Source organism: Bradyrhizobium sp. 191, from assembly GCF_023100985.1.
In the GTDB taxonomy this organism is placed as follows: domain Bacteria; phylum Pseudomonadota; class Alphaproteobacteria; order Rhizobiales; family Xanthobacteraceae; genus Bradyrhizobium; species Bradyrhizobium diversitatis.
This window is the reverse complement of record NZ_CP064692.1, coordinates 169,556-226,197: the sequence shown is the minus strand read 5'-3', so window position 1 is coordinate 226,197 and position 56,642 is coordinate 169,556. Positions and strand designations below refer to the sequence as shown.

Genomic DNA, 56,642 nt, shown 5'->3' with positions numbered 1-56,642 from the left:
CAGGGCCGTCTGCCCCCAACGCACCATCTGAGCATAGAGCCAGGCGGCCTGGACCGGGTCCGGGCGCCCTGCTCCCTCGCGCCCAACGAGGAGATAGCGGCCACTTTCGCGGAAGGTGCCGTCGGGCGAGATCTTCAGACGTCCGTCGAGCGTGCGCTGGATGACCTCCGCATCGACGCCGATCCGCTCCGGCTGGGCCAGGATCTGCGCCACGTCCGTGCGGTTCTCTGGATGCTCGATGAACTCGGCGGCTTTCACGGCCGCGCGCACCAGCGCCACGACCACGTCCGGATTCTTGTCGGCCCAGGCCTGGCGGACGGCCAGCACCTTCTCGGCCGCACGGATCAGGATGTCGGAGACGAAATGCAGGATGTGGCCGATGCCGAGATCGACCGCGACCGAATTCCAGGGCGCGCCGACACAGAACGCATCGACATGGCCGTTCCTGAGGCTGTCGACCATGTAGGGCGGCGGCAGCACCACGAGGCGCACGTCCTCGTCGGGATCGACGCCCGCCGCGGCCATCCAGAACCGCAATTGATAATTGTGGGTGGAGAACGGGAAGGTCATGCCGAAGGTCAGCGGCTCGGCCCCTGCCTTGCGCCTGATGGCAACGACCTTCGCCAGTGCTTTCGCAGTCGCCATCGGGTCAAACCGATCGCCGTCGATCACCTCCATCAGCGCGGCATGGAGCGCCGGCGACACCGTGATGGCATTGCCGTTGATGCCGAGATTGAAGGGCGCAGCGATCGGCACCTTGACGTGACCGAGCCCGAGCGAGGACGCGATCGCCACCGGCGCCAGCAGATGTGCGGCGTCGAACAAGCCGATATTGAGCTTGTCGCGGACGTTGGACCAGGAGACCTCGCGCACCAGCTCGACGTCGAGCCCCTCGGCTGCGGCAAATCCCTTGTCGACGGCGACGATCAGGGCGGCGGCATCGACCAGCGGAATGAACCCGATGCGGAGGGGAACGGTCATTTCAGCATCTCCGACGCGGTGATGATCGACTGCGCGATCTCGCCGATCTTCTTCTTCTCGCGCATCGCGGTGGAGCGCAGCAGCACATAGGCCTCGTCCTCGGTCAGGCCCTTCACCTTCATCAGAATGCCCTTGGCGCGCTCGATGACCTTGCGGTCCTCGAGCTGCGACTTGGTCCGCTCCAGCTCTTCCTGGAGCTTGGCGAAGGCGTTGAAGCGCGACACGCAGAGGTCGAGGATCGGCTTGATGCGCTCCTTCTTCAGCCCGTCGACGATGTAGGCGGACACCCCCGCCTCGACCGAGGCCTGGATCGAGGCTGAATCGCTCTGGTCCACGAACATGGCGATCGGCCGCTTCACCGCGCGGCTGACCTGGAACATCGCCTCCAGCACGTCGCGGCTGGGGTTCTCCAGGTCGATCAGGATGATGTCGGGGTCCACCGCATAAATACGGGCGAGCAGGCTCTGCATCTCGCTGATATGGACGACCTGGGTGAACCCGGCGTCCCGCAACCCTTCCTCGAGGATCGCGGCCCTGACAGGGCTCTCGTCGACGATCACGATTTTGGGCGACTGTTCGGCGCTCATGGCTCACTCGCGGCGGGTGATTCATCCATAGCACGCCGGTACGCCCTGCAAAGGGTTGTAATTATGGGCAATTGGGACTAGCTCAGGCCGGTCAATCAGGCAGTTCAGATATGGATCAGACGGCTGCGCCCAAGGTCAGCTTCGTGTCACTCGGGTGTCCCAAGGCATTGGTGGATTCCGAGCGCATCATCACGCGCCTGCGCGCGGAGGGCTATGAGCTCGCCCGCAAGCATGACGGGGCCGACATCGTCATCGTCAACACCTGCGGCTTCCTCGACAGCGCCAAGCAGGAATCGCTTTCGGCGATCGGCGAGGCCATGGCCGAGAACGGCAAGGTGATCGTGACCGGCTGCATGGGCGCGGAACCGGAAGCGATCGAGCAGGCCTATCCGGGCGTGCTCTCGATCACCGGCCCGCAGCAATACGAGAGCGTGCTCGATGCCGTGCATCGCGCGCTGCCGCCCGCGCACAATCCGCATCTCGACCTGGTGCCGCCGCAGGGCATCAAGCTGACGCCGCGCCACTACGCCTATTTGAAGATTTCCGAGGGCTGCAACAACCGCTGCACCTTCTGCATCATCCCGAAGCTGCGCGGCGACTTGGTCTCGCGCCCGGCCAATGACGTGCTGCGCGAGGCCGAGCGCCTGGTCGGCGCCGGCGTCAAGGAGCTTCTGGTGATCTCGCAGGACACCTCCGCCTACGGCGTCGATCTCAAATATGCAGAGAGCCCGTGGAAGGACCGCCAGGTCCGCGCCAGATTCCTCGACCTCGCGCGCGAGCTCGGCGAGTTGGGCGCCTGGGTCCGGCTGCAATATGTCTACCCCTACCCGCATGTCGACGAGGTCATCGCGCTGATGAACGAGGGCAAGGTGCTGCCCTATCTCGACATCCCGTTCCAGCATGCGAGCCCCGAGGTCTTGAAGGCGATGAAGCGTCCGGCGGCGCAGGACAAGACGCTGGCGCGGATCAAGCGCTGGCGCGAGGAATGTCCCGAACTCGCTTTGCGTTCGACCTTCATCGTCGGCTTTCCCGGCGAGACCGATGCTGACTTTGCCTATCTGCTCGACTGGCTCGATGAGGCCGAGATCGATCGTCTCGGCTGCTTCAAGTACGAGCCGGTCGCCGGCGCAACGTCGAACGCGATCGAGAACCCGGTGCCGGAAGAGGTCAAGCAGGAGCGCTACAACGCGCTGATGGCCCGCCAGCAGAAGATCTCGGCGCGCAGGCTGAAGCGCAAGCTCGGGACGCGCCAGCAGGTCATCATCGACGAGGTCGGCCCGACCGTCGCCAAAGGTCGCTCCAAGGCCGACGCGCCGGAGATCGACGGCGCGGTCTATCTAACCAGCCGCCGCCCCTTGCGCGTCGGCGAGATCGTCACCGCCAAGATCGAGCGCGCGGACCAATACGATCTGCACGGCAGCGTCGCGGGGTTCTGAGGGCGTTCCGTCATTGCGAGCGCGGCGAAGCAATCAGTATCTTTTCGCGGAGGTTGCTTCGCTCGCGGCAATCAGCCACGCGAGATTACCCCTCCATCACCGTCATCCTAAGGCGTTCGCTCTGCGGCGCAACTACGCCGTAGGGCGAGCCTCGAGGATAACGGCCCGGCTGCATCCCGGCCGCTCATCCTTCGAGGCTCTGCTTGCGATGGGTCCGCATCGCAAGCAGAGCACCTCAGGATGACGGAGTCACATTCGGGTTCGCTGCACTCGAAACGGCGATGTGGATGTAGTCACGCCAGCCATTTCGGCACCCAGCGCTCCGGCCTTGGAGCGCGGGCGAGATCAGCCTTCGCTTCGGATAGCAGCGCAGGCTCGCCGTCGATGGTCGGGCGCACATCGTATTCGAAGCTCGGCATGACGCGGCCGTCGGCATAGAGGCCGAACTTCATCGCATACCATAGCCCGAGCTCGGGCTGCGCGCGGCGCATCTCCTCGCGCAGATCGCGCAGCAGGGATTCGATCGAGGCGGCTTGCTCGAACGGCTGCGGCCCGCGCGACAGGACGCGCGCCTCGTACTGCTTGCCGACGATCGCGACCTCGAAATGCGTCTTGTCCCAGGCGTTCTTGCCCTTGGGCAGATGCGCGGCAAGCCGCCAGCCGAGCTCGGCCATCAAGCGGTGATTGGCCCAATAGTCCTCGCGATCCCTGCTCCATTTTTCGACGAAGCCGCGGAAGTCGGGCAGGTCCGGCGCACCTTCTTCAGCTGTCGACTTGTCGCCAACCGGCTGCCCGGCGAGCCATTGCGCGAGCTCGACCGTCTGACACGCGACATCCTCATGCGGCCGCAGATCGCTCCAGGCGCGGTCGAAGGCCTGCGATGTGAGCTTGCCGAGCAAAGCATCGAGGCTCGGCGCGAGCAGTTCGTAGTGGCCCTCCGATCCCAGCCCCACGATCGGCGGATCGTCGCGGTCGAGACCGGCACCATACCAGCCACCCACGGCCGAGCCGTTCGCCAATCGCATGAACAGCGAGAACCTGTCGCGCAGGGGACTGCCGTCGACGATCGGCGCATGATCTGCGAACTGGCCTTGCAGCGCGAAGCAGCCGACGCTGCCCCAGGGACGTCCCTCGAGCCAGCCGGCAAAGTCGACCAGCAGCCGCGGCGTCTCGATCCCCGGCGGAAATGCGCCGCGAATGCTGTCGAGGTCGATCGGATAAGGCGTGTCGGACAAGGCTGAAAACTGTTTCGTTGGTCCCGCCCTCTTGGTCCGAGCCGCCGTGCGTCCGGTTCGAACCAATTCGCGTACCTCGATCACAAACGCGCCAGCGACGCGATGGTTTCTGCGCGGCGACAATGAAATGGCGGGAAACCAGCGGTATCCGGCGCGGACTATGCGCGCGCCGGTAACCGCGTCGGCCTCATTCGCACGCTTCGTCGTCTCGGCTGCCGCAGCGCTCCGCGCGAGACAGCCAGCGGAGCGTATTGTGACACTATAGTGCATTCACGCAGAGGTCACGGACTCGGCCTAACTCTGCCCGCGCTTTTCAACGCGAGCGAGGAACGAGGATGAGCCTCTCGGGTATGCTGCGCACACAGCGCTTCGACGATTACCGCTTCTACCACCAGAGCACCGTCAACCAGACACTGCATCTCTTCAGCGCCGTGATCTTCCTGTTCTGCTACGCGCTGCTGTTCGTAGACCCCGCGCTCGCCGGCATCGTCGGCTGGCTTGCGATGCTGACGCGGCAGACCGGGCATTTCTTCTTCGAGCCGAACGGCTATGATGCCGTCAACGACGTCAGCAACGAGTACAAGGAAGCGATCAAGGTCGGCTACAACCAGACCCGCAAGATCATCTTGCTCTTCGTCTGGGGCAGCGCGCCGATCGCGCTGTATTTCCATCCGACGCTGTTCGGACTTTTCGATGCGCCGGCCGGGCGTCTCGACTTCATCCGGCATGTCGGCACGCTCTGGCTCGCGATCGGTATCGGCGGCGGACTGGCGCGCATGCTCCAGCTCTTCGTCACGCGCGACCTCACGACCGGCCTGGTATGGGCGTTCAAGGTGCTGACCGACCCGTTCCATAACATCGCGCTGTACTGGAATTCGCCGCTCAAGCTGATGCGCGGCGAACTGATCGACACCGCGATAGCGGAGGCGGATTGGGGCGACGAAGACGCCGAGGAAGCCGCCCACCTGACCTGACCGATGCACGCGAGGCGCGGTGTTCGGCAAAACGCCCGCTTGACAAGCTCCCACAATCACATGTATTGCCGCGCCCCATGATCAACCGGACCAACCAGCGCACCGCCATGCTCCGTCGTCGCTCCCGCGACGATGAGAGGGTGCGCCATGTCCGACGACGCCGCTGAACCACTAGAATTCAGCTCAAGTCTTCGAGAAGGCCGCACCCGCAAGGTGCGGCCTTTCTGCTTTTTGCGCCCGTTTTCCACCCGCCTCCAGAGGAGATCGACATGACCACGCATCCGTATGACGCGCTGATGGACATCACCGCACGGCCCAAGACCGTGTTCGTCCGCGGCGCCGGCTCCTACCTCTGGGACGACAGCCGCAAGCGCTATCTTGATTTCGTGCAGGGCTGGGCCGTGAACTGCCTCGGCCACTCCCCGCCCGCGGTCGCTGACGCGCTTGGCGCGCAAGCCAAGCGGCTGCTGACGCCGAGCCCGGCTTTCTACAACGAGCCGAGCCTCAAGCTCGCGCAGGCACTCGTCGAGAACAGTGCTTTCGACCAGGTGTTCTTCGCCAACTCCGGCGCGGAGGCCAATGAAGGCGCGATCAAGCTGGCGCGCAAATTTGGCACCGTGCACAAGGGCGGTGCGTTCGAGATCATCAGCTTCGAAGGCGGCTTCCACGGCCGGACGCTGGCGACGATGTCGGCCTCGGGCAAGAAGGCGTTCGAGCCGCTGTTCGAGCCGAAGGTCGCAGGCTTCAAGAAGGCAAGGCTCAACGACATCGCCTCGGTCGAAGCGCTGATCAACGACAACACCGTGGCTGTGATGCTCGAGCCGATCCAGGGTGAATCCGGCGTGTGGCCCGCGACCGATCAGTTCCTGCAGCAGCTGCGCGCGCTGACCGCCGCGCACGGCCTGCTGCTCATCTTCGACGAGATCCAGACCGGCATGGGCCGGACCGGAAAACTCTTCCACTATGAGCACACCGGGATTGCGCCCGACATCATGACGCTCGGCAAGGGCATCGGCGGCGGCGTGCCCCTCGCCGCGCTGCTGGCGACCGAGCGCGCCTCCTGCTTCGAGCATGGCGACCAGGGCGGCACGTTCAACGGCAACCCTATCATGTGCGCCGCGGGCCTCGCGGTGCTCGAGGAGGTCGGCAAGCCGGACTTCCTGAAAGCGGTCACCGAGACAGGCCTCCTGCTCGAAAGCGAGTTGCAGAAAGTCTCGGCCCGGCATGGGCTCGGCGGCGTCCGCGGACGCGGGCTCCTGCTCGCGCTCGATCTCAAGCTGCCGATCGCGCCCGGTATCGTCGCGCAGGCGTTCGAGGCCGGCGTGCTCCTGAACGCGCCGCAACTCGACACGCTGCGCTTCATGCCGGCACTCAACGTCGCGAAGGCAGAGATCGCCGAGATGATCGATTGCCTCGACGGCATCCTGACCAAGGCCGGCGCGGCACGGCGGGTGGCCTAGATCGAGGGTGCAAGGTTCCGTAACTCAGGGGATAGAGCACCGCGTTGCGGGCGCGGAGGTCCGAGGTTCGAGTCCTCGCGGGACCACGATCATGACTGAGTCCAGCCGGCGTGCCGTCGCACGTGGCGCGCAACGGCTCGAACACGACTTCCCGTCACATGACGCGACGATGATGGGGCATGTCGCGGAAGAGGCGAAACCTGTCCTTCAGGATCCGCTCGCATTCGCAGGCCTCCCCGCGCAGTGCATCGATATCCCGGATGCGAATGGCCCCGCGCCTCCCCTCGATGATGCCTTTCGCCTCGAAATCGGAAAGGGCCTTCGACACGCTCGGCCGCCTCACGCCGAGCGCGGCCGCCATGACTCCGTGTGTCACGGGAATACGGTCGCCCCCGATGCGATCCTGGGCGAGCAACATCCAACGCGCAACGCGCTCGGGGATGTCGTGCCTTGCATTGCACAAGGCGATCTGCGCGTTCAGCGCAATCAACAGCTGGACATATCCCAGCATGTGTTCGCGAATCTCGGGGCTTTGATGCAGGATCTCGCGAAACGCGCCGGCTTCGATTCGTAGCGCACTGCCGGGAACGCGGACAATGCTCCTCTGGACCGTCTGCGCCGCACCAAGCACCAGCGATACGCCGACAAAGCCAAACTTCCCGACGACCGCCACTTCGACCAGACCGTCCTTCACCGTTCGCACCATACGCGAGACCACGCCGGACTCGATGAAGTATGCAGCGTCCGGATGGCGCAAAGCATCCTGGAGAATCTCGTTCCGCTTCAGCGGGACGGTCCTGAGATGCGGTCGAAGCAATTCGAATTGCGGCTCGGGCAAGGTCGCGAGGATCGCATTCTGCACCATGCAAGGCGTCGTATGCGCCCCGCCGACAAGTTTCGATGAAACGGGATCGAACATGTCCTACACCGGCCCCGGTATCGCAATCGGCAGATGGTCGTCTGCGAGACGGAGCGACCATCGACTTCGCCGCAAACTAGCCTTCGATCGCCGGGCTGCATTGTGACATAGTAGCGCAGGCGCGACACACGAAACTCCAGCGTGACCGAGAGCCGGCATCAACCGCTCACCCGCTTCATTCTCGGGACTGCGACCAGTGTGCCAGCGCACGCGTCGCGCCGGCATGCGCGCTCTCGCCGGATGACGTCAAAGCAAGAATTCGCTCTCGCGTGCGACTTCGCGCGGAATCGACCAGCATGGTGCCGGCCCAACGATAGACGTTGTTCTCCTTGACCTGCTGCCGCATCAGCTTCATCCGTTCGGCTTGCTCGTCCAGCGGCATGCTCATCGCACGCTTGATGGCGGCCGCGAGTTCCTCCGTGTCATAGGGGTTCACGATCAGGGCTTCCGACATCTCCCGCGAGGCCCCCGTAAAGCTGGAGAGAACGAGGACGCCGGCGTTGTCGTCGCGGGAGCTGACGAATTCCTTGGCGACGAGATTCATGCCGTCGTGCAGGCTGCTGACGACACAGACATCAGCGGCGCGAAACAGCTTGAGCACGTCGGACGCTTCATAGTGCCGCGCGACCAGTCGAATGGGAGTCTGCCGGCCCGGATGGCGAGCATTGATCGCATCGGCAAGGCTCTCAGCCTCGGCCTGTAGCCTGGAATACGTGTCGAGCTTACTCCGCGTCGGAGCTGCAACCTGAACGAAAGCGAGCCGCCCTTCCCAGGAAGGATCACGCGTCAAAAGCGCGTCGATCGCCCTCATGCGATCGGGAATTCCCTTGGTGTAGTCGAAGCGCTCGACGCCGACGATCAGCTTTGTTCCCTCGGCCAGATCGAACTCTCTGAAGACTTCCGCCCGACACCTCTCCCGTGCCGGCACGCTCGCGAGCGCGCTGGGAGGCCACTCGATCGAGATCGGATAGGCGCGAATCCTGGTTTCGTGCCCGCCAAGGCTGACTGCCTGCACCTCGCGGTCGATCCGGCTCTCCACGAAGCGATCGACGCACTCGATGAAATTGTTGCAGTGGAACTGGGTGTGAAATCCGAGAATCGTGCTCCCCAACATTCCCTCGATGATCTCCCGCCGCCACGGGCAGATGCTGAACGTCTCGGCGTTGGGCCAGGGGATGTGCCAGAACGAGATGATCGTCGCTTTCGGCAGACGCTGACGGATCATCTTGGGGACCAGGGCGAAATGATAGTCCTGGACGAGGACGACGGGATCTTCGGTTCGCGCCTCGGCGACGACGGCATCGGCGAAGCGTTGGTTTATCTCCCGATACATATGCCAGTCGCCACTTCGAAAGGCCGGTCGCACGAACACGATGTGACAGAGCGGCCACAACCCTTCATTGGCGAAGCCATAGTAATAGCCGTCCTGCTCTGCTTCGGATATCCACACACGTCGCAGAGTGTAGCTGGGTGCCCCCTCCGGAACCCTGATCCTGTCGTTCGCGTCGACGGTTTCCCGGTCCGCGCTGCCACTGCCGTGCGCGACCCATGTGCCGCCGCAGGCGCGCATGATGGGCTCCAGCGCGGAGACCAGCCCACTTGCCGGACGCTGGACGACAATTCCGTGATCCGTCCGGTTATGAATGTAGGGCTCGCGGTTCGAGAGGACCAGAACCTCGGCGCCCGGCAACACGCCATGGAGCAGGTCCTGCACTGCTTTCGGAGTCCAGTCGATCTGATGCGCCACGCTGAAATCTTCGGTCCGCCGCAGCAGCTTGTGAATCTCGCGATCAAGCGCCGACCCGGTTGCCGGAGGATGCTTCCGCGCCGTCCCCAGACGAACCTCGTCGACCGCGCGCCTGAGTGAACTCATCCAGCTTCTGAGCATGAACACGGCAAAGATGATCGAGCCGACGGTCAAAACCAGCACGACACCGGCCAGGGAGGCCAGCAAATAGGCCACGACCTGGCTCGAGCGCGCGCTGGCAAAGCTCAAGTCGGTCAGGATCACGAGATAGGATCGGCCCTTGGAACCGTTGACGGGAAATGCCGCGACGAGAATTCGTCGGCCGCCGACAGCGATGTCCGCAAAGCTCTCGTTTTCCGATCTCGCGATCTTGTCGCAGCCGAAATTCGGCGGCATTTCCGGCGTCGGCGCGACCAGCGCGCCCGCGTAGCTGCAAAAGCCGACCGCGAGAATCTTCTTGTCCTGCGCAACGCGCCCAAACAGATCGCTCAGGCGGTCCCAGGACTGATCCTCGACGTCTCGATCGAGGAAGGGCTGGATCGCATTGAAGACAAGCCGCGAACGCGCCTCCACATCGCTGCGCGACCATTGCTGAACGACTCCACCCGTGAACGGAGAGATGCCGAACGCAACGATCAGGGCGACGGCAACGCCGAACACGCCGAAGCGGAGGAAATCCCTGAGCCGGATCGGCATGACTTCAATGCGACCGGTTCTTGACCGTGACTGCGGCATTGATCAGCGATGTCGGCGCACACAGTCCATAGATGACGGAGGACAAGGTCACGACCCCTTCCGGAATTTGAACGCGTCGGCGAATGAGCCGATCCTGCGAGGTTTCGAGTGAACGAGGTTCGTGACTGCAATAAGATGGTGCGAGTACACCTCCACCAGTTGCTCGATCAACATCCGGTTCTGATCGGGCACGCCTTCAAGGCGGTAGATTTCGTCGGTGCAGGACAACAGCTCGGAGGCGCAAAGGCGACTCAAGGCCTCTGCTGCGTCCGACTTGCTGATGTACAGCCGCTCCGCGAGCCGTGTGGCGCTCCACTGCGATCGAGGATCGGATCGAATGAGAAGAAGCGCCTCGATCTGTGCCACGGAATCGATCCGCTCCAAGATGAAGTCGCGCAACTCCTCGGAAACGTACTGATCTGCCATTGCGAGCGTGCGAGCATTGCGTTTCATGACCAAGGGCGTACGGCCCACGCCTATCGACGGGCGTAGGCCTAGTTCTTGACCGAGTCCGAGGGCCTTTCGGAGTTGCACGCAAGACAAACGGATCGCACGACGATGCGCCCCGCGACCGCCCGCCGTTCGTGCAAATGCGGCGTCCGCGCTGAGCAGACCACGCATTGCGCCTCAGGATGTTTGAATTCGGATTTTGCAGTGTTTGACATATTGCCCCCGCAACAGATCGTCGGCATTCCACCCGCCACAATCAGGATCGAATCGTGGCCGCCCCGAGAACTTGATGCGCCGCAAAAGCGGATACAATCGGGCACAGGATGCGAACGGTCCGATACCGTACCGACAAATCGCCGTATTGCGGGTGCGCGCGCCGGCGCCTCAGGGCTTCAGGATCGAAGCCCCCGTGGTCTTGCGGCTTTCGAGATCGATATGCGCCTTGGCGGCGTCCTTGAGCGCGTAGGCGTGGTTGATCGGAACGTGCAGCTTGCCGTTGATGACGGCGGCGAACAGCGTGTCGGCGCCCTCCAGCAGCTCCTTGCGCGTGCCGACATAGTCGTTGAGCTTGGGCCGCGTCGCGAACAGCGAGCCGTGATTGTTCAGCTCGGCGATCGAGAATGGCGGCACCGGACCTGAGGCATTGCCGAAGGAGACGAACATGCCGCGCGGTTTCAGGCAGGACAGCGACCCCGGAAAGGTGGCCTTGCCGACGCCGTCATAGACGACGTCGCAGCCCTCGTTGCGGCTGATCTGCTTCACGCGGGCGACGAAATCCTCCTCGTTGTAGAGGATGACGTGATCGCAGCCATTGGCCTCCGCAAGCTCGGCCTTCTCGCGCGAGCCGACCGTGCCGATGACATGCGCGCCGAGCGCCCTCGCCCATTGGCAGGCAAGCAAGCCGATGCCGCCGGCGGCTGCATGAATCAGCACACGGTGATGCGGCTCGACCTTGAAGGTCTTGTGCAGGAGATACCAGACCGTCAGCCCCTTCAGCATCAGCACGGCGCCTTGCTCGTAGGTGATGTGGTCGGGCAGCTTGACAAGCTTCTCCCAGGGGATGTTGCGCTCGCCGGTATAGGCGCCGAGATTGTGATAATAGGCGACGCGGTCGCCGGGATGAAAATTCGTGACGCCCGCCCCGACCGCGACGACCTCGCCCGAGGCCTCGTTGCCCGCGATGAAGGGCAGCCCCGGCGCCTTGTAGAGGCCGGTGCGGTAATAGACGTCGATGAAGTTGAGGCCGACCGCATGCTGGCGGATGCGCACCTCGCCCGGCCCGGGCGCCGGCACGTCGACGCTCTCATAGACCAGGGCCTCGGGGCCTCCGACCTTGTGCACGCGGATGGCTTTGGTCATCATTTGACCTCCTCTTCTCGCGGCTGAGCGAAAGCCATCGCGCCAGCCTTGTCAACTCGGGGCCGGCCGCAACGATCAAGCAGACGACTTGCCGGCCTTCCTGCGGTTGCGCTTGGCCAGCACGTTGAAGAATTCCACCGCCGCCGAAAATACAATCGCGAAATAGATGTAGCCGCGTGGAATGTGAAACGCCAATCCGTCCGCGACCAGCGCGACGCCGATCAGCACCAGGAACGCCAGCGCCAGCATCTTCGTCGTCGGATGCTCCGCGACGAATCGCGACACCGGGCCCGACGAAATGTACATGATCAGGCATGCGATCACGACGGCAGCGACCATGATCTCGATGTCCTGCGCCATGCCGATCGCGGTGATGATCGAGTCCAGCGAGAACACGATGTCGATGACGACGATCTGGACGATCACCCAGAAGAAGGCGCTCCCGCCGGACTTGTGGTCGCCCTCGCCGTCATCGGCCTCGACCTCGGCGTGAATCTCGTGCGTCGCCTTGGCGATCAGGAACAGGCCGCCGCCGATCAGGATGAGGTCGCGCCAGGAGAAGTCGTAACTTGCAAACGAGAACACCGGCGCAGTCAGGCCGATCAGCCAGACCAGCACGCTGAGCAGGAGGATGCGGAACACCAGCGCCAGCGCGAGCCCGATCTGGCGGGCGCGGTACGCCTGCTGCTCCGGGATGCGCGAGACGATCACCGAGATGAAGATGACGTTGTCGATGCCGAGCACGATCTCGAGCGCCGTCAAGGTGAGCAGCGCGGCCCAGGCTTCCGGGCTGGTCAACAGATGCATCACGCCAAGGATCTCGCCAAGGATCTCATCAGGCGGATCAAGGCGTCGCTGAAGCTGATCCAGAGCGCGATGGCGCAGAGCACGACGGTCACGCCGGTGCCGACGCGGAAATCCATCGCCAGCGTGTAGAGACCGAGCACCGCCCAGATCGCGATCAGCGACATCGTCAGCCAGCGCAGCCGCACGACGCGGACCGGATGCAGCACGTGGAACGGCACGAAGGTCAGCACGACGAGTGCGGCCACCAGCAGCGTCGACCAGAGCGGCGGCCAGTGCAGCAGGAACAGATAGAACGCCGCCGCGTTCCACAGCGCCGGAAAACCGCGGAAATGATTGTCGTCGGCCTTCATGCGCAGATCAGCGAAATATAATGCGCTGGTGACGATGATGGCGACGCCGAGCAAGGGAGCTGCGACCGGCAGCAACAGCCCGCTCGCCACGATCGCGTAGGCCGGCACGAAGACATAGGTGACGAAGTCGACCACGAGATCGAGCACGTCACCCGACCAGTTCGGCTGCACGTTCTTGACGTCGAGCCGGCGCGCGATCGGCCCGTCGATCGCATCGATGATGAGGGCGACGCCCAGCCACTGAAACATCGCGGACCAGTGCTCGCGCACGGCCTCCAGCATCGCCAGGAGCGCGATCGCCGCGCCGAACGCGGTGAAGATGTGCACCGAGAAGGCTGCGGCGCGGATCGCCGGTCTCGGCTTCAGGGAATCCTGCTGCGTATCCATGGCTTCTGCTATCAGAATGCGACCGGTTTGCACATCCGCCATTGCGGCGCACGATCGCACAATTCGCCATAAAATCAGGGAAATATAGGTGGGCTTGAATTTGCCGCCCGGCGTGTCAAATGTCGTTCCATGACAGACGCATCGACATTCCATGACGCGGCCGTGATCGGCGGCGGACCTGCCGGCCTTGCCGCGGCAATCGCCCTGGCGCAGGCGGGTGCCCGGACTGCACTGGTGGCGCGCCGCGTTCCCTATGCCGACAATCGCACCACCGCATTGCTCGGCGCCTCCATCGATCTATTGGAAAGCCTCGACGTCTGGTCGCGCTGCAGGGACAAGGCGGCTGCGCTGGAAGTCATGCGCCTGGTCGACGACACCGGCCGGTTGTTCCGCGCGCCGGAGGTGCGCTTCTCCTGTCACGAAATCGGCCTCGACGCGTTCGGCTACAACATCGACAACCGCTCGCTGATGCTGGCGCTGGAAGAGCGCGCGGGCGAGCTGCCCAACCTCGTCCGCTTCGACGACGAGGCCGAGAGCGTCGTCATCGAAGCCGACGACGTCGCGGTGCGCACGGCCTCCGGACAATTTCTCTCGGCCCGCCTGGTGGTCGGCGCCGACGGCCGGCACTCGCTGTGCCGCGAGGCCGCCGGCATCGAGGTGACGCGGCGCGAGCTGAACCAGACCGCGCTGACCTTCAACGTCGGCCACGCACGGCCGCATCGCAATGTCTCGACCGAGTTCCACACGCCGCACGGGCCTTGCGTGTTCGTGCCCCTGCCCGGCGACCGCTCCAGCATCGTCTGGGTCTCGGCGCCCGCGGACGCCGAGCGGCTTCGCGGCTTGAGCGACGAGCAGCTGTCCGGCGCGATCGAGAAGCAGTCGCATTCGATCCTCGGTCGCATGACAGTCGAGCCCGGCCGCAACCTGTTCCCGCTCGCGATCGAACGTCCAAAATCCTTCGGCTGCGACCGCATCGCGCTGGTCGGCGAAGCCGCCCATGTGGTTCCGCCGATCGGTGCCCAGGGCCTCAATCTCGGCCTGCGCGACGCCGCCGACATTGCCCGGCTCGCGAACGATGCCATCGCCTCTGGGCAGGATCCCGGCGCGGACGAAATCCTCAGGCGTTACGACCGTGCGCGGCGGCCGGACATTTTGAGCCGCACCTTTGCGATCGACATCGCCAACCGCTCCTTGCTCAACGATTTCCTGCCGCTCCAGCCGGTCCGCGCCGTCGGCATGCACCTGCTCGGCGCCATCGGCCCGCTCCGGCGTTTTGCGATGCGCGAAGGCTTGACGCCGACCTGGCGGCGATAAGCCTCCTCACGGAAATGCCAGCCGTCCGGTCTGGAGCAGCCACATCACGCTGGTCAGCGTGACCACCGAGGCGAAGGTGCCGAGCAGCACCGCGACGGAGGCGGACTCGATCCAGGCATCGTTCTGCCGGGCGATCACGAACACGTTCAGCGCCGGCGGCAGCGAGGCCATCAGCACGGCGGTGGCCGCCCAGGGCTGTGCGAACGGACCGAACGCCAGCATCAGGCCGAACGCTGCGAGCGGATGAATCAGGAGCTTGACCGCGATCACAGCAGGCACTTCCCACGGCACCCGATCGAACGGACGCAGCGCCACGGTCACACCGAGCACGAACAGCGCGGTCGGAGCGGCTGCGTTCTGGAGGAAGGTAATGGTGCGGTCGAGCGCGACCGGCAGCTCGATATGCAGTGCAGCCACAGCCGCGCCGAAGCAGGCGGACATGATCAGCGGGTTGAGCACGATCTGCTTCAGCACGACGCCGAAAGCGTGCACGAGCGAAGGATGGTCGCGGTCGGAGAGCTCGATCAAGAGCGGCACGATCGTGAACAGGAAGATGCTGTCGCAGCAGAAGATCAGCGCCGTCGGCGCCGACGCCTTCGGCCCCAGCACCGCGAGCGCCAGACCCGGCCCCATGTAGCCGATATTGCCGTAGCCGCCAGACAGACCCGCGAGCGTCGCCTCGCGCAGCGTCAGCCGGCCCAAGACCTTGCCGACGACCAGCGCCAGCGTGAACGCGGCAACCGTCGACAGCGTGGTCGCGATCAGGAATGGCGGGTTATTCAATTCCGAAAACGGTGTCTTCGACATGATCGCGAACAGCAGCGCCGGCAGCGACACGTAGAGTAGGAAGAAGTTCATCCAGGCGAGGCCCGATTCCGGGAGGGATTTGACCTTGCCGCAGGCGAAACCGACGAAGATCAAGCCAAAATAAGGCAACGCCAGATTGAGGATATCGACCATTGATGAAGTGTTTTCTGAAGGCTTGGGGGCTATCCGCCCCGGAATCGAAGGTTAATTCCAGACGAGGGCACTAGCATCGGCCACAATCCTGGTCTATCGACGGGGAATGATTAAAGCGCGGACCGCGAAATTCCAGATCGGACAGGTCGTTCGCCACCGGATCTTCTCGTTCCGGGGGGTGATCTTCGACATCGATCCGGAATTCAACAACACCGAGGAGTGGTGGCTGTCGATCCCCGAGGAGGTGCGGCCCAACAAGGACCAGCCGTTCTATCACCTGCTCGCGGAGAACGCGGAATCGGAATACGTCGCCTATGTCTCGGAGCAGAACCTGTTGCCGGACGATTCCGGCGAGCCGGTCCGGCATTCCCAGGTCGCCGAGATCTTCATCAAGGACAAGGCCGGCGGCTATCGCCCCCGCAACTCATCACTGAACTGATCGTCGCCGGTGGGCGGCTAGCAAAAAAGGCGCTCGAAACGAGCGCCTTTTTCATATTGGAATCTGGCCTGATTACTTCTGTGCAGTCGGAGGTGCCCCGGGCGCGCCACCCTGCTGCTCGAGCTTCTTGCGCTGCTCGTCGGCCTTCTTCTGAAGTTCTTCCTGAAGCTTCTTCTGGTTTTCCTCGAACACCTTTGGGTCGGTCGGCGGACCGTCATAGGCCTTCTGGAATTCGCCGGCGAGCGGCAGCGGCAGGGTCAGCGGCGCGCCGTTGGCGTTGATCGCCTGGACAACGAGATTCTGGCCCTTCTTCATGTTGTTGATGAGCTCGGGCGAGGCCTCGTAGTCGGACATGCAGCCGTTCTGGAAGCAGATCACATACGGGCTCTGCAGCGGCGGATTATTGTCGACGATGATGCGGGTGCCGTGCACGAGTTGCATGCCGAGCGGCAGCGTCACGCGCAGGATCTTCTTGGGCTCGCCTTCCGGCTCGATGATGACGGCGGCAATGACCGGCTGGCCCGACTCGATGCGGCCGTCCTTGCCGGTGAAGCAGACCTGCTTGGCGTTGGCGTCCTGGCCCTTGAGGCAGAACTTGGTCCAGGGCGCGTAGATCAGCTGGATCTGCTGGTCAGCGGGCTGGGCCGCGCCCTGCTGCCCGGGAGCGCCCTGGGCGGGAGCCTGCTGGGCCTGCGGAGACGCTGCCGGTGCCGGAGCCTTGGGGGCAGCCTTGGGAGCCGCTTTCGGGGCCGGAGCCGCCTTGGGTGCGCCCGGGGCTGGCGCAGGGGTCTGGGCCTCGGCGGCAAACGGAATGGCCAACGCCGTCGCCGTCAACAGGGCGAGAAGTCGCCCGCGCGGCCGGACGGACGCGGCCAAGTAACGGAAATTCATTGCGGAAAACCCTTTCTGAACGGGAAGTGCCCGAACCGCTCCGAAGCGCCGAACCTGGCCGCCTTGGGCGCGGCTCTCTCCCCGTCAATTGAGGCGGATAGGTGACGGGCTCGACGCTCTTGCGCGATTGCCCGCCTTTTAACGTGGCCGACGAAAAGATCAATGCCGACAACCGCCTTTGGCCGGCTTGGCGCCAACGCCCCACCAAATTCCCTGTGATAGGATTCAGTCCCGCCGGTCGTCGAATCACCGTGTGCCGATGTTCATGTTCCAGCGCCTCCTCGAAGGCTTCGGCGTCCGCCTCTGCGTCCTCGCCCTCGCCCTCGCCCTTGCTGTGGTCACCGGACTTTCGGCAGGCGCCGCCCGGGCTGAGGAGGTTCATGCCATCGCCATGCACGGCAAGCCGGCGATGCCGGCCGACTTCACCCACATGCCCTACGCCAACCCCGACGCCCCCAAGGGGGGCCGCTTGACCTGGGGGATTCTCGGAACCTTCGACAGCCTCAATCCCTTCATCGTGAGAGGATTGGCCGTGCAGCAGATGCGAAGCTACGTGGTCGAGAGCCTGCTCGCACGCGGCAATGACGAGCCGTTCACGCTCTATGGCCTGCTCGCCAGGACGGTCGAAACCGACGACGAGCGGAGCTTCGTCACCTTCCGCCTCGATCCGCGCGCCCGCTTCTCCGACGGCAAGCAGGTAACGGCCGAGGACGTGCTGTTCTCCTGGCAGCTGCTGCGCGACCACGGCCGCCCCAACCACCGGCAGTACTACGCCAAAGTTGCCAAGGCCTGGGCGACCGATCCCCTCACCGTCCGCTTCGATCTCACAGGCGCCAACGACCGCGAACTGCCGTTGATTCTCGGCCTGATGCCGGTCCTGCCGAAGCACGCAGTCGACGTCGCGGCCTTCGAGGAGACGACGCTGACGGCGCCGGTCGGCTCGGGCCCTTATCGGGTGACAGCCGTGAAGCCCGGAGCCAGCGTGACGCTGACCCGCAATCCCGACTATTGGGGCCGCGACCTCGCCATCAATCGCGGGCTCTACAATTTCGATGAGATCCGGCTCGACTATTTTCGCGAGGCCAACGGCCAGTTCGAAGCCTTCAAGCGCGGCCTCTACGATTTTCGCATCGAGCACGAGCCGCTGCGCTGGCACGACGGCTACGATTTTCCGGCCGCACGGAGCGGCGAAGTGATCCGCGACACCGCCAAGCCCGGCGTGCCGCAACCTTCCGAATTCCTGGTGTTCAACACCCGCCGTCCGATCTTCGCCGACATCCGGGTGCGCCAGGCCCTGACGCTGCTGTTCGATTTCGAGCTGGTCAACCGCAATTACTTCTTCGGGCTCTATTCGCGCGCTGCCGGCTATTTCGCCGGCTCGGACCTGTCGGCCTATGGCCGCCCGGCGGATGCACGCGAACGCGAGCTGCTCAAGCCATTCGCCGCACGGATTCCGCCCGATATCATGGATGGCAGCTATCGCCTGCCGGTCACCGACGGTTCGGGCCGCGACCGCACGACGCTGCGCGCCGCGCTGAAGCTGTTGTCGGAGGCCGGCTACGATCTCGACGGCACCGTGCTGCGCAATCGCGCGACCAAGGCGCCCTTCACCTTCGAGATCATGGTGTCGACCCGCGACCAGGAGCGCATCGCGCTCGCCTTCCAGCGCGACCTCAAGCGCGCCGGCATCGAGCCGACCGTTCGCTCGGTCGATCCCGTGCAGTTCGACCAGCGCCGGCTCGCTTACGAGTTCGACATGATCCAGAACCGCTGGGACCAGTCGCTCTCGCCCGGCAACGAGCAATATTTCTATTGGGGCAGTGCCGCCGCGGACAATCCCGGCACGCGCAATTACATGGGCGCCAGGGATCCCGCGGTGGATGCCATGATCGCCGCCCTGCTGGAGGCCCGTGAACATACGGATTTCGTCCCGGCGGTGCGGTCGCTCGACCGCGCTCTGATCGCGGGCTTCTACACAATCCCGCTGTTTAACGTATCGGAGCAATGGATCGCGCGCTGGAATCGGATAGAACGGCCCAAGGCCACCTCGCTCTCGGGCTATTTGCCGGAGACCTGGTGGGCGAAGGGGCAGCCGCAAGCTCATCAGGCAAAGTGACGCCGTGAACCAGCCAGCAATATCGCCGACGCTCGACACGCTGTTTCAGCGCACGCTGATGCGGCAGCCGCACGCGCTCGCTCTGCTCGATCCCCTCAACAAGGCGCGCGTGACCGGGCACCAGCCGCGGCGGATGACCTATGCCGAGGCCGACACGGCCATCGAGGCGCTGTCGGCACATTTCGTCGAATCGGGCCTGCCGGCCAACTCCGTCATCGCGATCCAGCTGCCGAATACCGTCGAGTTCGTGCTCACCGTGCTCGCCGCCCATCGCGCCGGCCTCGTCGTCGCGGTGCTGCCGCTGCTCTGGCGGCATGCGGAACTGACCGCCGCGCTCAACCGCACCGCTGCGCGCGCCATCGTCACCATGAGCACGGTCGACGGCGTCAGCTATGCCGACCTGGCGATGCATGCGGCCGCCGAAGCCTTCTCCATCCGTCACGTCTGCGGCTTCGGAGGCGATCTGCCGGAAGGCATGGCGTCGCTCGACGACGTCCTCGCGCGCCCGCCCGGCCTGACGCGCGCCGTGATCCAGGACGGCCGCAAGGCGGCGATGATCTCCTTCGACGTCACCGCCGAGGGCTTCCGTCCGGTGCCGCGGCCGCATTTCAGCCTGATCGCCGGGGGGCTCGCCATGTCGCTGGAGGCCGACATCCGGCAGGGAGCCACCGTGATGGCGGCGTTCGCCCCGATGTCGTTCGCGGGCCTCGCCTCCTCGCTCGCTGTATGGCTGCTCTCGGGCGGCACGCTGGCGCTGCATCACCCTTTCGAGAACGAGGTGCTGGAGCAGCAGATCAACGCGCACGAATGCGAGGTGCTGATTGCGCCGGCGCAGCTCGCGTTGCGGCTCGGTGACGCCGACCTCGCGGCACGGATGCCCTCGTTGCGCAACGTCATCGGCCTGTGGCGCGCGCCCGAGCAGGTCGCGGCGAGCGATGCCTGGATCGCGCCGCATGCGCCGCTGACCGACGTCTATCTGTTCGGCGAGGCCGGACTGTTCGGCACCCGCCGCGGCGAGGACGGCATGCCGGTGCCGGTCATGCCAGGGCCGCACGGCGCCCCGCGCGAGCAGTCGGGCTCCTCCATTGCCGGGGAAATCCTGCTGACGCCGAAGGGCACGCTCGGCCTGCGCGGCGCGATGGTGCCGATCGCGGCCTACGCCCCGCCGCAGCCGGTCGGCGAGACGCTGACCGCGCAGCCGCCGCGCGACTATGTCGACACCGGTTACGCCGCGCGGCTCGACCGACCGAGCGGCGCGATCTGCATCACTGCGCCGCCCTCCGGCATCATGGCCGTCGGCGGCTACCGCTTCCTCTCCAACGATCTCCAGGAATGGGCGCGCCGGCTCGGCCAGGGCGCCCTGCTCACGGCGCTGCCCGACCGCCTCTCGGGTCACCGGCTGGCGGGACGCGCCCAGGACAATGCCCGCGCCCGCGAAGCGCTCAGCGAGCTCGGACTTAACCCCCTGATGGTCGAGGCCTTTCGCGACCGCTCCGGCTCGGTCTAGGCATAGTTTTGCCCGTTCCGTTGACGCTGCATTAAGGCGGCCGAACTAGGCTGCGCGGCATCTGTCGCGTGATCAGAGTTTGTCGATGTCCCAGGCGGGCCCGATCCTGTTTGTGTCCGATGCCCAGCGCCCCGCCTTCGTGGCCGCGCTGGACGAGGCCCGGCTCTTTCCCGTCGTCGACACCGATTGGGCCAGCGCGGCGCGCGCGGTCGACGAGGTGCAGCCGGCCGCGGTTCTCGCTGCGATGCATGCCGAACACGAGCCGCCTGTGACGGCGCTCGCAAAGAAGATCGCCGACCAATCGCCTTACGTTCCCTTTGTGACCCTGGATGCGGCGGGCATGCTGCCGCACAACGCGCTGCCCTTCTCCTCGCACGGCGGCAATCCCGAGCGCCTGATCGCGCGGCTCCGCGCCGCGTTACGCGTGCGCACACTGCATGCAACGGTTCTGCGCCGGCTGCCGGAAGCGAAGCTCGCGCTGCCGGAGGGCGATCCCGCACGCGATGCCACCGTGCTCCTGATCGGTCGCGGCGCAGCCTATCCCGCGCTCTCCGTCGCGCTGGGCGAGCGCTTCGGCGTGGTCGGCGCGCTCTCGATCGAGGCCGCCGCAAAGCATCTCAATACCCGCGACCTCGACGGCGTCGTGCTCGCCGAAGGTTTTACCGCCCGCGTGACGGATGCATTCCTCACAGTGCTGGCCGAGGACGCCCGCTTCCGCAGCCTGCCCGTGGTTGTCACCGCCCACCAGCTGACGCAGGCCTACGACCTTCCCAATCTCGAGCTGATCCCCGGCGAGCCTGCGAAGGTCGCCGCCAATGCGTTGCCCTTGATTCGTCAGCATGCGATGGAAGCGCAGCTGAGCCGCACGCTGCGCTCGATCGATGCGGGCGGCTGGCTCGATCCGCGCAGCGGCCTGCTCACGGTCGAGGCCTTTGCCCGCGATTTTGCCAAGGCGGTCGAGCAGGCGCTTGCCCGCGGCGGCGGCCTCTCGGTCGCGCGCTTCGCTTTCGATCCCGGCAATTCCCGTGCCCAGCTCGATGCCGCACGGATTCTCAGCCGCCTGATGCGGCAGATGGATTTCGGTACGGCGCAGAAGGACGGTTCAGTGATCGTCGTGTTCGCGGAGACCGACTTCCGCACGGCGCACATGATCGCCCGCCGTCTGTCGGCGGTGATGCGGCACACGTCCAATGGCAAGCACGAGATGCGCAGCGATCCCGTGGTCAGTGTGGATTCGCTGTCCCCGTCGGATACGGCGCGGTCGCTGCTGGCGCGACTATCGGCGGATGCGTCGCGGGCGGCATCCTGAAGCGCGATGCGATTACATCGGCGGCATCACGAGCCTGATCTCGCCGTTCTCGACCTTCCCCAGCGCGAGAGCGTCGCGGGCCATCTTCTCGACGATCGGCCAGTTCGCGAGAAGATATCGCTGCGCCTGCATCTTGGTCGGCAAGTTCGTCTGCAGGATGCAGTTCTGCCGCCTATTCCCATTCGCGATCTGGAAGGCCACGGCTTGCGGGCCCTCGCTCAGCTCTTGTTCGGTAGGATCGGGAAACTTGCGCATGCAGCACCTGCTCCCGGTCAGCGAACCGCCGGAAGGATCTTGAACGCCTGACTGGAAACAGATGGGCCTTCGGCGATCGTCGGCGCATTCGCCCGGTTTCGGTCAAGGACGGGGCGCGTGTTGCGGACCGCTTCGGTCAGCATCTCCCGGAGTTCGGCCTTGGATCTGGGTGCTTGTCGCGGACTGGACTTCTGCCAATGTGTCATACCCCTATATGGGTATCGCCCGCGCTAAACGCCACCATTCGCCGTCGATTTCGCGTGGACCGGTTGGGCGGGAGTGACCAGGAGAAAGCTGACGGAGTCGCTCAGGAGTTCGTGGGCCCGGTCGACAATGTCCTCCAGAGAGATCGTCTTCGCGAACATGCGCTGCGCTTCGGCCAGCAGTTGGTCGCGAGTCGGCACGCTGGGCAGACGCAAGTCGGCACGCTGCTGCAACAGAAGGAGCGCGTCCCGCAGCGACAATTCGGTTTCATGAATCGATGTCTTGATCGCCGACGCGATGTGTTCGGGATTGAAGCGGCCGGCAAGCTGCTCGGCCGCTTGCCTTATTGCGCGCGATCCCAGCCGATGCTCGTTGCGCAGAACCTGCATGGGTGGCGTCTTCAGATCCCAGACAATTCCGAGCCAGGACATCGCCACCAGAACATAATAGGTCAGATCGATTTCGTACCAGTAGAAGCCCTGCCGGGCGCTGGCCTGGTAGGCGTGGTGGTTGTTGTGCCACCCCTCGCCCATCGTCAGGAATGCGAGCAGCCAGTTGTTTCGGGAGTCATCGCCCGTCACATACCGTTTGCGTCCATGAACATGCGCGAGCGAGTTGATGCAGAACGTGGCGTGATACAGAACCACGGTGCTCCAGAGGAATCCGACCACGAGTCCGGACCAGCCGCCGATGAGGAAGCAGAGCCCCGCGAGCACGACCGCCGGCAAAAGCTCCAGTCGGTGCAGCCACATCAACTCGGGATACGACGCCAGATCCGACACTTTCACCAGGTCGGTCCCGTCGTGCTGCCGATAGAAGATCCAGCCGACATGGCTGTAGAGGAAGCCCTTGTGCCGGGGCGAATGCACATCCTGCGCAGTGTCCGAGTGAAGGTGATGATGGCGGTGCTTGGCGGCCCACCACAGCACGCTCTTCTGGGCGCTGCTCTGGGCAAGGAAGGCAAGGACGAATTGGAACACCCGGCTCGTCGCGTAGGCTCGGTGCGAGAAGTACCGGTGATATCCGGCCGTGATCGCAAACATGCGCAGCCAATACAGCGCGACGCAAAGCCCGGCCGCCTGCCACGAAACACCCGACCAGATCGCCGCAACACATCCGACGTGGATCAACAAGAACGGCAGAACCTGCGGATACATGACGTCGTCATGTTCCTCATCTGACTCGATATTCGCAGACACGCTCGAACCTCAGCTGTTGCGGTGGGCGGACCACCGCGCATGCAGTGTAAAAAACCCGCGGCCGGTAAACCAGTCGCGGGTCGCAAAAACCTGAAGCTCTGCCAATACATCCATGGTCAAAGCGACAGGCGCCGGCTGCGGCAGCTTATGCCGCGCGCAGATTGTCCGCAGCAGACTTGCCGGTCCGGCGGTCTGCAACGACGTCGAAGGAAACCTTCTGACCCTCGTTGAGGGAACTCATGCCGGCACGTTCAACCGCGCTGATATGAACGAAAACATCCTGGCCTCCCTCGTCCGGCTGAATGAAGCCGAAACCCTTTTGGCCGTTGAACCACTTCACAGTTCCCGTCGTCATGGGGAGCGTCCTTTGAGATAGATAAGTCTTTAGAGCCGCACAGAAGTGCGGTCAGCGAATTCGAGATCTGGAGGGAGGGTCATCAGTCAGGCGCGCAAATAGCGGCGAGGCCAAGTCGTTCGGCCGAAACTCGAAGATTTGAACATGGCTATTTATTGGTCATTCCGCAAGTGACGATATGTCGCCCCCTTCGGGCCCAAGTGCGGTGCGCTGCGCCGCACTTGGCTGAACGTAACCGCTTACGCCGCCTTCTTGCTCTCGGCGAGCTGCGCCAGTTGCCGCATGATCTCCGTCGTGCCGGCGAGGCGCTCTTCCGGGGTTTCCCAGTCCTGCAGGAACACAACCTTCATGTCGGGCCGCACCTTGGCGGCCTGGCCGTGGCTGCGGATGAAGGTGACGAGGCGGTCGGGATAGGCGAAGGAATTGTCGCGGAAGGCAATGACGGCCCCCTTCGGACCGGTATCGATCTTCTCGACATTGGCCCTGCGGCAGAACGCCTTGATCGCGGCGACCTTGAAGAGATAACGCACCTCGTCCGGCAGCACGCCGAAGCGGTCGCGCATCTCGGCGCCAAAGTTCTCGATCTCGTCCTCGGTGTCGAGATCGGCGAGGCGCCGGTACAGCGACAGCCGCACCGAGAGGTCGCTGACATAGTCGTCCGGAATCAGCACGGGCATGCCGATGGTGATCTGCGGCGACCAGCGGTCGGCGGCGGGCTCGGAGACGCCGGCCTTGAGGTTGACGATCGCCTCCTCCAGCATCGATTGATAGAGCTCGAAGCCGACCTCCTTGATGTGGCCGGACTGCTCCTCGCCGAGCAGATTGCCGGCGCCGCGGATGTCGAGATCGTGGGATGCGAGCTGGAAGCCTGCGCCCAGCGTCTCCAGCGATTGCAGCACGGTGAGCCGGCGCTCGGCCTGCGCCGTGATCTTCTGCTGCGCCGGCAGCGTGAACAGCGCATAGGCCCGCAGCTTGGAGCGGCCGACGCGGCCGCGGAGCTGGTAGAGCTGGGCCAGGCCGAACATGTCGGCGCGATGCACGATCAGCGTGTTGGCGTTGGGAATGTCGAGGCCGGACTCGACGATCGTGGTCGACAACAGAATGTCGAACTTGCCGTCGTAGAACGCGGTCATGATGTCCTCGATCACGGCGGGCGGCATCTGGCCGTGCGCGACCGCGACCTTCATCTCCGGCACGTTCTTGTCGAGGAAGTCCTTGACCTCGGCGAGGTCGTCGATGCGCGGCACGACGTAGAACGCCTGGCCGCCGCGATAGCGCTCGCGCAAGAGCGCCTCGCGAATCATCAAGGGATCGTGCGGAGCGACGAAGGTGCGCACCGCGAGGCGATCCACCGGGGGCGAGGCAATGATCGAGAGTTCGCGGACGCCGGTGAGCGCCAGCTGCAGCGTACGCGGGATCGGCGTCGCCGACAGCGTCAGCACGTGCACCTCGGCGCGCAGCGCCTTCAGCCGCTCCTTGTGGCTGACGCCGAAATGCTGCTCCTCGTCGACGATGAGCAGGCCAAGGTCGCGGAATTTGATCGCCTTGCCGAGCAGCGCATGAGTGCCGACGACGATGTCGACGGAGCCGTCGGTGAGCCCCTTCTTGACCTGGTTGAGCTGTTTCGTGGGGATCAGGCGCGAGGCCTGGGCCACATTGACCGGGAATCCTTTGAACCGCTCGCTGAAGGTCCGGTGGTGCTGGCGCGCGAGCAGCGTGGTCGGCACCACGACCGCAACCTGCTTGCCGTCGAGCGCGACCGCGAAGGCGGCGCGCAGCGCGACTTCCGTCTTGCCGAAACCGACGTCGCCGCAGATCAGCCGGTCCATGGGCCGGCCCTTTTCGAGATCCTTCAGCGTGGATTCGATGGCGCCGAGCTGGTCCTCGGTCTCGTCATAGGGGAATCGCGCGCAGAATTCGTCGTAGAGGCCTTGCTGCACCGGCAGCTTCGGCGCCTCGTGCAGCATGCGTTCGGCGGCGATCTTGATCAGCTCGCCCGCGATCTCGCGGATGCGGTTCTTCAGCTTCGCTTTGCGGGTCTGCCAGCCCGAGCCGCCCAGTCGATCCAGCTCGACGTCGGTCTGGTCGGAGCCGTAGCGCGACAGCAGCTCGATGTTCTCGACGGGGAGAAACAGCTTGGTCTCGGCGGCGTAATGCAGCTCGAGGCAGTCATGCGGCGCGCCGGCGACGTCGAGCGTCTGCAGGCCGATGAAGCGGCCGATGCCGTGATCGACATGCACGACGATGTCGCCGGCATTGAGGCTCGTCACCTCCGAGATGAAATTGTCGAGCTTGCGGCTGGCCTTGCGCGGCCGCACCAGGCGGTCGCCGAGGATATCCTGCTCGCTGATGAGCGCGATCTCGTCGGTCTCGAAGCCGCTTTCGAGGCCGAGCACGGCGAGCATGGTCTCGTTGCGCGGCGTCGCCTGTACGGTGCGCCAGCTGTTGACGCTGGTGGTGTGGGTCAGCTTGTGATCGCGCAGCATCGACGTCATGCGGTCGCGCGAGCCCTCCGTCCAAAGCGCGATCACGACCTTCTTGCGCTGGGCCTGCAAGGCCATCACATGCGCGACGACGGATTCGAACACGTTGACCTTGGTGTCGTTGCGCTCCGGGGCGAAGTCGCGGCCCTTGCGCGCGCCGGCGTCGACGACTCCAGTGCCGTCGGTCGGCACGGAGAACGGCGTCAGCCGTGCCAGCGGGATATCGCCGAGGCGCTTGCTCCATTCCTCGTCGGTCAGATAGAGCCGATCGGGCGGCAGCGGCTTGTAGATGGCGCCGCCGCCGGGATGCTCCATCGCCTCGCGCCTAGCTTCGTAATAATCGAGGATCTGCTTGAAGCGCTCGCGCACGGCGTCCTCGGCCTGCGGCTCGATCGCGACCACAGCGCCTTGCAGATAGTCGAACAGCGTGTCCATGCGGTCCTGGAACAGCGGCAGCCAGTGCTCCATGCCGGGATGGCGGCGGCCTTCGCTGACCGCCTCGTACAGCGCATCGTCGCGCTCGGGCGCGCCGAACTCGGCGACATAGCCCATGCGGAAACGGCGGATGGTGTCGGTGACAAGCTGGAACTCGGACACCGGCACGAGGTCGAGCGAACGCATGTCGAGCAGCGTGCGCTGGGTCTCGGCATCGAAGGACCGGATCGATTCCAGGCTGTCGCCGAAGAAGTCGAACCGCACGGGCTGTTCGAGGCCGGCCGGAAACAGATCGAGGATGCCGCCGCGCACGGCGTATTCGCCGGGCTCGCGCACGGTCGAGGAGCGGTTGTAGCCGTTGTGCTCGAGCCAGGCGACGATAGTGTCCATCGGCACGACATTGCCGGGTGCGACCGACAGCGCCTGCGCCGCAACGAGCTCGCGCGCGGGCACACGCTGCACGACGGCGTTCACGGTGGTCAGCACGATCAGCGGCTTGTCGCTGCCAGTCAGCGAAGCCAGCCGCGCCAGCGTGGTCAGGCGCTGCGCGAGAATGCCGCCATGCGGCGAGACGCGGTCATAGGGCTGGCAGTCCCAGGCCGGAAAGGTCAGCACCGGCAGATCCGGAGCGAAGAATCTCAGCGCGCGTTCGAGCTGCTGCATGCGCCCGCCGTCGCGGCAGACCACGGCAAGACTGACGGCCGGCTTCTTCGGCCGCGCCGCGATGGCGCGGGCGAGATCGGAGACGACGAGGCCTTCCGCGCCCTCCGCGACATTGGCAAGCGTCAGCGCGCGGCCGGGCGTGAGCAGCTCGGCCGGCGACTTCATCCCCTGCTTCATAGATTGCCGTCCGTGATCGGAAACGCCTTGATGCGGGCGAACAGCGCGCCGGTGACATCGGCGGGCAGCACCTTGTCGCCGGTGATGGCGGCATAGAGATCGGGATCGTTGACCTCGAGCAGGCGCTCGAGCTCGCCGAGCTCGACCTCGGACAGATTGCCGATCTCGGCATCCGCGAAACGGCCGAGGATCAGGTCCATCTCGCGCGTACCGCGGTGCCAGCAGCGGAACAGAAGCCGCTTGCGGCGGTCGTCCAGCCCGCTGCTCGATCGTGTCGTTCCCGTCATGTCTCAAATCCAGTCAAACGCAGAAAGCCCGGACGTGCCGGGCCGGGGTGATATAGCCACTCGGGGTGCTCGTGTCAGCCCTTTGTTGTGACAAGTCGCTCATCCCGTCCGTCATGGCCGGGCTCGTCCCGTCTGCGCGGCCGAAGCCACTTCGACGAGGCGAAGGCCCGGCCATCCACGTGGGGCTGCAAAAAAGACGTGGATGCCCGGCATAAAGCCGGGCATGACGGCCAGGAACAATCTTAGATTCCACCAATGCGCCCCAGCCTGCTCAATCCGCTGTTTGCTCCCGTGACCAGCCTGCCCGGGGTCGGTCCGAAGCAGGACAAGCTGCTGCAGTACCTGCTCAGCCGCAGCGAGACGCCACGGCTGGTCGACCTGCTGCTGCATCTGCCGAGCCAGGTCATCGATCGCCGCGCCCGGCCGAAGATCCGCGACGCGGCCCAGGGAACCATGGTGACGCTGGAGGTGACCGTCGATCGCCATCGGCCGCCGCCGCCGCGCAACGCGCGCGCGCCGTATCTGGTCTATGCCAGCGACGACACCGGCGACGTCGTGCTCACCTTCTTCCGCGCCAAGCCGGGCTATGTCGAAAAACTGCTGCCGGTCGGCGAGAAGCGCTACGTCTCCGGCACGCTCCAGATGTACGACGGCATCCCGCAGATCGTGCATCCGGACCGCGTGCTCGACGAGGAGGCGATCTCGAAACTGTCGGGCATCGATCCGGTCTATCCTCTGACCGAGGGTCTCGCGCTCGGCTCGCTCCGCCGCGCGATCGCGCAGGCGCTGCTGAAGCTTCCTGCCTTGCCGGAGTGGATCAGCCCCGAGGTGCTGCGCCGCTGCCACTTCCCGCCGATCGCGGAAGCGCTCAATCGCGTGCACCAGCCGGTCGAGCTGACCGACATATTGCCGGACCAGCCGTTCTGGTCGCGCCTCGCTTTCGACGAGCTGCTGGCCGGCCAGCTCGCGCTCGCGCTGATCCGTGCGCAACTGCGCCGCCCCGCCGGCGTGCGCAACGCCGGCGACGGACACTTGCGCAACAAGATCATCGATGCCCTTCCTTACGCGCTCACGCCATCCCAGCGCAACGCTGCCGCGGCAATCGCCGACGATCTGAAGCAGCCGGTGCGCATGCTGCGGCTGCTTCAGGGCGACGTTGGCTCGGGCAAAACAGTCGTGGCGCTGCTCGCGGCTGCCGCCGTCGCCGAGGTCGGCAAGCAGGCCGCGCTGATGGCGCCGACGGAAATTCTGGCGCGCCAGCACATCAAGACCATTGCCCCGCTCGCCGAGCGCGCCGGCATGCGCGTTGCCATCCTCACCGGCCGGGAAAAGGGCAAGGAACGGCGCGAGATCATCGCCCGGCTCGCCGCAGGCGAGATCGATCTGCTCGTCGGTACCCATGCGCTGATCCAGGACGACGTGATCTTCCATGATCTCGCGCTCGCCGTCGTCGACGAGCAGCACCGCTTCGGCGTGCGCGAACGGCTTGCGCTGACGTCCAAGGGCGAAGCCGTCGACGTGCTGGTGCTGAGCGCGACGCCGATCCCGCGCACGCTGGTGCTGACCTATTTCGGCGACATGGACATCAGCGAGCTGCGCGAGAAGCCCGCCGGCCGCCAGCCGATCGATACCCGCGCCGTCGCCATGAACCGGCTGGGTGAGGTGATGGACGGTGTCGGCCGCGCGCTCGAAACCGGCAAGCTGGTCTACTGGATCTGTCCGCTGGTGGATGAATCCGAGGCCGAAGGGACCGAGCATCTCACCAACGCAACCAAGCGTTTCGAGAGCCTGCAAAAACGTTTCGGCGAGCGTGTCGGCCTCGTTCACGGCCAGATGAAGGGCACCGAGAAGGATCGCGTCATGGGTCAGTTCGCCGCTCACGAGATCGGGCTCCTTGTCGCCACCACAGTGGTCGAGGTCGGCGTCGACGTGCCCGCCGCAACCATCATGGTGATCGAGAACGCCGAGCGTTTTGGCCTCGCCCAGCTGCACCAGCTGCGCGGTCGCATCGGCCGCGGCTCGGAAGCCTCGACCTGCATTCTGCTCTATGGTGAGCCGCTCGGCGAGATGTCGAAGGCGCGGCTGAAAGTGATCCGCGAGACCACCGACGGTTTCCGCATCGCCGAGGAAGATTTGAAGCTGCGCGGCGAAGGCGACGTGCTGGGCGTGCGCCAGAGCGGCCTGCCCGGCTACCGCATCGCGCGCCCGGAGGTGCACGGCCAGCTGATCGCCCAGGCCCGTGACGAGGCGCTGCGGATCCTGAAGGACGATCCGAAGCTGAAGGGCGAGCGCGGCGAGGCGCTACGGTGCCTGTTGTACTTATATGAACGAGACGAAGCGATCCCGCTGATCGGGGCGGGCTAGCCGGCCGCCCGTCGCCGCCCCACCTCGTAAGCCGCCACATGCGCCCGCGCCAGATCCAGCAGCGGCGTGTCGATGCCGAGTGCACGGGCGCGATTGGCCATATCGCCCAGGATATGCTCCGCCTCGGTGATCGAGCCGCGCTCGATGTCGCGCAGCATCGAGGCCTTGAGCGGCGAGTCCAGGGTCGTAAACAGTTTTCGGTCGAACTCGATGAACGGCGCGCGCGGCTCAAAACCGGAGGCCGTCGCAACGGCGCAGCATTCGGCGAACAGGCGGAAAATGGATTGCTCCCCGTTGGGCACGGCCAGAATGTCTCCGATACTCGCGCGCATCAGGCAGGTGATGCCGGCGAGCGTCGAGAGCTGCACGAACTTCTCCCACATGTCCTGCATGATCGCTTCGCTGGCGCGCACGTCGATGCCGGGGACCTGAAGCAGTGTCTCCAGCGCGAGCGCACGTTTGCTCAGTGCCCCCTCGATCTCGCCGAAGACGATGGTCTGATTGGCCATGAACTGAACGACACGGCCGTCTGCATCGAGCCCGGCACTGACATTCGCGAGTCCGCCGAGGACGCGAGCAGCGCCGAACCTGGCGGTGAGAGCGTCGATATGCTTCAACCCGTTCAGGATCGGCAAAATCATCGTGTCGGGGCCGACGGCGGGCGCAAACTGGCTCATCGCGTCGTCGAGCGAGTAGGCCTTCACGCCGACGAGCACGATGTCGAATGGCTCCTCGAGTTCGCCGGCCATGATAAGCTTCGGCTGCACCGCGAAGTCGCCGTGCGGGCTCACGACACTTAGTCCGTCTCGGCGCAATCGCTCCGCCCGCGTCCCGCGCACCAGGAAGGTCACGTCGCGGCCTGCTCGAACCAGGCAAGCTCCATAATAGCCGCCGAGCGCGCCAGCGCCGATCACCAGCACTCTCATTCGGACTCCCGTCTCAGAAGAACCGCAAATACAATAGCAGATGTGCTCCGCACCGTCTCCTCCCCGTCATTGCGAGCGCAGCGAAGCAATCCAGAGCCTCTCCGCGGAAAGATTCTGGATTGCTTCGCTGCGCTCGCAATGACGGGTGGATAGAGACCCGCACACCGCAACCGCAAACCTTGCGGGAGCGTACGTGGGCACGTCAGGTCTTCTTCCGCGCGTTCCCCGCGGCAAACGCCTTCATTAGCTCCGCATCCGCCGCCTCGCCCTTCGCATCCTCCGCGAGATGCTCGAACCAGCGCGCAAAGCCCTCATAGATCTGGCTCGCCGGATGATCGGGCCCGAGGAAGCCGGAAATCTCCCGCATCTCCGCGACCCAGCGATAGGCTTTCGGAATCATGTCGGGCAGCGCCACTTCGAGCCGCGCCAGGATCGCCGGCTGGCTGAGCGCAAGCTCGTCGCGCAGCGCATCGGCCGCACCCGCTTTCGTGGCCGCAATCACCATGGCCGAGCCGATGCCGGCGAGGCCCTTGACGATGCCGGCATAGGACATCTTCAGCGCCGACGCCGCGCCGACCGGGCCTTCGACGATCCGCACGTCGAGGCCGAAATCCTTCAGCACGGCGACGTCCTTGGCGTGCTCGCCGGACATGTAGAAGGCCGGGCTCTTGCCGCCGGGCTGCGGAGGGAAGCCGATGATGCCGGCGTCGACGAACGGCGCCTGGGCTGAGCCGATGATCTCCTCGATCCTTTGCACCGTGTCGACATTGACGGCGTTGCAGTCGACGACAACAGGCTTCTTTGCGCGCCGGACGATCAGCGCGGCCAGCCGCTCAGCCAGCGCGACGGCTTCGCCCGGCGGCACGATCGAGAGGATGATGTCGGCCTCGGCGATCGCCTCGTCCTCGGCGCCGACCATGCCGGCATCTGCCGCGCGTTTCAGCGTCGCCTCGCTCCGTCCCTTCAGCGACGTCAGCACGCGCGCTCCGTTCTCGCTGAGACGGCGGGCCACGGCGCTGCCCATGGCACCGGGGGCGAGGATCGCAATGGTCTTCGTCGTTTTGGACATCATGCACTCCAGATCGAATTCCGGGCGGCAGGCTCGGGTTCAACCGGAGAATAGCAGAGGACGAAAACGCCTGCGTGAACGCGGCCATCCCGCGGGGGAATGGCCCTACTCCGCCTTCGCAGGTTCGGGCTGGAGCTTGGAGGCATTGGCGATACGCGCGGCATTCGCCACGCCAGCAAGCGCCGCCGCCTTCTTCGGATCGGGCGCCGAGCCCGGCTGCACCACGCCGGCCGACATGATCAGCGTCGCGGCATCCTCGGCGGTGAGATCGACCTCGATGATCTTGCTCTTCGGGACATAGAAGAAGAATCCGGTGGTCGGGTTCGGCGAGCACGGCAGGAACACCGAGACGTGCTCCTCCTGCCCCGGCAGGCTGCGCGCGATGTCCTCGTTCGGCGATTGCGAGATCAGCACGATCGACCACATGCCCGGCGAGGGAAACTCGACGAGGCCGACTTTGCGGAAGCTCGAGCCCTTACCCGAGAACAGCGTCTCGAACACCTGCTTCAGGCCGCGATAGATGGCGCGCACGGCCGGGATCCGGCCGAGCAAGGTTTCACCGACATCGACCAGCGTCCGGCCGATCAGATTGGCCGCCAGGAAGCCGACCAGCGTCAGCGTGAAGAATGCGACGACCAGTCCCCAGCCGGGAATGACGTAAGGCAGATAGGTTTCGGGCCGGTAGGCCAGCGGCACGAAGGGCCGCACCACGCCGTCGACCCAGGTGACGAACCACCAGACCAGATACAGCGTGATCGCGATCGGCCCGGTCACGACGAGCCCGGTCAGGAAATAATTGCGGAAGCGGCCCATCAGGCCGGTATGCGGTTCCGGGACGGGATCAAGAGGCGCGGGCGCGTCGTCGCGGGGGGTCATTCGGGTTCCAGGTCGGTCGCTAGCAACAAGCTAGGGTCTTCTAGCAGGTTTTGGAAGACCACGAAGCGACCGACCGATGTCCGTTTTGCCTATTCCACGGTCACCGATTTGGCGAGGTTGCGCGGCTGGTCGACATCGGTGCCCATCACGACGGCCGTGTGATAGGCGAGCAGCTGCACAGGGACGGCATAGACCATTGGTGTGAAGGCCGCCGCCATGTCGGGCATGACGATGGTGACGAGGGACTCGACCGTCGCCTCCGCGGCGCCCTTGGCGTCCGTCATCAGGATGATATTGCCGCCACGCGCGGCGACCTCCTGCATGTTCGAGACGGTCTTTTCGAACACCCGGTCGTAAGGCGCGATGACGACGACAGGCATGGTCTCGTCGATCAGCGCGATCGGCCCGTGCTTGAGCTCGCCGGCGGCATAGCCTTCGGCGTGGATGTAGGAGATCTCCTTCAGCTTCAGCGCGCCTTCGAGCGCCAGCGGGAAGCTGGTGCCCCGGCCGAGATAGAGCACGTCGCGCGACTTGGCGATCCGGTGCGCGAGCTTTTCGATCTGGGGCTCGGTGGTGAGCGCGTCTGCCATCAGGCGCGGGACCTCGACGAGGCCATGGACCAGCCTGGTCTCGTCCTCGTCGGACAATTCGCCTCTCGCCTTGCCGGCCGCGATCGCAAGGTTTGCCAGCACCATGAGCTGGCAGGTGAAAGCCTTGGTCGAGGCGACGCCGATCTCCGGTCCCGCCAGCGTTTGCAGCACGGTCTCGCTCTCGCGCGCGATCGTGGAGGTCGGCACGTTGACGACGGCGACCGTGTGCACGCCTTGCGCCTTGGCATAGCGCAGCGCGGCCAGGGTGTCGGCGGTCTCGCCGGACTGCGAGATGAAGATGGCGAGATCGCCCTTGCGCAAGGGCGCCTCGCGGTAGCGGAACTCGGAGGCGACATCGACCTCGACCGGCACGCGCGCAAAGCGCTCGAACCAGTACTTCGCGACGAAGCCGGCATAGCTCGCGGTGCCGCACGCCGTGATGTTGATGCGCTGGATGGTCTTGAGGTCGAACGGGAGCTTGACGGGCAGCGCGACGCGCTCGGTCGCCATGTCGACGTAGCGCGCCAGCGTGTGGCCGACCACTTCCGGCTGCTCGTGGATTTCCTTTGCCATGAAGTGGCGGTAATTGGCCTTGTCGACCAGCGAGGTCGAGGCGGCGTGCCTGATCTTGTCGCGCTGGACGGTGTAGCCGTCCTTGTCGAAGATCGTCGCGCTCTTGCGGGTCAGCACCACCCAGTCGCCGTCTTCGAGATAGCTGATCGTGTCGGTGAACGGGCCGAGCGCGATGGCGTCGGAGCCGAGATACATCTCGCCGTCGCCGTAGCCGATCGCCAGCGGCGGTCCGTTGCGGGCCCCGATCATGAGGTCGTTGTCGCCGGAGAAGATGAAACCGAGCGCGAAGGCGCCGCGAAGGCGCGCCAGCGTCAGCTTGACGGCTTCGACCGGCTTGTTGCCGCGTGCGAGCAGATCGTCGACGAGATGCAGCACGATCTCGGTGTCGGTCTCGGTGTGGAACACCGTGCCGTTCTTCTCGAGCTCCTCGCGCAGTTCGCGGAAATTCTCGATGATGCCGTTGTGAACGACAGCGACGCGCTCGGTCGCGTGCGGATGGGCATTGTTGACGGTCGGCTTGCCGTGAGTGGCCCAGCGCGTGTGGCCGATCCCGGTGGTGCCCTTCAGAGGCTCGGCTTCGAGCCGCTTCTCCAGGTTCTTGAGCTTGCCCTCGGCGCGGCGGCGCTCGAGGTGCGCACCTTCGAGCGTGGCCACGCCCGCGGAATCATAGCCGCGATATTCAAGACGTTTGAGCGAATCCACCAATTGCTCTGCAACCGGCTCGCGCCCGAGAATGCCGACAATCCCGCACATGCGGATCACTATCCCCCAAATCGTCGAAAAATCGCCTAAACGACGCGCTCAGTTTTTAGCGAAATTCCCGACGAACCAGATACTCAATAATTATTGCCGATTGAGACAGGACCGGGCGCCCTGCACTTCGCCTGCGTCGAATTGGCCGGCGTTAAACCGCGCGCATTAACTTGTTGTCAACTGGTTTAGCCAACGATTTCCATCCAGGAGATACAGGGTCATGAAGGGCTCGTCCGACCGCAAAGGCCTGTCATCGATGTCCGTCCGCGCCAGCGAGACCACGGGCACTCGCCTCGCGCATTGGCCGCCGCCCATGCGCGGCAAGGAAAGCAAGCCCGTCTTCGTCAAGCATGCGGAAGGCGAGCCGGTGAAGCGCGCCAAGCCGCGCGGCTGGCGCCTGACCCGCGCCATCTTCTCCGAATTCGCCGACGACGAATAGCGCCGCTCATTTCTCCGGCTTCTTGCCGCCCGTCTTCAGCTCGCGATAGCGCGCCGCGCCGCCTTCCCTGATGACCTGCTGGCTGCGCTCCAGCGCCATCGCGTCGTCGGGTACATCCTTCGTGATCACCGAGCCGGAGCCGATATAGGCGCCCTTGCCGATTGTCACCGGCGCGACCAGCGAAGAGTTGGTGCCGACGAACGCGCCCTGCCCGATCACCGTCTTGTGCTTCTTGAAGCCGTCGTAGTTGCAGGTGATGGTGCCGGCACCGATGTTGGAGTTGGCGCCGACGGTGGCATCGCCGATATAGGAGAGATGGTTGACCTTGACGCCGGCCTCCAGCGTCGCCGCCTTGGTCTCCACGAAATTGCCGATGCGCGCGCCGTCGCCGAGCGAGGTGCCGGGACGAAGCCGCGCATAGGGGCCGATCGAGACGTTCTTGCCGAGCGTGGTCTGCACGATGTGCGAGAAGGAATGGATCACGGTGCCGTCCGCGATCGACACGCCGGGGCCGATCACCACGAACGGCTCGATGGTCACGTCCTTGCCGAACACCGTGTCCGCGGAGAGATAAACCGTCTCCGGCGCGATCAGTGTGACGCCGGCCTCCATCGCCGCCTTGCGCAAGCGCGCCTGGATCACGCCTTCCGCTTCGGCGAGCTGCGCCTTGGTATTGATGCCGCGCACCTCGTCCTCGCTGGTCTCGATCACGACGGACTCCCATCCCTTTTCGCGGACGATTTCGACTGCGTCCGTCAGATAATATTCGCCCTTGGAATTCGCATTGCCGATTTGCCCGAGGATGTCGAGCGCGCGGCGGCCGTCGATCGCCATCACGCCGGCGTTGCACAGATCGATCTTGCGCTCATCCGCACTGGCGTCGGCCTGTTCGCGGATCGCGACCAGGCGGTCGCCCTCGACGATGAAGCGGCCGTAGCCGGTCGGATCGGCGGCGCGAAAGCCGAGCGCGGCGATCGCGGCGCCGCCGGCGAGCGGCGCGCGCAGCCGCGCAAAAGTCTCGGCCGAGATCAGCGGCGTGTCGCCGAAGGCGATGAGGAGATCGTCAACGCCGCGCGCGATCGCCTCGCGCGCCGCCAGCACCGCGTGCGCGGTGCCAAGGCGTTCGTTCTGCACGAAGGTGAGCACGTCGGGACGGATGCGCTTCGCCTCATCCGCGACGGCCTGGTGATCGGGGCCGATCACGACCGCGAGCGAGGTGCCGGCTCCCGTCGGTGCGGCGGCGAGCACGTGGGCGAGCAGCGTCTGGGAAGCTACGGGATGCAGCACCTTCGGCAGGCTCGATCGCATGCGCGTGCCTTCACCGGCGGCGAGCACGATCGTGAGGCTGGAACGGGCGGTCATCGAAATCCTGTCAGATATAGCCGAATCAATTGGCGCAACGGGCAGCGAGCGCCCTCGGAAGGCTATCGCCTTGCTACCCCCGCAAACGCCCGGAATTCAAGTGCGAGGCGCTTTTCCTGTTAATGTTCCCTGATTGATTCGGGGAAGCCCGGACCGGGGCTGGGCACTTAACGTACATGGCAAAGGATTCCGACCGACTGGCGGATGCCTTCGGCACCAAGGAGACCGGCGGGCTGTTCTCCGGACTTTTGGCGGAGGAAAGCGCGTTCGACCGTCGCATGATGTGGCGGCTGGGCTCGTGGGGCGTAGCGGCCGTGGGCGCGGTCGTCATCGCGGTGATGGCCAACCAGGCCCAGCTCGGCTGGCGGCGCGACCAGGCTGCCGCCACCGATCTCGCGCGCCAGGCCGACCGGCTCCAGATGCTGACCAGGGAGAGCCAGAACGAGGCCCGCCGGCTCGCCGCCGCCATCGAGACGCTGAACACCGATCGCGACCGGCTCTATTCGCGTGTCACCGTGCTGGAGCAAGGGCTCGATTCCGTCACCGGCGCCATTGCAAAGCAGACCGCCACGCCGCAGCAGGGCGCGAAGCCGCAGGACCCGGCGCCCGCAGCTCCCAGCGTCGCGCCGGTCGCCTCGACGCCAGCTCCGGCAAACGACAAGCCGCGCACGGAAGCCGCCAAGGATTCTCAGAAGGACCCACCGAAGGAATCGCTGAAGGAGCCGCCGAGCCCACCGCCGCAGACCGCCGCTGCCGCCTCGCTCGTGCAACAGACGCCGGCAATGAACTCGGCGCTGCCGGCCATTCCGCTGGTGCCGTCCAAGCCGCTCATGGCACTGCCGGATCCGTCCGCATCGAAACTGATTCAACCCGAGGCAGCCGAGAAGGCCGCCGAGAAGAAGGCCGAGCCGGCGCCCGGCCCCGAGGTCGTCGCGGCAGTAACCAAGCCACCGGAAGCAGCTGAGAACGAATCTCCTGCGATCGCGGTTCAGCAGACGCGTTTTGCGATCGATCTCGGCGGCGCCAACTCGATCGACGGTCTGCGCGCGCTCTGGCGCGGCCTGACCAAGTCCCATCCGGAGATCGCGGCGCTGCGGCCGATCATCATGATCAAGGAAGGCACCACCGGCCTTGGCATGCAGCTTCGCTTGGGAGCCGGCCCGCTGGTGAACGCCGCCGTCGCCGCAAAATTCTGCGCGAGCCTCGCCGAGAACGACCGTCACTGCGAGACCACCGTGTTCGATGGTCAACGTTTGTCGATGCGTGGCGGCCAGGAAAAGGGACAAGAGAAGGGCCAGGAAAAGGCCCAGGAAAAGGCGCAAGAGAAAACCCAGGACAGGGTTCAAGAGAAGAGCCCGGAGAAGAATCAGGACGCGGTGCCGCAAGCCGAAACTGCGCCGGCCGCAAAGCCCGAGAAGCCGCAGCGCCGCCGCAACTACTCCTCGAAACGATCCAAGCGCGAGGAGCCCGCGCCCGCTCCTGCGGCGCAGCCTGCGCCGGCGCCGGCGAAACCAGAGGCAGCATCGACGTCAGCGGGATCGACGCTATCGTCGTTCTTCAGACGCTAAAGCATCATCCGGAAAGTGCGCAGCGGTTTTCCGAAGAGATCATGCTTTAAGAACAACCTAGAGCGCGAACGATTCATCCTGATCGCATCGCGCTTTGGGACGGACTCCGCTTCCACCTGAACCCGCGGTGAATGACAGCATGTCGTCGCGCGCGCAGACGGGCTTAATTTTCAGCCCGTCATCGAACCAGCCGCCGACTGCCAAGTTATCCCGGTCGTGAACCGGAGCGGCCGACTGGCAGAAGCACTCGTGCCCGCCTCCATGGACCAAAGGAGACACGCGTGAAGACATTCATCATCGCAACGGCCGCTGTTCTCGCGGCGTCCTCGGCGCTTGTGCAAACGACAAAATCGCCGGGCGCCTCGAGCAACGCGCCGGGCCAGCAGATGCAGAACACGACGAAGCCTTCGACAGGTCCCGGTGCCTCCGAATACGCGCCGGGCCATCAGACCAATACCACCGCCGGACCGGGCCACTCGGAAAGTGCTCCCGGACAGAAGATGCAGAACACCACGGGTTCGAGCACCACAAGGAAGTGACGGTGCAAGGCCAAAGTCGTCCACTCTGGCAGACGGCGCCGACCGACCCGGCCGGCGCCGTCGCGCTGTCAGAGACGGCCCGCACCGCACGATCCCGATGATCGCGCGACCTTGCATGCGACCAACGGACGCTTGGACGTGAGCCGCTCTTTCGCAGCAAGCTTGCAGTCGTTTCCGGCGCAATCCGAATGTCGCCCTGTTTCCGAACTCGTGGGTTTTGATGAACGAACTGGATGATGTCCTGAGGCTTCTCGTCGCGGCCGGAACAGGGCTGCTGATCGGCATCGACCGCGACATGAACGACAAGCCGGTGGGCATGCGAACCCTGGCGCTGGTGGCTCTCGGCTCCGCGCTGGTTTCGATCTCCGTGATCGAGTTCCAGAACCTGCGCGACCACCCGGATGCGATCTCCAGGGTCATTCAGGGCGTCGTTGCCGGCGTGCTGACCGGCGTCGGGTTCATCGGGGCAGGCGTCATCCTGCACGACGCCAAGGCAAAGACAGTTCACGGCCTCACCACGGCCGCGACGGTCTGGATCGCGGCCGGCCTCGGCATTGCCTGCGCGTTGGGAGCCTGGCTGCTCGTCGGAGCAGCCATCGCGGTGACGTTGCTTGTGCTGTTCGTGCTGGGCTGGGTCGAGCGCCGGCTGGGGTTGAAATAATCCTGGCGTCGGCATGACACGTCCGCCCGGATCGGATCAGCGGAAACATCGCCTGCCCTGTTGCCTGTCCGCCCCATCCCGACCATATTGCGCCCATGACAAAGAAGCCCTTTCGCCTCACGCCCTACCAGGTGCAGTTCCTGATCGTCGTCGGCTTCGTCTCCGTCGGCTATGCCAGTTACCTGCGCTATCTCGGCATCGAGCTCTCGACGGTCGCGCTTGCCTGCGACGCCGGCCTGCAGACCGCAATCTGCAAGGCGCGTTCGGTCGCGACCGTCCTGTTCAAGAATTCGGTGTTCGGCATCGTCGCACTGGTGGTGGCGACGCTGAACCTGATGCGGCCGTCGATCGTGCTGCTCACCGTCGGCATCGTCGCCGCCGGCCTCGGCATCGTGCTCTACAACGTCGTGCTGTCCGGCCTTGCGATCGGCCTGTTCATTCTTGGGTTTGCTCGGCCCGCGCCCGCCACAGCGTGAGCGCGAACAACAGATAGATCGCGCAGGTCCACAGCGACTGCCAATTGTCGCGGCCTTCGTTGACCAGCACATAGGCCGCCGAAAGCGTCAGCACGCCCGCGAACACCGCTTCGGCGATCGGACGCTGGCCGATCTGGGGCCGGTTCAGCATCAGCAGCGCAAACGGCACCACCGCCATCGTCAGCGCGGCGTAGGGAAAATCCTTGTAGCGCGGGTCGAACACGAAGCCGAGCGCGGTCGCGGAAGCGATCACCGCCGTCACGGCCAGCGTCAGGCCGAGCACCGCGGTGAGCTTAGACCATTTCCGGCCCTCACGCGGGCCAAGCAGATCGAGGAAGGTCGGAAGGCTGCGGCCGATCACCATCGCCTGCGCGCAGAAGATCGGCGACAGGATGCCGGCCAGCAGCAGCGCGCCCCACAGCAGCCAGCCGCCGATGCCGTAGCTCTCGTAGTACATCTTGTCGATGCCGATACCGAGCAGGCTGCCCGCCGTCGTCGCCGAGATGCCGACGCCGAGCCAGGCCGGGAAGCGCGGCGTCCACGGCCGCCGGCGCAGTGTGATGAGCGCGACCGCGAACACCAGCACGCTGAGGCCCATGCCCGCGCCCATGTACCATTTCCAGTACGGGAAATTGCTAATCGGCTGTCCCGGCGGATATTTCAGGTTTCGGCGCACCGAATCATACAGGCCCCAATAGCCGCCGACGGTGCCTTCCAGCTTGCGCTTCCACGGCTGGTCGTAGGACTCGATCAGATTGACGCGGAACTTCTGCGTCTTCGCAAGGCTCAGGATTTCCGAGACGACGCGCGCCTGGTTGGTCCGCGACGGCAGCGCGCCGTCGCGCATCCGGCCCGCGCTCGGCCAGCCGGTTTCGCCGATCAGGATCTCCTTGCCGGGAAACGCCACCACCATGCGCTCGCGGATCTGCTCGACATGGGCGGCGGCGAATTTCGCCCTGACGGGGAAATCCTCCCAATAGGGCAGGATGTGGATCGTGACGAAGTCGACGGCGTCATAGACCTCGCGGTTCTTCAGCCAGTATTCCCAGACATCGGCATAGGTGACGGGCACGCTGACCTGCGCCTTCACCGAGCGGATGATCGAGACGAGGTCCGCCGTCGTCATCTCGCCGCGCAGCAGCACCTCGTTGCCGACGATCACCGCGCTGATGATGTCGGGGAATTCCTTGGTGAGGCGAACGGCGAGCGCGGCCTGCTCGAAATTCTTGGTGCGGTTGCTGGAAAGCCAGATGCCCTGGAGCACTTTCAGCCCGCCAACCTTGGCGGCAACCGCCGGCACCTGGTCGAGCCCGTTCTCCATCGAGTAGGTGCGAATGCAGTCGGTGATCTCTTTGAGCTGGCGGAGATCCTGCTCGATCTGCTCGGCCTCGATATGGGTCCACGCCTCCAGCGGCGTCTGCTCGCCGCGGAACGGCGCGTAGGAGACGCACTGAACCTTGTCGGCGGGGTCGATCGGGGCGCGCGCGAGCGTGATCGGCGTGGCAAGCCACCACCACACGGCAGCGATCGCACCCAATGAAACGAGCAGAAGCGCCAGTGGCGTACGAAGAGAAATCGGTTCCGTCCTCCGCGAAGGGTCCGTCGATTACCTGCTCGCACGCCTTCTGCCAAGGGGTAACAGGCGACCGACCCGCTCCTCACCCTGCGGAATTTGGCTGCGGCCCTTCAGCCGTGGGCTAGGATCGTGACTTTGCTGGACAAAATTCGAAATACAGGTCATGGGATTCGACGGGAATTTTCCGCCGCATTGGAGACCCATTTGGACGCCATCAGCTAGCGCGTCCGCGAGGTCTCGGCGCGGACGGTCAGCGGATATATTGGGGAATTCATGCGGCAACGGGTGTTCGAGTTACGAAATGCGGTCCTGCGGCAGTTCGCCGCCACCTTGGCCGTCTCCTCCTTGCTCGTTCTGATCGGTGTCGGCGGCGCCTCCGCCCAGAGCGGCACGCCGGCTCCTGACCAAGGCAAGGCGGCCGCCCAGCCCGCCGACGCCGCCAAGGACGCAGCCCAGAATCAGCGCCGCACCGACGAGTTCGCGGAAGCAGCGCAGGTCATCAACGGCCCGGCCGGCAACCCCGAATGCGTCTGGCTCGGCCGGCGCGTGGTGCGGCTGATGTGGCGGGACGACCTCGATACCGCGTTCCGCCATCTCGACCTCTACGACCGCTTCGGCTGTCCCGGCGGTCACATCCAGGCCGCGTTCCGCTGCCTGACCCGGTTCGGTGGCCAGATCGATCCGAAGGTCGCCGAGACCCTGGACAGCCGCGTGCACGCGTGCTGGATCAACCCGAACGCCCAGCCGCAGCAGGCCGCCGCGGCCTCCTCGCCGGCAGCGCCGGCCGCAGGCAACTCTCCGGCACCGCAGCCGGCCGCGAGCCCCTCGCCTGCGGCAAGCCCGTCCCCGGCCCCCTCGAAATAGCGCGATCGTTTCAGCTGCCGTTCAGGAACGATCGGCGATAGAGACGGTTGGCACTGCCACGCATCCCAAAAGGCATGCCCTCATAAGGACATGAGGCCATGACAGTTGTGAAACCGCGCGGCAGAGGTATGCTCCCTTTGCCGCGGACTCGGTCGGATCTAGGGGTCGGATCCGCTTCCCTGCCACCTCAGCCCCTTTTGGTTTAGCCGCGATGCGCGTTGTCGCCGCCGTTCTGTTGCTCGTGTCTGTGCTCCATGCAGGAGTCTGGGGGGTCTTGCGCGACAAGGAACCCGCGCCTGACTTCAAGGGCCTCCTGCCCAGCGTTTCCTACGCCCCGTTCGAAGGCTCGGCCCATCCCGACATCGACAACATTCCGACCGTCGAGAAAATCCGCGCCGACCTGAAGACGCTGTCGACCATGACGCGCGCGATCCGCCTTTATTCGTCCACCGGCGGCGTGGAACTGGTGCCGCCGATCGCGGCCGAGTTCGGCCTCAAGGTCACCGTCGGCGCCTGGATCGACAAGGACAAGGATCGCAACGAGCGCGAGATCAAGGCCGCGATCGAGCTTGCCCGCAAGAACAGCAACGTCGTCGGTGTCGTCGTCGGCAACGAGGTGATCTACCGCGGCGAGCAGAAGGTCGAAGACCTCATCGACATGATCAAGAAGGTGAAGGGCGCGGTCCGCGTGCCCGTGACCACCGGCGAGATCTGGAACATCTGGCGCGACAATCCCGACCTTGCCTCCAACGTCGATTTCATTGCCGCCCACGTGCTGCCCTACTGGGAAAACTTCCGCTCTGACCAGGCGGTGGACCAGGCCGTCGACCGCTACAACCTGCTGCGCAACCTGTTCCCGGGCAAGCGCATCGTGATCGCCGAGTTCGGCTGGCCGAGCCAGGGCTACAATCTGCGCAACGCCGACCCGGGTCCGTTCCAGCAGGCGCTGATCCTGCGCAACTTCGTCACGCGTGCCGAGGCCATCGGCATGGAATACAACATCGTCGAAGCCATCGATCAGCCCTGGAAGTTCTTCGAAGGCGGCGTCGGTCCGTACTGGGGCATCCTCAACGCTAGCCGCGAGCCGAAATTCGCCTGGACCGGTCCGGTGGAGAACCCCGACTATTGGAAGCTCATGGGCATCGCGCTGCTGGTCGGCATCCTGCTGTCGCTGCCGATCCTGCGGATCCAGAAAGCGACCGCAAAGCAGGCCTTCCTGCTCTCGGCGACCGCCAACGGCGTCGGCGCCTGGGCCGCGACCGTGTTCGCCTTCTGGAACAGCCACTACTTCATCTTCGGCTCGGCCTTCGCGCTGACGCTCGGCATGATCCTCCTTGTTCCTCTTGTTCTCATCGCGATGGCGCGCATCGACGAGATCGCCGCGGTCGCCTTCGGCCGGCCGCCGCAGCGGCTTCTCACCAGGAGCAAGCCGGTCGCGAACGTGCCCGAGAACTACTATCCGAAGGTCTCGATCCATATCCCGGCGTACTTCGAGCCGGTCGACATGCTCAAGCAGACGCTGGATGCGCTGTCGCGGCTGAACTATCCGAACTACGAATGCGTGGTCATCATCAACAACACGCCGGATCCCGCCTTCTGGCAGCCGATCCAGGACCATTGCCGCGCGCTCGGTGAACGCTTCAAGTTCATCAACGCCGAGAAGGTGCAGGGCTTCAAGGCCGGCGCGCTGCGCATCGCGATGGACCGCACCGCCGCCGATGCCGAGATCATCGGCATCCTCGATGCCGACTATGTCGTCGAGCCCGATTGGCTGAAGGACCTCGTGCCGGCCTTCGCCGACCCGCGCGTCGGCCTCGTGCAGGCGCCGCAGGAGCATCGCGACGGCGACCTGTCGATCATGCACTACATCATGAACGGCGAATATGCCGGCTTCTTCGACATCGGCATGGTCCAGCGCAACGAGGCCAACGCCATCATCGTGCACGGCACGATGTGCCTGATCCGCCGCGCCGCGATGGACATGGCCGGCGGCTGGTCGTCCGACACGATCTGCGAGGATTCGGATCTCGGCCTTGCGATCCAGGAGCTCGGCTGGACCACCCACTACACCAACACCCGCTACGGCGCGGGCCTGCTGCCCGACACCTACGAGGCCTTCAAGAAACAGCGGCACCGCTGGGCCTATGGCGGCCTGCAGATCGTCAAGAAGCACTGGCGCCGCTTCCTGCCTGGCGCGAGCCGGCTGACGCCCGACCAGAAGCGCGAATATGGCCTCGGCTGGCTGAACTGGCTGGGCGCCGAAAGCCTCGGCGTGGTCGTGGCGTTGCTCAACCTCGTCTGGGTGCCGATCGTCGCCTTCGCCGACATTGCCATTCCCGACAAGATCCTGACGCTGCCGATCATCGGCGCCTTCGTCGTCTCGCTGGCGCACTTCCTGTCGATGTATCGCGCCCGCGTCGCGATCAAGCCGGGCCAGATGCTGGGCGCGATGATCGCGGCGATGAGCGTGCAGTGGACGGTGTCGCGCGCGGTGGCGCAGGGCCTGATCACCGAGCACATCGCGTTCGCCCGCACCTCCAAGGGCGGCCTCAGCAGGATGTCGATCGAGTTCCAGGCGTTCTGGGAAGCCGTGATCGGCGCCCTGCTCCTGATCGGGGCCGGCGTGCTGGTCGCCTCCAACAGCTTCCGGCAGATCACCGAGATCTACATCTTCGCCGGCGTGCTGGTGCTGCAGAGCCTGCCGTTCCTGGCCGCGGTCGCCATCGCCATCCTCGAGCTCAGCCGCATCAACTCGTTCCAGTTCTGGCGCGACAGCGCGATCCGCACCGCCGAGCTGATCGGCCTGCGCCCGGTCGCCCTGCCCCCCGTCGGCGCGCCGCAAACCGTGCCGAGCGAGGTGCGGCGCGAGACGAACTGACGGGCGAAAAGCTCGCCTGTGGCCATCCTTCGAGACGCCCGTCTGCGGCGGGCCCTCAGGATGCGGCCGTACTGTGCGGCGAGACTGCCAGACCCTCATGGTGAGGAGCCCGCCAAAGCGGGCGTCTCGAACCATGGAAGGCCCAGCTCTTGCGGCAGCCTCCTCCCCTCGCGCAGGAGCTCATCGCTGTTCAGCGTGGACGACGAGCCGCCAATCAGGTTGAAATTCCCGGCCTAACCAGCGGAAGCAGCGAGCAAATCCCCGCTCCTGCGGCTATCTTCGGCAACCATCCGCACTATTGACCTCCGCAGCCACTCCCCCTACACAGCGCGGGCCGAGAGCATGATCCGGAAACAGCCGGTTTTTCCCCGCGACGCAAGCTCAAGAGCGCAGCGGCAAGACATGCTTCTCGAATGTCCGAGCACGATGGCGATCTCTGTCGAAGCCATCAGCGGCCATGGGAGCGCGTAGCTCAGCCGGTAGAGCACGTGACTTTTAATCACGGGGTCCTGGGTTCGAGCCCCAGCGCGCTCACCAAGCAATATCAATCACTTAGCGCCGAAATTCAGCCTCTCAATCTGAGAGGCTTTTTGTCGTCTGCACACTCTGTGCACACTCGGCAGGTGCAGCCATGAGCGCCGTCGATATCGTCGGTTGGATATTGCTAGCGGTGACGTTGGGGGTCACGCTGTCATGCGCGAAAGGCCCTCCGGGATAAACGGAAGAGCCTTGCGAGGTACTTGCGACGCCGCTTTGATCGCGGCATGCCTCGCCCCAGACGCCACACAGCAACGCACGCAGACGGCCGGCCGCTCAAGATCGCCTTCGGTGAGATGCGCGGCATGGGCGTTCGCGGCGTGCTGGTCTATTGCCACTGCGGCCGACACGTTGCTCTGGACGCCGACCGCTGGGGCGATGAAGTGCGGCTGTCTGATATTGAGCCGCAGTTCGTCTGCCAGGGGTGCGGGAGCCGAGGTGCCGATGTGAGGCCCGACTTCGATCGGGGTAATCCAAAGCTTGCGATCATAGGCGCGAAAGAGGCCGCCGACTGACGCGGCCTTACTCTTTTTCAGCTTGGCTGATTGCGTACTCTAGCTCGGCCGCAAGGACCTTGTAGTGAGCGACGATCCGGTCGAAGGCGGCGCGCTTGATGCTCGACTTTGCTGTGTCTCTCAACTGTTCGCACTTCTTGATCTGCTCTCGCAAGGTCGAGAGATGTTCGAGCATATCTTTCATGGTTCGTTCCCCGCAGGGAACAGGCTACCCGCAAACTAGGACACCCTCAAATTCAAAGTGGGACGCTCGGGGTCAAATACACCATCTAGCCTGCTAGCAAGCAGTAACCACGCTTCGGCCGCGTTTTGAAGTTCCTCCCTGCGAACGCCAACAGCATGTTCAGCCTGCGCCAGCTTATCGGCGGCCTTTTCCCGGCACTCGTCTGCGGTGAAATCCATGACGAAATCAGATCAACTGCGGTGCGGCCTGTCTGGTCAAAAAAGGACACTCGCTAAATAAAACTAGGCCGCTGAGGTCGGAAAAAGGCCAGGCTCCCGGAAGTGAGAACAATCCCAGAAATAAGAGCAAGGCCCGCCAGCGTGAACCGGCGGGCCTCCACCTAGCTCAGGCGCATGGGCACATCTCCGGTGGCTGCTGCTTCGCCTCGTCCGGGTCGTCGTCCTCCCGGTCGCAGTCGTCGACCTCAAGGTCGTCCTTGCTGCCGGCGCACCAACGGGTCTGGTCGAGGGCGCGGTCGGGACTGCCAAGGCTCGGCTCGGCGTCCTCTGGCGGCTCGCATTCGTCTGCGCCGGGCGGTTGGCCGTAAGCAACGCCGCATGACGGCTCCAGGTCGGGGTCTTCGCTCACCATGTCGAGGAAATTGATCAGGCTCTCGATTAGGTCGCGTGACCGCTTTTGAATGTTGCCCGGCTCCCTCATCATTACGGTCAGTTTTTCATCAATGCTCTGGGCCGCGTTGGCGAGGCGTATGATGGCCTGATGCCACGACGGGCTAACGGCAGCCGCGAGGGCGGCAAACGATTCCTGAGGCTCCCTAAGGGCCTTTTCGGCACTGCTTTTCATGGTTCTTGCTCACTGGTTCGGCCTGCTACAGCCGCGCCCCGTGTCGGACGAGGCAGCCGGGGGGTAGCAACCCGCCAGTGAGACGGGTCGGACGCTTTTAAGGGGTGGGAACTTAATCTCCCCCTCTGGACAGCACAGTCCGCCCCCGGCCTTGCCCTCGGAATCCCGATAGGCAATAATCGTCGGGTCGGAGCCGCGCCGCCAAGCGCGTCCGTTCATTCAGCCGCAATCGCTCGACGCCAATCGAGTGACTTCCTGACCAAGGAATGCGGCCTATCACTGGTCCGGGTTGCTACACCCACGGACATGCTGCTCCTGATTTGTTTAAAAATCCACTCCCCATCGGGGGCAAAACGTGTTGCCATGCGGCATGGCGAAGTCAGCAACCGTCAATCACTCCCTGAAGATCCATAGTTGGCGCCTGAACTATTCGTTCGGCATGGGCAAAAGCCGCTTCTGTGACGAGCTGTATTCGGATCTTCGACACCTGGTCATTCAGGCAGGCATTGAGAAACCAAAGAGCATCAAGGCGAGTGTTGGCGAGATTAGGTGCATTCCATACGAAGCGCTAACCGCTGGCTACAAGGAATACGCAAGCGCGTCTCAGGATCCCCGGCCTGTTGGGGAGGTCAATTATCGCGGCGCCAGGTACTCAGCCGTGCTGTTTATGCCGGCCGACGCCCTCCCGTTGCTCGTGCCGATGCTGACAGCGGAAAAGTACAAGCATCTTGAACTGGACGTCGAGAAGGGCGGAGCAGTCGTTAGTTACAGGTTTCTGGACTATCTGGGAGATGGGGCCTTACTGGCCGGCTGTAAAAGCGTGGCTTGACCGCCATGAAGGGCTGCCGAATCCGAACAAATGAGCAGAACAGCCGCAAGGTTCACCCAAGCAGACGTCGCTCGCGCCATTCGCGCTGCAAAGCAGGCCGGCGCGGTAGCTGTCCTATTGCTGCCAGACGGCACAATCCGGATCGAGTAGTCGACGGCGAATAGTGCTGTAACCAAAGGTGCTTACCCCTGGAGCGCGCAGAATTGCGCTGCGGAAGGGCGCGCCTGAGTCGGGGCGGGAGAGTGGCAAAGGAGGCTATTTATCCTCCGCGTCAGCGTCCGCAATGTTCGGAGCCGATGTCGTGCGAATAAGTTGCACTGAGCGCACGTCGCCCTCTGACTCCTTAAAGGCAAGCTCCATCCAAATAGCTTCCCGACTGTCCAAGGCGTCGAACAAGGCCTTCCGGTCCGGCCCTGAAAAAAGGGAATCAACGAACTTGATTCGGTACTGCGTCTTCTTGTCTGGGGTGCTGATCACAACCCCGAGCTCGTTTGGATCGTTGGTGTTGATGTCAACCACCTTCATTCGCTGGGTCGCGACCCTCACTTCACTCTTTTTGCGCGGTGATGTCCTTAGGAGTTCGGCCTCTTCTCCAGTGAGGTGCGTTCCGTTAATTGCCGTTTCTCGAGTTTTCGACGCAGCTTTCAGCAGCGCTTCGTTCGTTGAATTAACAGCCTCAAGCGCTCTTGCGCCTATCTCTCCCTGCTTTTCCAGGACCGCCACGATTTTCTTGAGCGCCTCGGTTTGCCCGGCGGCGCCAAGGCTTAATGCCTTCAATGCCTCGATATGATCCTTGCTCTTCAATTCCTCGAGCTGGATGGTCTTGCGTTGATCCAACCAGGCACTGAAGCTCCATGTGCCGGCGGCAAGAACAGCTACACAAACCACCACGATCGTGGCCTGCTTCGGCGTCATTTTTCCGATCATTGTCTTCAGAAGCTCCGGTATCGTTTGTTCAAGCTTCGCCTGAAGTTTGCTGCTTCCTCCCGTGACGACCACATTGATTTGCAGACGTGTGCGCTCGCCCTCCGACAGTTGCGAAGTATCGGCGATGCCGGCGGTGGCTTGGGCAGCCAATTGATAAATTTGCTTTTGTACCTCAAGAAATGCCTCCATGAAGGGAGGGGTGATGCTGGATGCGACTTTAGGGTGAGGGATATAGACATCGATTTCGGCCCATTTTCCGAAATCTATGGCGTCGAATAGAGGCGCGTAAGGATCTGCGACGGCCTGGAGCTCCTCCAGGAGCTTGAGGACCTTATCCGGTGCGTCTTCCAGCAGAGCGATTGCCAAAGCTCCCGTGCCCCTCTTGTTTCCCCGGCTGGAATTTTAGAGATTTTCGCGTCAGTGACAACCGAATCTGCGAGAAGTGCGGCGCTCATACTACTTTGGGTTAATCCATCAGACTATCCCCGCATTCGGATACTCGATCGGGCGGTTGAAATGGCTGTTGGCCACCACAGGCGCCCCTCCCGGCTCGCTGAAGCACAGCGCAACTGCATCCCCCTCGTCCGGGCTCTGCATGCCCCGTTTCTTCATGTCGTCCTTACTTTCCAGCACCAGCCGGCCGTCGCTCATGTACTTGTAGCCAGGGCCGCAAATGTCGGTCTGGAGGCTGTCGCTGTCTGGCAGCGAGAAGTGAGCTCCCTCGAGGGCAGTCTTCAGGTGCGACCACATCTCAGCGCGGCGGTTTGCAGGGCCGCCAGAGGGCTTGCCGGTGTCATCCAGCGGCGGAGGTTCGAGCGGCTTCGAGCCAAAATTGATTGCGTTGAGCTTGCCACTACCGAATGAGCCGCCATATCCCTGCTCCACCAGCCGGTCATAAATGCCCGAGCCGAGCCCGCCAACGTCGATATTCACCTTGGCCGGCTTGTCCCCGCGGATGATGGACGCGACCCAACCGGCGACCTGCATGGTGTCCAACCCGCGCCGCTTCTCCACCTTCTCGATGCAGCTACCCCGGCGCCAGGCAATGGCCGTACTGTCAGGGCCAAACCGTGCAGGATCGACGCCGATAATCAACGGGCCTGAGCCGGTCTTCGGCGCCTTGCGGGCGCGCGTCACGAGCGCGTGCGGAATGAAGCTGTCAAAGCTGCTGGCCAGAAACGCCTCATCCGGCGTCAGCGGATACTCGCGCTTGAAATAGTTGATATCGCCCTTGTCCGCGATCTTGCATCGGCGCCAATAGATCTGCTCAGCGTCGAGGGCGTGCAGCTCTGCTAGCTGCTTCTCCTCCGCCGTCATAACGAAGTCGTCCGGGACGGCCTTTCGATAGGTTGGATCTTCAGACCACGGCAGAAACACAGCGAGGAAGCTGTTCTCGCCGGCCAGGGCCTTGCACCAGAACTGATGAAATTCATCGCCGAACTGATTGCCCGTGGTCTCCACGATGATCTCGGTATCCGGTAGGTCCGGCACCGTTTCCATCAACGCCGCTAGCTGCTCTTTCAGGTTCACCCAGAAGGCAGCCTCGGAGGCGTGCAGAGCCTGCGCAGTCGACGATCGCCCTGCCCCGTCCTCGGTCGCGACCGAAACCAAATAGCCGCTATCGATGTTGCTGAACTTCAACTCCTCAGCATTCGAGGCGCCCGTAGCCGGCCGCATATCCTCGGGCATCAGGTCGTGCATGCGCTTAACCAGGCCGAACAGGTTTCGCACTGCCGGCTTCTCGTGCGCCACGATCGCGGTCAGGAAACCAGGCTTCTTGATAGTCTTGTGGTAGTAGCGGCCGGCAACATAGGTGCTCACCCCTTCCTGCCGTGCCTTGAGGACAACAATGCGGACCATGCCGGTCTTCGAGCGCTGCTCCTCGATTATAGCGTGTAACTTGCGCTGAACCGGATTGAATTTGAACGGCACAACGCCGCCGGCCTTGGGCCTGATCTTCAGGTAGTGCTCGGCGAAATATTCGAGATCTGTATCAAGCCGTTCGGCATGATCCAACACGCCGCTGATCTGATCCGTCCAATGCATCAGTGCAGCTCGTGCCCCTCATGCGACAGCTTGGCCTCAAAGTGAGCGAGGGCCGCGCGAGCCTCGGATAGGGAAACGCCCATTTGTTCAGCAACGCGCTCAGCCAGCCGCTGGCGCTCCGAGATGCGCGCCATGACTTCCGGGTCGGAGAGTCCATCCAACAGGCCCATCACGCCGCCCCCTTCTGTGCTTCTGCGTCTTTCGCCTTCAATTCTAGATAAGCCGCGCACTGGCAGCCCAGGCCGCGGGTGATCGAGTTACGAATGACGCCGCTCGGAACGCCCGGACAGGTCTTGCCGATCTCAGCAACCCTGGCGTCAATGAATGCGTCAATTTCGTCGCGGATTGCATTCACCCGCTCCTCAGTGGTTGACGGCGGCCGGTTCGGTGCCATTGGTTGCCTCTGCTGGTTTCTGGGTTGCTTCAAGCCGCGCTTCCGCGGCTGCTAATTTCGCCTCGGCCTCTGCCAACTTCCTGCGGGCTTCAGCTGCATCAGTTTGCGCCCGCCTCACTACCCGATCTCGCTCCTTCTCTCGCTCTGCGTAGTAGAGCTGCAGGTCTCGAGGCAGTTGCAGAAAGCGCCGCTTCTCTTCCTTTCCCCACGATCGCGGGGGATCGACAATGTCGGCCACCTTGGCGGCTATCAGCGCTTCCAGCACAGGGCTGTTCATCAGCGGCACACCTTCCGCAAGGCGTGGTGGACCCGGTCCATGTTACGCCGCAGCGCATTGAGCTGCGCGTAGCGCCTTAGGTTCGTGGGCTCGATCTCGCGCAACTGTTGATCCATCTCGTCCAACGTTGCCGCGCGTCTGTCGGGACCGTATAGCTGAAATGCCCGCAAGGTCTCATCCGGTCCCCATTCTTCCCCGGTCCAGTTCTTCGAAATGCTTGCAGTTCGCTCGATGAAATCCGGCTTATCGTCAGCCATGCTTTTACCTTCTCGCACTACGCTTCAGTGAGGTGATCTGCGCAGCCAGCTTGAGCTGTTGCGTTGCATTGGCAGAGCCCATCTTCCGCTCAAGCGAGTTGATCTGGCTCGAGCTGTCGCTTGCGCGAGATGCATTCGACGTGCCCGGCCGCATCACAGGCGGGAGCGCCTTGTGAGCGACAGCCTTAGACGCCTTCTGAACCTGCCGATATTTGACAGCATCGTGAACCATCCGCTGGAACGCGGCGTGACGCATGATCGGTTCGTTTTGCAGAAGATGGACAAGCTGGCCTTGGTCAATACCGAGCTCGCCTGCGTAAGAAAGCAAGTCCCCTCCAAACTGCGCGCTCTCGGCCGGCGTCATCTTGCCGACCATCGCCTCAAAGTTCGCATCCTGCTCTTTCGCGTAAACATTGAAGTTCTGCCGGGCAATTTCCGCCTGACGTTGCTGCTGCTGATGCTGCGCGACCTGGATGGCCTGAACCCTATTAAGCAAACTCATTGCAGCATTGAACCGCGGCGGATCGACCTGAGCCAGCGCAGTCAGACCCTGCTCCAGTTGCTCTGCTGGCAGTCCAGCAAGTTCCGGGAAGCTTTCGAGAAAACTCGCCTGCGCCCACGACTGAACAGTGCTCAACGCCTGCGTAAAGGACTGCTGGACGTGTTGCGCCTTGCCGAACTCTTCCTCCAGGGCCGCCCGGATCTGAGGCTTCTTCAGTGCCTCCTTCGTCTCGGGATCAAGGCCGTCCATTGAGTCGATCGACGCCGCGGTCGGGTCGTCAATTGCGGCTTCGTCGGCACTCTTACTGCTATCCGAAGAAATTTCCGGCTTCGCGGCTCTGCTGTCGGCATCCGCGACCTCAAGTCCAAGGTGCTCCGCACGCTTGGGATTGCCCTTGATCGCCTCAGCACGCATGGCGTCGATTTCAGCGGCAAAGTCGTTGCTGATGCTTTTGGCGGCGCTGTCTGCATTGGCGCTACGATAGGCCGCAAGGTCCCTCGCCGCGCGCTCGACCGTGACCGCCTCCGTCTCATCAGCGCGTTCACCATCAGCCGCTTTCTGGTAGGCGACTTCGACAACGGGAGCGGCACCGCGGGAAGCGCTCAACTCGTCGGCGGCCTCACGCGGGGATTTGAACTCTTCCGCCTCTGGCTTGGGGCGATCAGGCATCGGCTTGAAACCAGCCTTCGCCAGTTCTGCTTCCTGGCCGAACAAGCCCTCAGTCGAAGGCGAGAACTGCCCTGTTGCATCGTCCCGCGGCGTCTCGGTTTCGGACATCAGATGATCCTCAGAAGTTTGTTGAGTGCAAGGCAGCACGCGGCCGGCGTGGCTTCGGCTGCTTGCTGGCGCTGTGCGCCTTGATCTTCGCGGTCCAGCTTGCCATCAGCGCATCCGCCGCGCTCGGATCGACCAAGTGGCCGTGGTTGCCGATCCCGTATAGACAGCCTGCGCGTTGATGTAGAGCGTGGTCGTGGCATTGAGCAGCGCTTGCGTCGGCATGATGGTGAAGGCGTTGGAATGATCGGTCGCAGCGGGGATACGCTCATGCAACGCGCGCGACGTTCCGTAGGGAGCAGCGACGCTGGCGCTGGTCGCAGAAAGCGACACGTAATAATCGGTCGTACTGGTCGTGCCGCCCGTGTTGAACTGCACCGTGGCAGTAACGTCCCAATCGCCGGCAGTGAGCGAGACGGAGCCAAGAGCGGCAGTAACGCCACTCGACAGCGTGCCAGACGTTCCGCCGTCGGAAATAACCTCGCCGATCTTGCCCGATGCAGCCGCGCTGTTCGATCCGATGCCGGGCAGATTGCCGATGTCGAGGCGAATGTCATTCGTGGAGTTGGTGATGCCGTTGGAGAGCGTAAAAGCTCCCGTGTTGCCCGCGATGCTCGAGACACCTGCGGCGGCGGCAGCCGCCCACGTCCCATCCCCGCGCCAGAACGTCGAAGACGATGCGCTCGTGCCGGAATTGAGATTGTTGACCGATAGGTTGCCCGTAACGCCCGTAGACAGCGGCAAACCAGTCGCGTTGGTCAGAGTGGCGGAGGCAGGCGTTCCCAAGGCGCCACCAACGAAATAAGCCGCGCCAGTACCAACCTCATCGGTCAGCGCGGCGCGGAGATTGGCGCTTGAAGGCGTGGCAAGGAACGTCGCGACACCCGTTCCGAGGCCCGTGACGCTACCAATGGCGGGGGTAACGGTCACATTCGAGGCAGCAGTGGTCAGCCCCTTCGCGTTGACCGTAACCTGGGCAACCTGCGTTGCGCTGCCAAACGTGCCGACGTTTGAGTTGACGGTCGCGAGCGTGGTTGCGACGGCCCCCGCCGAAGAGGTCACGTCTCCGGTCAGCGCCGGCATCTGCGACGCGTCAACACTGCCCGTCACCGTATGGTCGGCATCCCACTTCGGGCCGTCCACCAACACGTCAGGGTTAGCCGCCGCGCCGGTCAGGCTTGCATGTTTAACGGTAAGTGCCATCAGGCTGGCGTCCAGACTTCGTCTTGCGGGGCTTGCTCGTTCCAAAGCCCCGCGTTGCTTCCCGTGTCGAAGATTGGGTTTCGATCGAACACGTGGGGGTCAAAGACACGAACGGCGATTGCATGCTCGGTCCACGTCTCGGACTGCGGCGTAACGGGCGTCCAGGTCATCAGGAGCTCGCTCCAGAGACGGCAAAGGCGCCGTAGTCAAATATCTGCGGATCGAACATAGGCTTGGGCCTGGGCGCGATCGGGTAGACGCGAACAACCCGGTCCCCATCCAGGCGAAGGGGAAGCGGCTTCAGCCGATAGTGCTTGGCGGGGTCGAAAGGTTCGCTGTCCTCGTTCTCGATCGGAAGCCACTCGCCGCCGTCTGGATCCTTCGTGGTCTTGAAACTGGTCGCGATCAGCTCGCCATCACGAACCAGGCAATATTGCTGCTCGCCCACAGGGAAGCCCTCAGAGGCCAGCGCAGCGTCCGTAATCGATCGCAGGTAGGCCGAGACAGTCAGGCCCTTGCGCTCCGCAGCGGCCTTTAGAAGCTCCTCGCGGGCATATCTAAACTCAGGCATTGGATCAGCCTCTCGATGGGAAGCGAGCACGCGCCGCCATAGCGTTTTGCAGGCCCGATAGATCGACGGAGCCAGGCTTGTAGTATTGGATGGACGGGGCGGGCATCGGCGCAGGGGCTGGGATCGGCGCATCCCCAGAGAAGCCGCTAGAGGTTGGCTTCGGCCCGCTAGGCTGGACCGGGAAATTGGGCTGATATGCAGAGGCGTCACCGACGCGGGGCATGGAGTAGTCCCCCCATCTGTATCGGGGATGCATGCGCGGGTTGGCCGCCCAAGCCAAAAGCGCTCCCGATCGCACCCATGAGTCCAGTAGTCCCGCCATCAACGGCGCTGCTCCGTTCAAATCAGTCACCACGAATGTAGTACGATTTGCCGGACTTCGTAATCTTTTATCACGGCCATTGTCTGCTTTTCTGCCGCAATAACAGCGGCATAAGTAAGACGAAGGAAACGATGCACACGCTATGCACACAAACGGCAAAACTGTGCGTCAAAATGACTCAGCGTTGTTCGCCAACACGCTTCGCAACGCGCGCTCTCAGATCTTCCTCGAGCCAGGCAAACACCGTCTCGATATCGACCGCATCAGCAGTTGCGCGGATCATCGCCACCAGCCGGCGCATCATCTGCATCTCGACGCTGTCCATGGGGCCAGTGCGGTTCTCGATCGAGACCGCGATGTCTTTCGGGATGATGGAGAACAGGACGCGGAGATACGTGCTCGGGTCGGTCGCCCTCACGCACTGGAGCGTGTCCTTGCCATTGGCCGTCCAATCCGCCAGCGCATCGGCGCACGCCTGCTCCGAGAACTTACTACGGGCGCCCTGCGGCCTGCCGAGAGGATTTCCAGATTGGCCCGGCTTCCACCTTGTGCTGACCGTCTGTTTGTTCACGTTCAATTCCCTATGGTTCGATAGTTCGGTTCGGGTTCGGTTCGGGTTCGGTCATCAGGGTTCGGGGTTCGGTACGGTTCGGCTCTCTATAAGAGCCGTAACCTACGAACCATCCGAACCGCTCAATCATGAGCCACTCGCCATCGGTCGCCGTAGTTGCGAACAATGCCCTTGGACAGCAGCGCGTTACGGATGTCCGTCAGGTCAGCCTTTCGCTTCAATCCAATGCCCGCGTCCTTTGCTTGGGCGTTCCAGTCCTCCAATGTCATCCCCGCCGAGCCTGCACCGTGCAGGATGGCAAAGACGGTCTGCTGGTTTGGCTTCAGCTTTGGCTCGCTAGGTTTTTGGCCAGGTT

General features: G+C 64.1%; 54 protein-coding genes and 2 tRNA genes (2 of these 56 running past the window's edge). 20 read left to right on the top strand and 36 right to left on the bottom strand.

All coding sequences use genetic code 11. From position 1 onward, the window contains the following. Together IVB23_RS01090 and IVB23_RS01085 are read right to left on the bottom strand one after the other, a co-directional pair. A protein-coding gene (locus IVB23_RS01090; RefSeq protein ID WP_247802248.1) for a CmpA/NrtA family ABC transporter substrate-binding protein crosses the window boundary here: on the bottom strand, positions 1-981 show its 5' portion. 183 nt of this gene lie to the left of the window's left edge; the window shows 981 of its 1,164 coding nt (coding positions 1-981); the start codon lies at positions 979-981; the stop codon falls past the left edge of the window. Next, the gene (locus IVB23_RS01085) at positions 978-1,568 is read right to left on the bottom strand and encodes an ANTAR domain-containing protein (RefSeq protein WP_061881694.1); all 591 of its coding nucleotides are present in this window, start codon (positions 1,566-1,568) and stop codon (positions 978-980) included. Before IVB23_RS01085 ends, IVB23_RS01090 begins: the two co-directional genes overlap by 4 nt. A gap of 110 nt (positions 1,569-1,678) precedes the next feature. On the opposite strand from IVB23_RS01085, the gene rimO reads away from it, so the two are divergent. After that, the gene (gene rimO / locus IVB23_RS01080) at positions 1,679-3,004 is read left to right on the top strand and encodes a 30S ribosomal protein S12 methylthiotransferase RimO (protein WP_197966312.1); all 1,326 of its coding nucleotides are present in this window, start codon (positions 1,679-1,681) and stop codon (positions 3,002-3,004) included. A 293-nt stretch (positions 3,005-3,297) separates the two neighbouring features. On the opposite strand, the gene IVB23_RS01075 is transcribed toward rimO, so the two are convergent. Further along, positions 3,298-4,239: a hypothetical protein gene (locus IVB23_RS01075; protein ID WP_247802247.1), complete on the bottom strand. Its 942-nt coding sequence runs from the start codon at positions 4,237-4,239 to the stop codon at positions 3,298-3,300. Positions 4,240-4,574: 335 nt separating this feature from the next. Between IVB23_RS01075 and IVB23_RS01070 the strand changes: the two genes are divergently transcribed. The 3 genes from IVB23_RS01070 (at position 4,575) to IVB23_RS01060 (ending at position 6,759) form a co-directional block, all read left to right on the top strand. Next, positions 4,575-5,213 (top strand): hypothetical protein, encoded by a 639-nt coding sequence (locus IVB23_RS01070; protein ID WP_197966314.1) that lies wholly within the window; start codon positions 4,575-4,577, stop codon positions 5,211-5,213. 269 nt (positions 5,214-5,482) lie between these two features. Further along, the gene (locus tag IVB23_RS01065; RefSeq protein WP_247802246.1) at positions 5,483-6,673 is read left to right on the top strand and encodes an acetylornithine transaminase; all 1,191 of its coding nucleotides are present in this window, start codon (positions 5,483-5,485) and stop codon (positions 6,671-6,673) included. A gap of 13 nt (positions 6,674-6,686) precedes the next feature. Then, positions 6,687-6,759: transfer RNA gene (locus IVB23_RS01060), tRNA-Arg, on the top strand. A 68-nt stretch (positions 6,760-6,827) separates the two neighbouring features. On the opposite strand, the gene IVB23_RS01055 is transcribed toward IVB23_RS01060, so the two are convergent. The 6 genes from IVB23_RS01055 to pcsA all read right to left on the bottom strand — a co-directional run bounded on the left by IVB23_RS01055 (position 6,828) and on the right by pcsA (position 13,427). Continuing rightward, positions 6,828-7,367, bottom strand: coding sequence for a Crp/Fnr family transcriptional regulator (locus IVB23_RS01055; RefSeq protein ID WP_210183698.1), 540 nt, complete (start codon positions 7,365-7,367; stop codon positions 6,828-6,830). A 400-nt stretch (positions 7,368-7,767) separates the two neighbouring features. Continuing rightward, positions 7,768-10,035 (bottom strand): trehalose-6-phosphate synthase, encoded by a 2,268-nt coding sequence (locus tag IVB23_RS01050; protein WP_247802245.1) that lies wholly within the window; start codon positions 10,033-10,035, stop codon positions 7,768-7,770. Between the two features lie 87 nt (positions 10,036-10,122). Beyond that, positions 10,123-10,527 (bottom strand): hypothetical protein, encoded by a 405-nt coding sequence (locus tag IVB23_RS01045; RefSeq protein ID WP_247802244.1) that lies wholly within the window; start codon positions 10,525-10,527, stop codon positions 10,123-10,125. 381 nt (positions 10,528-10,908) lie between these two features. Next, complete coding sequence (locus tag IVB23_RS01040; RefSeq protein WP_247804725.1) at positions 10,909-11,883, bottom strand: quinone oxidoreductase; 975 nt, start codon at positions 11,881-11,883, stop codon at positions 10,909-10,911. Positions 11,884-11,958: 75 nt separating this feature from the next. After that, the gene (locus tag IVB23_RS01035) at positions 11,959-12,693 is read right to left on the bottom strand and encodes a TerC family protein (RefSeq protein WP_061881704.1); all 735 of its coding nucleotides are present in this window, start codon (positions 12,691-12,693) and stop codon (positions 11,959-11,961) included. Next, positions 12,690-13,427, bottom strand: coding sequence for a phosphatidylcholine synthase (pcsA, locus tag IVB23_RS01030; RefSeq protein ID WP_247802243.1), 738 nt, complete (start codon positions 13,425-13,427; stop codon positions 12,690-12,692). The genes IVB23_RS01035 and pcsA overlap by 4 nt, the downstream gene beginning before the upstream one ends. A gap of 129 nt (positions 13,428-13,556) precedes the next feature. Between pcsA and IVB23_RS01025 the strand changes: the two genes are divergently transcribed. After that, complete coding sequence (locus tag IVB23_RS01025) at positions 13,557-14,741, top strand: UbiH/UbiF family hydroxylase (protein ID WP_247802242.1); 1,185 nt, start codon at positions 13,557-13,559, stop codon at positions 14,739-14,741. Positions 14,742-14,747: 6 nt separating this feature from the next. Here the strand turns inward: IVB23_RS01025 and IVB23_RS01020 are convergent, their stop codons facing one another. After that, a complete protein-coding gene (locus tag IVB23_RS01020; protein ID WP_197966320.1) occupies positions 14,748-15,701 on the bottom strand; it encodes an AEC family transporter in 954 nt (317 codons plus the stop codon). A gap of 106 nt (positions 15,702-15,807) precedes the next feature. On the opposite strand from IVB23_RS01020, the gene hspQ reads away from it, so the two are divergent. Continuing rightward, entirely contained in the window at positions 15,808-16,140 is a 333-nt protein-coding gene (hspQ, locus tag IVB23_RS01015) for a heat shock protein HspQ (protein WP_061881708.1), read from the top strand. Positions 16,141-16,212: 72 nt separating this feature from the next. On the opposite strand, the gene IVB23_RS01010 is transcribed toward hspQ, so the two are convergent. Next, complete coding sequence (locus tag IVB23_RS01010) at positions 16,213-17,031, bottom strand: invasion associated locus B family protein (protein ID WP_061881709.1); 819 nt, start codon at positions 17,029-17,031, stop codon at positions 16,213-16,215. 259 nt (positions 17,032-17,290) lie between these two features. Between IVB23_RS01010 and IVB23_RS01005 the strand changes: the two genes are divergently transcribed. The 3 genes from IVB23_RS01005 (at position 17,291) to IVB23_RS00995 (ending at position 21,963) form a co-directional block, all read left to right on the top strand. Then, the gene (locus IVB23_RS01005) at positions 17,291-19,147 is read left to right on the top strand and encodes an extracellular solute-binding protein (RefSeq protein WP_247804724.1); all 1,857 of its coding nucleotides are present in this window, start codon (positions 17,291-17,293) and stop codon (positions 19,145-19,147) included. Between the two features lie 4 nt (positions 19,148-19,151). Further along, on the top strand, positions 19,152-20,654 hold the full coding sequence (locus IVB23_RS01000) for a class I adenylate-forming enzyme family protein (RefSeq protein WP_061881711.1): 1,503 nt from the start codon (positions 19,152-19,154) through the stop codon (positions 20,652-20,654). 85 nt (positions 20,655-20,739) lie between these two features. After that, positions 20,740-21,963 carry a GGDEF domain-containing protein gene (locus IVB23_RS00995; protein ID WP_247802241.1) on the top strand — a complete coding sequence of 408 codons (1,224 nt, stop codon included), beginning with the start codon at positions 20,740-20,742 and terminating at the stop codon, positions 21,961-21,963. A 12-nt stretch (positions 21,964-21,975) separates the two neighbouring features. Here the strand turns inward: IVB23_RS00995 and IVB23_RS00990 are convergent, their stop codons facing one another. The 5 genes from IVB23_RS00990 to IVB23_RS00970 form a co-directional block, all read right to left on the bottom strand. Beyond that, positions 21,976-22,218 carry a hypothetical protein gene (locus IVB23_RS00990; RefSeq protein WP_197966322.1) on the bottom strand — a complete coding sequence of 81 codons (243 nt, stop codon included), beginning with the start codon at positions 22,216-22,218 and terminating at the stop codon, positions 21,976-21,978. Between the two features lie 230 nt (positions 22,219-22,448). After that, a complete protein-coding gene (locus IVB23_RS00985; RefSeq protein ID WP_061881714.1) occupies positions 22,449-23,621 on the bottom strand; it encodes an acyl-CoA desaturase in 1,173 nt (390 codons plus the stop codon). 145 nt (positions 23,622-23,766) lie between these two features. Next, complete coding sequence (locus IVB23_RS00980; RefSeq protein WP_197966323.1) at positions 23,767-23,976, bottom strand: cold-shock protein; 210 nt, start codon at positions 23,974-23,976, stop codon at positions 23,767-23,769. Positions 23,977-24,215: 239 nt separating this feature from the next. Beyond that, on the bottom strand, positions 24,216-27,734 hold the full coding sequence (gene mfd / locus IVB23_RS00975) for a transcription-repair coupling factor (RefSeq protein ID WP_247802240.1): 3,519 nt from the start codon (positions 27,732-27,734) through the stop codon (positions 24,216-24,218). Further along, on the bottom strand, positions 27,731-28,021 hold the full coding sequence (locus tag IVB23_RS00970) for a succinate dehydrogenase assembly factor 2 (RefSeq protein ID WP_061881716.1): 291 nt from the start codon (positions 28,019-28,021) through the stop codon (positions 27,731-27,733). Before IVB23_RS00970 ends, mfd begins: the two co-directional genes overlap by 4 nt. Positions 28,022-28,276: 255 nt before the next feature. Between IVB23_RS00970 and recG the strand changes: the two genes are divergently transcribed. Next, positions 28,277-30,385 (top strand): ATP-dependent DNA helicase RecG, encoded by a 2,109-nt coding sequence (recG, locus tag IVB23_RS00965; RefSeq protein ID WP_247802239.1) that lies wholly within the window; start codon positions 28,277-28,279, stop codon positions 30,383-30,385. Here recG and panE read toward each other — a convergent pair. From panE to glmS, 4 genes are all read right to left on the bottom strand, one after another. Then, a complete protein-coding gene (gene panE, locus IVB23_RS00960; protein ID WP_247802238.1) occupies positions 30,382-31,311 on the bottom strand; it encodes a 2-dehydropantoate 2-reductase in 930 nt (309 codons plus the stop codon). The genes recG and panE overlap by 4 nt on opposite strands. A 202-nt stretch (positions 31,312-31,513) precedes the next feature. Further along, entirely contained in the window at positions 31,514-32,383 is an 870-nt protein-coding gene (locus tag IVB23_RS00955) for an NAD(P)-dependent oxidoreductase (RefSeq protein WP_247802237.1), read from the bottom strand. 102 nt (positions 32,384-32,485) lie between these two features. Continuing rightward, positions 32,486-33,256, bottom strand: coding sequence for a DUF502 domain-containing protein (locus tag IVB23_RS00950; RefSeq protein WP_239623682.1), 771 nt, complete (start codon positions 33,254-33,256; stop codon positions 32,486-32,488). Between the two features lie 89 nt (positions 33,257-33,345). Beyond that, positions 33,346-35,172 (bottom strand): glutamine--fructose-6-phosphate transaminase (isomerizing), encoded by a 1,827-nt coding sequence (glmS, locus tag IVB23_RS00945; protein ID WP_247802236.1) that lies wholly within the window; start codon positions 35,170-35,172, stop codon positions 33,346-33,348. 220 nt (positions 35,173-35,392) lie between these two features. On the opposite strand from glmS, the gene IVB23_RS00940 reads away from it, so the two are divergent. Further along, a complete protein-coding gene (locus tag IVB23_RS00940; protein WP_061881722.1) occupies positions 35,393-35,611 on the top strand; it encodes a hypothetical protein in 219 nt (72 codons plus the stop codon). A gap of 6 nt (positions 35,612-35,617) precedes the next feature. Here the strand turns inward: IVB23_RS00940 and glmU are convergent, their stop codons facing one another. Next, entirely contained in the window at positions 35,618-36,973 is a 1,356-nt protein-coding gene (glmU, locus tag IVB23_RS00935; protein WP_061881723.1) for a bifunctional UDP-N-acetylglucosamine diphosphorylase/glucosamine-1-phosphate N-acetyltransferase GlmU, read from the bottom strand. 176 nt (positions 36,974-37,149) lie between these two features. Here glmU and IVB23_RS00930 point away from each other — a divergent pair, with 176 nt between their 5' ends. The 4 genes from IVB23_RS00930 to IVB23_RS00915 all read left to right on the top strand — a co-directional run bounded on the left by IVB23_RS00930 (position 37,150) and on the right by IVB23_RS00915 (position 40,217). Next, a complete protein-coding gene (locus IVB23_RS00930) occupies positions 37,150-38,541 on the top strand; it encodes a hypothetical protein (RefSeq protein ID WP_247802235.1) in 1,392 nt (463 codons plus the stop codon). A 281-nt stretch (positions 38,542-38,822) separates the two neighbouring features. Then, positions 38,823-39,080: a hypothetical protein gene (locus tag IVB23_RS00925; RefSeq protein ID WP_247802234.1), complete on the top strand. Its 258-nt coding sequence runs from the start codon at positions 38,823-38,825 to the stop codon at positions 39,078-39,080. A 220-nt stretch (positions 39,081-39,300) separates the two neighbouring features. Then, a complete protein-coding gene (locus IVB23_RS00920) occupies positions 39,301-39,741 on the top strand; it encodes an MgtC/SapB family protein (protein ID WP_028178747.1) in 441 nt (146 codons plus the stop codon). 95 nt (positions 39,742-39,836) lie between these two features. Then, the gene (locus IVB23_RS00915; RefSeq protein ID WP_028178746.1) at positions 39,837-40,217 is read left to right on the top strand and encodes a hypothetical protein; all 381 of its coding nucleotides are present in this window, start codon (positions 39,837-39,839) and stop codon (positions 40,215-40,217) included. Here the strand turns inward: IVB23_RS00915 and IVB23_RS00910 are convergent. Continuing rightward, positions 40,177-41,736, bottom strand: a complete 1,560-nt coding sequence (locus tag IVB23_RS00910) for a beta-(1-6) glucans synthase (RefSeq protein ID WP_247802233.1) — start codon at positions 41,734-41,736, stop codon at positions 40,177-40,179. The two genes, IVB23_RS00915 and IVB23_RS00910, sit on opposite strands and share 41 nt — an antisense overlap. Before the next feature lie 330 nt (positions 41,737-42,066). On the opposite strand from IVB23_RS00910, the gene IVB23_RS00905 reads away from it, so the two are divergent. From IVB23_RS00905 to IVB23_RS00890, 4 genes are all read left to right on the top strand, one after another. Beyond that, on the top strand, positions 42,067-42,657 hold the full coding sequence (locus tag IVB23_RS00905) for a hypothetical protein (RefSeq protein ID WP_061881727.1): 591 nt from the start codon (positions 42,067-42,069) through the stop codon (positions 42,655-42,657). 211 nt (positions 42,658-42,868) lie between these two features. Further along, positions 42,869-45,535, top strand: a complete 2,667-nt coding sequence (locus IVB23_RS00900; protein ID WP_061881728.1) for a glycosyltransferase — start codon at positions 42,869-42,871, stop codon at positions 45,533-45,535. A 461-nt stretch (positions 45,536-45,996) separates the two neighbouring features. After that, a tRNA-Lys gene (locus tag IVB23_RS00895) sits at positions 45,997-46,072 on the top strand. Between the two features lie 227 nt (positions 46,073-46,299). After that, a complete protein-coding gene (locus tag IVB23_RS00890; RefSeq protein ID WP_247802232.1) occupies positions 46,300-46,587 on the top strand; it encodes a hypothetical protein in 288 nt (95 codons plus the stop codon). A 7-nt stretch (positions 46,588-46,594) separates the two neighbouring features. Here the strand turns inward: IVB23_RS00890 and IVB23_RS00885 are convergent, their stop codons facing one another. The 3 genes from IVB23_RS00885 to IVB23_RS00875 all read right to left on the bottom strand — a co-directional run bounded on the left by IVB23_RS00885 (position 46,595) and on the right by IVB23_RS00875 (position 47,614). Continuing rightward, positions 46,595-46,771, bottom strand: coding sequence for a hypothetical protein (locus IVB23_RS00885; RefSeq protein ID WP_247802231.1), 177 nt, complete (start codon positions 46,769-46,771; stop codon positions 46,595-46,597). A 35-nt stretch (positions 46,772-46,806) separates the two neighbouring features. After that, on the bottom strand, positions 46,807-46,989 hold the full coding sequence (locus IVB23_RS00880) for a hypothetical protein (RefSeq protein WP_247802230.1): 183 nt from the start codon (positions 46,987-46,989) through the stop codon (positions 46,807-46,809). A gap of 166 nt (positions 46,990-47,155) precedes the next feature. Then, a complete protein-coding gene (locus tag IVB23_RS00875; RefSeq protein ID WP_247802229.1) occupies positions 47,156-47,614 on the bottom strand; it encodes a hypothetical protein in 459 nt (152 codons plus the stop codon). Positions 47,615-47,984: 370 nt separating this feature from the next. On the opposite strand from IVB23_RS00875, the gene IVB23_RS00870 reads away from it, so the two are divergent. Beyond that, on the top strand, positions 47,985-48,443 hold the full coding sequence (locus tag IVB23_RS00870; RefSeq protein WP_247802228.1) for a hypothetical protein: 459 nt from the start codon (positions 47,985-47,987) through the stop codon (positions 48,441-48,443). 255 nt (positions 48,444-48,698) lie between these two features. Here IVB23_RS00870 and IVB23_RS00865 read toward each other — a convergent pair whose 3' ends face one another. The 11 genes from IVB23_RS00865 to IVB23_RS00815 all read right to left on the bottom strand — a co-directional run. Further along, complete coding sequence (locus IVB23_RS00865) at positions 48,699-49,736, bottom strand: hypothetical protein (RefSeq protein ID WP_247802227.1); 1,038 nt, start codon at positions 49,734-49,736, stop codon at positions 48,699-48,701. A 108-nt stretch (positions 49,737-49,844) separates the two neighbouring features. Then, positions 49,845-51,416, bottom strand: a complete 1,572-nt coding sequence (locus tag IVB23_RS00860; protein WP_247802226.1) for a hypothetical protein — start codon at positions 51,414-51,416, stop codon at positions 49,845-49,847. Next, positions 51,416-51,589, bottom strand: coding sequence for a hypothetical protein (locus tag IVB23_RS00855; RefSeq protein WP_247802225.1), 174 nt, complete (start codon positions 51,587-51,589; stop codon positions 51,416-51,418). Before IVB23_RS00855 ends, IVB23_RS00860 begins: the two co-directional genes overlap by 1 nt. Then, positions 51,586-51,771: a hypothetical protein gene (locus IVB23_RS00850; RefSeq protein WP_247802224.1), complete on the bottom strand. Its 186-nt coding sequence runs from the start codon at positions 51,769-51,771 to the stop codon at positions 51,586-51,588. Before IVB23_RS00850 ends, IVB23_RS00855 begins: the two co-directional genes overlap by 4 nt. 7 nt (positions 51,772-51,778) lie before the next feature. Beyond that, positions 51,779-52,087 carry a hypothetical protein gene (locus IVB23_RS00845; protein WP_247802223.1) on the bottom strand — a complete coding sequence of 103 codons (309 nt, stop codon included), beginning with the start codon at positions 52,085-52,087 and terminating at the stop codon, positions 51,779-51,781. After that, entirely contained in the window at positions 52,087-52,344 is a 258-nt protein-coding gene (locus IVB23_RS00840) for a hypothetical protein (protein WP_247802222.1), read from the bottom strand. Before IVB23_RS00840 ends, IVB23_RS00845 begins: the two co-directional genes overlap by 1 nt. A gap of 4 nt (positions 52,345-52,348) precedes the next feature. Next, the gene (locus IVB23_RS00835; protein WP_247802221.1) at positions 52,349-53,623 is read right to left on the bottom strand and encodes a hypothetical protein; all 1,275 of its coding nucleotides are present in this window, start codon (positions 53,621-53,623) and stop codon (positions 52,349-52,351) included. Positions 53,624-53,728: 105 nt separating this feature from the next. Further along, positions 53,729-54,823, bottom strand: a complete 1,095-nt coding sequence (locus tag IVB23_RS00830; RefSeq protein WP_247802220.1) for a hypothetical protein — start codon at positions 54,821-54,823, stop codon at positions 53,729-53,731. 169 nt (positions 54,824-54,992) lie between these two features. Beyond that, on the bottom strand, positions 54,993-55,394 hold the full coding sequence (locus IVB23_RS00825; protein WP_247802219.1) for a hypothetical protein: 402 nt from the start codon (positions 55,392-55,394) through the stop codon (positions 54,993-54,995). A 500-nt stretch (positions 55,395-55,894) separates the two neighbouring features. Then, the gene (locus IVB23_RS00820) at positions 55,895-56,287 is read right to left on the bottom strand and encodes a DUF5681 domain-containing protein (RefSeq protein WP_247802218.1); all 393 of its coding nucleotides are present in this window, start codon (positions 56,285-56,287) and stop codon (positions 55,895-55,897) included. A gap of 122 nt (positions 56,288-56,409) precedes the next feature. After that, positions 56,410-56,642, bottom strand: partial view of an AAA family ATPase gene (locus tag IVB23_RS00815; protein ID WP_247802217.1) — the end only. 1,081 nt of this gene lie beyond the right edge of the window; 233 of the gene's 1,314 nt are visible here — the last part of the coding sequence; its start codon lies off the right edge, out of view — the gene reads right to left on this strand; its stop codon occupies positions 56,410-56,412.

Bases quoted from the DNA above. Each gene is read 5' to 3' on its own strand.
- IVB23_RS00860 (WP_247802226.1), bottom strand. From the start codon at position 51,416: ATGCATTGGACGGATCAGATCAGCGGCGTGTTGGATCATGCCGAACGG.
- IVB23_RS00995 (WP_247802241.1), top strand. From the start codon at position 20,740: ATGTCCCAGGCGGGCCCGATCCTGTTTGTGTCCGATGCCCAGCGCCCC.
- IVB23_RS00830 (WP_247802220.1), bottom strand. From the start codon at position 54,823: ATGGCACTTACCGTTAAACATGCAAGCCTGACCGGCGCGGCGGCTAAC.
- IVB23_RS00900 (WP_061881728.1), top strand. From the start codon at position 42,869: ATGCGCGTTGTCGCCGCCGTTCTGTTGCTCGTGTCTGTGCTCCATGCA.
- IVB23_RS01040 (WP_247804725.1), bottom strand. From the start codon at position 11,883: ATGACCAAAGCCATCCGCGTGCACAAGGTCGGAGGCCCCGAGGCCCTG.
- IVB23_RS01025 (WP_247802242.1), top strand. From the start codon at position 13,557: ATGACAGACGCATCGACATTCCATGACGCGGCCGTGATCGGCGGCGGA.
- IVB23_RS00930 (WP_247802235.1), top strand. From the start codon at position 37,150: ATGGCAAAGGATTCCGACCGACTGGCGGATGCCTTCGGCACCAAGGAG.
- IVB23_RS00990 (WP_197966322.1), bottom strand. From the start codon at position 22,218: ATGCGCAAGTTTCCCGATCCTACCGAACAAGAGCTGAGCGAGGGCCCG.
- IVB23_RS01050 (WP_247802245.1), bottom strand. From the start codon at position 10,035: ATGCCGATCCGGCTCAGGGATTTCCTCCGCTTCGGCGTGTTCGGCGTT.
- IVB23_RS00980 (WP_197966323.1), bottom strand. From the start codon at position 23,976: ATGACGACGGGAACTGTGAAGTGGTTCAACGGCCAAAAGGGTTTCGGC.
- glmU (WP_061881723.1), bottom strand. From the start codon at position 36,973: ATGACCGCCCGTTCCAGCCTCACGATCGTGCTCGCCGCCGGTGAAGGC.
- IVB23_RS00880 (WP_247802230.1), bottom strand. From the start codon at position 46,989: ATGGATTTCACCGCAGACGAGTGCCGGGAAAAGGCCGCCGATAAGCTG.
- IVB23_RS00970 (WP_061881716.1), bottom strand. From the start codon at position 28,021: ATGACGGGAACGACACGATCGAGCAGCGGGCTGGACGACCGCCGCAAG.
- hspQ (WP_061881708.1), top strand. From the start codon at position 15,808: ATGATTAAAGCGCGGACCGCGAAATTCCAGATCGGACAGGTCGTTCGC.
- IVB23_RS01065 (WP_247802246.1), top strand. From the start codon at position 5,483: ATGACCACGCATCCGTATGACGCGCTGATGGACATCACCGCACGGCCC.
- IVB23_RS00905 (WP_061881727.1), top strand. From the start codon at position 42,067: ATGCGGCAACGGGTGTTCGAGTTACGAAATGCGGTCCTGCGGCAGTTC.
- IVB23_RS00870 (WP_247802228.1), top strand. From the start codon at position 47,985: ATGGCGAAGTCAGCAACCGTCAATCACTCCCTGAAGATCCATAGTTGG.
- IVB23_RS00845 (WP_247802223.1), bottom strand. From the start codon at position 52,087: ATGAACAGCCCTGTGCTGGAAGCGCTGATAGCCGCCAAGGTGGCCGAC.
- IVB23_RS00920 (WP_028178747.1), top strand. From the start codon at position 39,301: ATGAACGAACTGGATGATGTCCTGAGGCTTCTCGTCGCGGCCGGAACA.
- IVB23_RS00915 (WP_028178746.1), top strand. From the start codon at position 39,837: ATGACAAAGAAGCCCTTTCGCCTCACGCCCTACCAGGTGCAGTTCCTG.
- IVB23_RS01085 (WP_061881694.1), bottom strand. From the start codon at position 1,568: ATGAGCGCCGAACAGTCGCCCAAAATCGTGATCGTCGACGAGAGCCCT.
- IVB23_RS00885 (WP_247802231.1), bottom strand. From the start codon at position 46,771: ATGAAAGATATGCTCGAACATCTCTCGACCTTGCGAGAGCAGATCAAG.
- mfd (WP_247802240.1), bottom strand. From the start codon at position 27,734: ATGAAGCAGGGGATGAAGTCGCCGGCCGAGCTGCTCACGCCCGGCCGC.
- IVB23_RS01010 (WP_061881709.1), bottom strand. From the start codon at position 17,031: ATGAATTTCCGTTACTTGGCCGCGTCCGTCCGGCCGCGCGGGCGACTT.
- IVB23_RS00825 (WP_247802219.1), bottom strand. From the start codon at position 55,394: ATGCCTGAGTTTAGATATGCCCGCGAGGAGCTTCTAAAGGCCGCTGCG.
- IVB23_RS00950 (WP_239623682.1), bottom strand. From the start codon at position 33,256: ATGACCCCCCGCGACGACGCGCCCGCGCCTCTTGATCCCGTCCCGGAA.
- rimO (WP_197966312.1), top strand. From the start codon at position 1,679: ATGGATCAGACGGCTGCGCCCAAGGTCAGCTTCGTGTCACTCGGGTGT.
- IVB23_RS00940 (WP_061881722.1), top strand. From the start codon at position 35,393: ATGAAGGGCTCGTCCGACCGCAAAGGCCTGTCATCGATGTCCGTCCGC.
- pcsA (WP_247802243.1), bottom strand. From the start codon at position 13,427: ATGGATACGCAGCAGGATTCCCTGAAGCCGAGACCGGCGATCCGCGCC.
- IVB23_RS01045 (WP_247802244.1), bottom strand. From the start codon at position 10,527: ATGAAACGCAATGCTCGCACGCTCGCAATGGCAGATCAGTACGTTTCC.
- IVB23_RS01020 (WP_197966320.1), bottom strand. From the start codon at position 15,701: ATGGTCGATATCCTCAATCTGGCGTTGCCTTATTTTGGCTTGATCTTC.
- IVB23_RS01070 (WP_197966314.1), top strand. From the start codon at position 4,575: ATGAGCCTCTCGGGTATGCTGCGCACACAGCGCTTCGACGATTACCGC.
- IVB23_RS00835 (WP_247802221.1), bottom strand. From the start codon at position 53,623: ATGTCCGAAACCGAGACGCCGCGGGACGATGCAACAGGGCAGTTCTCG.
- IVB23_RS00840 (WP_247802222.1), bottom strand. From the start codon at position 52,344: ATGGCTGACGATAAGCCGGATTTCATCGAGCGAACTGCAAGCATTTCG.
- IVB23_RS00955 (WP_247802237.1), bottom strand. From the start codon at position 32,383: ATGATGTCCAAAACGACGAAGACCATTGCGATCCTCGCCCCCGGTGCC.
- IVB23_RS01005 (WP_247804724.1), top strand. From the start codon at position 17,291: ATGTTCATGTTCCAGCGCCTCCTCGAAGGCTTCGGCGTCCGCCTCTGC.
- panE (WP_247802238.1), bottom strand. From the start codon at position 31,311: ATGAGAGTGCTGGTGATCGGCGCTGGCGCGCTCGGCGGCTATTATGGA.
- IVB23_RS00875 (WP_247802229.1), bottom strand. From the start codon at position 47,614: ATGAAAAGCAGTGCCGAAAAGGCCCTTAGGGAGCCTCAGGAATCGTTT.
- recG (WP_247802239.1), top strand. From the start codon at position 28,277: ATGCGCCCCAGCCTGCTCAATCCGCTGTTTGCTCCCGTGACCAGCCTG.
- glmS (WP_247802236.1), bottom strand. From the start codon at position 35,172: ATGTGCGGGATTGTCGGCATTCTCGGGCGCGAGCCGGTTGCAGAGCAA.
- IVB23_RS00890 (WP_247802232.1), top strand. From the start codon at position 46,300: ATGCCTCGCCCCAGACGCCACACAGCAACGCACGCAGACGGCCGGCCG.